Source organism: Mitsuaria chitosanitabida ATCC BAA-476 = NBRC 102408 (assembly GCF_001598255.1).
GTDB classification, from domain to species: Bacteria; Pseudomonadota; Gammaproteobacteria; order Burkholderiales; family Burkholderiaceae_C; genus Roseateles; species Roseateles chitosanitabidus.
Genome location: NZ_BCYP01000001.1, coordinates 223911 through 280476, shown reverse-complemented (window position 1 = coordinate 280476; position 56566 = coordinate 223911). Strand labels below are relative to the sequence as shown.

Sequence of the window (56566 nt, the reverse complement as noted above, 5' to 3'; positions counted from 1 at the left end):
TGCCCGTGATGTCAATGCCGCCGCGCTGAAGGCCGTCGGCGACAGCGTCATTCCGGCGATGTTCCATCCGGACTACAGCCACGGCGAGTTCGTGGCGCGCCTGCTGCCGATGAGCGAGGCCGGCGTCATCCACTACGACGTGCATGCGGGGCCGTTCATCCAGGCGCTCGCCCGCGCCTACGCGGCCCTGTCCAGCGCCGAAGCGCGCGGCAACGTCCCGCCGCCGGGGAACGTCGTGCTGCTGATCGACGAGATCAACCGGGGCAACTGCGCGGAGGTCTTCGGCGAGGTCTTCCAGCTGCTGGACCGCGATGACAGCGGCTGGTCGAGCTACGAGGTCAGCGTGTCGCCGGTCGTCCTGAAGGCCCTGGACAACGAGCTGACGAGGGCACTCGACGAGCAGGAGAGCAACGGGCAGGAGAGCGACGAGGTGCCGCCACCCCTCACTGCCGAGATCAAGCGGTTGATTGATCGACGTCGTCTCAAACTTCCGCCGAACCTGTACCTCATCGGCACGATGAACACGAGCGACGAATCCGTGTACTTCATGGACTCGGCCTTCAAACGGCGCTGGCACTTCGAGTTCCGATCGGTGGGGTTCGAGGAAGTGGACGCCTGCCAGCGCGATGCACGCATTGCCGGCACCGAGCACCGGTGGTCCGATTTCCTCGACGCGCTGAACGCCTTCATCCTCGACAAGTGCAGCTCGCCCAAGATGGACGACAAGCTCGTGGGGCCGTGGTTCATCAAGGCGCGTCGACATCTCGCCCGGTCGGTCGGCGAGTTGTGCGCCGCGCAGGTCCTCACGATCGCCAACCACGCCGCAGGCGTCCATCTCCAAGGGCGCGGGGCGGACTTCAGCAGCAAGTTCGAACAGGGCGTTCTTGCCCTTGCCCGCGGTCTGCCGGCATCGGCAGCCCAAGCCGTCCATGCGCTGGCGCAGTACGACCCGAAGCACCAGCCGCGAACCTTTGTGGCGATCGATACCGACGCGCAGATCGAGAGCTTCCGCTATTACCTCAAGGAACCGCGTAACGCCGGAAAACTGGGCACCAACAGCTTCATCGCACAGTTGAAGCTGATTCCCGCGGAGGCCGAGCGCTGGGAGATCGACCGCACCGCCGTTGCAGGCAAGCTGATGCTCTACCTCTGGGACAACGTCTTCGACCGCGACAAGACGCCGCTGGCAGGCCTGCTCGGCGTCGATCGCGCAGACCTGCGGACCTTCGGCCAGTTCACCGATCGCGTGAAAGACTTCATTGAGGCCATCGGCCAGCGAGGCCAAGCCGCGGCGGCTCGCCTCGCCGCGACCGCGGCGGCTGCGGCCGCATCGGCGGCCAGCGACGCCGAACCGGCCACCGCGCCGATCGCGCCCTCGGGATCGACCGCGGCCAACGACCTCGCCGCTCCGCAGAATGCGGGTCGCTGACCTTCCGGTCGTCCACGGCGGCTCGGGTGTCGGCCTCTTCCTCCGGGACGGCCGCTACGAGCTGCGCGTCCCGCACGGCATGACGGCCCTATCGTCGCGCGAGGCGATAGCGCTGCTCTTCAAGACCTTCGTCGTATTCCGTCGCACCCGGCGCGACGTCCGGCGCCTGCGACCGCGCGACGGTGTGGAACAGCGTCCGACCGGACAGGACGCCGGCGAGGACGGCGTCTCCTTCTGCGACGCGCTGGCCTTCGACGAGCTTTTCGACCGCGTCGACCCGCGCAGCTTGCTCTCGCTGTGCGAGCGCGCCGCCCGGCTGGACCACGGTCTGCCCGCGCGCTTCGAGCGGCACCTGCATCTGGCGCTTTTCGACGAGCGGGGGACCGCGCACTTCGAGCGCGTCCCCGGCACGCGACGCGCCGCTCGCCATGGGCAGGCGGACATCGTCGGCCTGTACTGCGTGCTCGCCCAGGACTTCTATCGGAACCTGCTAGGCGTCGATCCGGTCTGCGGCTGGGGGGCGTTCGCCAGCGAGGGAGAGGCGCTGGCCGACGACTTCCGGCATCGCCACCTCACGCCGGAAGACTCGCTCTTCCAGGACGACGCGTCGGCGAGCGATCGCTCGCGGGAACAGTTCCGGCATCTGCTCGCCGTCATCGACCGTGCCTCACCGGTGCGCGACGCGGTGTACCGCGATCTGCATGACGCGCTCGATCGCTACCTCCACGCCGGCCCGGTGCCGGACGAGCGGCACCGGACGCCAGACGGTCAGGTCTGGGGCGTGGGCGATTTCTGGGCCGTGTGGGAATCGATCTGCCTGGTCCACGCCCTCGACCAGGACATCGACGCGGAGCGTCTGCCAAGCCTGTGGACATGCGACCACGAGCACCTGCCGCGGGGCCTCGCCGACGATGCGCTGAAGCGCGACTGGGAGCACCGCCGCGATCAGGTCTTCGCGCGCAACGAGATCCGGCGCCGTCCCGATCTCGTTCGGACGACAGGCGAGGGGTGGCTCATCGCCGACTTCAAGTACCAGGCGCGGCCGCAGACGCAGCGGCCGAAGTTCGCCGACGAGGGTGAGCTCACGAAGGCCGAACGGGACTTCCTCAACCTGGAGGCCTATGGGCTGCTGCTGCGCGTGCATCTGTTGACGCCGCCGGTGCAGGTCGATCACCGCGTGCGGCTTGAGATGTGGCTGCCCGGCGAGTCCTCCGAGCTCCGGCACATGCCGGGAACGCCACGCTGGGATCCGCCGCTGTCCATCCGTCATCTCGCGACGCGGCCCGCCTTGGAGCGCTACGGCCGCTTGTACGGCCGCTGAGACGCATCGCCGGCGCGACAGGAATTGACATAGCTTTACCGCCGGGACCGCACGGTTCACGGGGTCGGGTGCGAAGCTGCGGGCTCCAACTCTCCGGGAGCCCCAGATGTCGCAGACGAAAGCAGTCCTGACCGCCATGGCCGCCGCCGTGATCGCGGCCCTCGCGCTCACGGCGATGCCGGTGCAAGCCCAGGCGCAAGGCGGCAAGGCCGCGCAGAAGCTCGAGGAACGCTTCGCCGCCGCCGACAAGGATCACGACGGCAAGCTCACCAAGGCCGAAGCCGAGGCCGGCATGCCCCGCCTGGCCAAGCACTTCGACGAGATCGACACGCAGAAGACCGGCTCGGTCACGCTGGATCAGGTCAAGCAGTACATGGCCGCGCACATGAAGGACCGGAAGAAGTAGGCCGATCACCCCGGTTGTGGCGCGGCCGCCATGATGGCCGGCGCATTTCCGGCTCGCCCCCGGCCAATTTCCAACCAAGCCCATTCACGGCGCTCGGATATCGATGGAGACTCCATCGATCCGGGCGCCGTTTTCATGGCCGATATTCGCCGATATATTGATTCAGCGAGTTTCCGACTGACATATTCGAGTGGGCACACCCACTTGAATTGACTGGTATTTCTGCCACCAGCCATCAGATCGATCGAGCAACCATGTCGCCGCAGGCTCGGCAAGCCCTCCTCATAGGGAAACGCCGAGCGATTGCCATCGCGAAAACCCCGTCGACATACTGCCTGCCATCCCAACGAAGGCACGGCCATGTTTCGATCGGAAGTTCTTGAATCCCGACAGGCGCAATGGATGGGCACCATCCGGATCGCCCGGCGACCGGGTTATCGGGTGGTATCCACCGCTGCCGCGATATTGGCGATCTCACTCGTGGTTTTCGCCCTGTTCGGCGAAATGGCGCGCAAGACGCGCGCACCGGGCCTGCTGGTGCCGGTGGGCGGTTTGGTGCAGTTGGCGGCGCCACAGGCCGGGCGGGTCGCGGAGCTCCTGGTCGGCGAAGGCGATCGGGTCCAGGCGGGGCAGCCGCTGCTTCGGCTCCAGACCGATCGCACGCTCGCCGACGGCGACTTCGCCGACCTGAACCGTCGGGCGCTCGAGGCTCGCCGGACCAGCCTCAACGAGGAACGCCGCCTGCAGCTGCAACAGGCGGATGAACGTCGGCAGACGCTGAAGGAGCGCCTCGCGAGCCTGGTCGCGGAGACGGCCCAGGCGCGGGAGGAGCTGGAAACGATCCGGCAGCGGGTGGTGCTCGGGCGCCGGAGCCGCGACCGGATGGTCTCCCTGGCCGCGGAGGGCTTCATGTCCACCGCGCAGGTGCAGCAGAAGGACGAGGAGCTGCTCGATCTGCTCGGCCGCGAGCGCGGCGGCCAGCGCTCGCTGGTGACGCTGGAGCGGGAGCAGCAGACGATCCGCGCGGAGCTGCTGTCCATCCGCACGACGCTGGAGACCAGCCTGACGCAGCTGGATCGCGGCGTCGCGCAGCTGGAGCAGGAACGCGCGGAGCTGGAGGCCCGCGCCGGACTGACCGTCACCGCGCCCCGGGAGGGGCGGGTCAGCGCGCAGCCGGTGCACGCCGGACAGGCGGTGCAGGCGGGACAGACGCTCATGACCCTGGCGCCGGATCACGCCGACGGCGAGCACCCCGCGACGCGGTCGCCACTGACGGCCCAGCTGTATGCCTCCAGCCGCGCGGTGGGTTTCATCCAGCCCGGCCAGACGGTCTGGCTGCGCTACGCGGCCTATCCCTTCCAGAAGTTCGGCATGGCCCAGGGACAGGTCCTGCACGTGAGCCCGACGCCGATCGCGCCGCAGGACCTCCCGGCGGGTCAGGAGCAGGCGCTGGTCAGCGCGGCCCAGGCCAACGAGCCGCTGTACCGGATCGATGTGCGGCTGGAGCGGCAGGTCATCGCCGCCTACGGCCAGGACGTGCCACTGCGCGCGGGCATGAGCCTGGAGGCCGACGTCACGCTGGAGCGGCGACGCCTCTGGGAATGGCTGCTGGAACCGCTGCTGGCGACAGCACGACGCGTGTAGCAGGGAACAGGTCTGCCGGCGGCGAGCACTCGGCGCCGGGGAACGGCGGTCGACCGATTCGGCCAATCAACGGAAGGTGAACGACATGACTGAACTGACTCAAGACGAGATCGATCAAGTGCACGGTGGCGGCTTCTTCTCGAAGTTCGGAAGGTTCCTGGGCTTCTGCCTGGTGACCCTCTTCGCCAAGGGCGCTGGCTTCCCCAAGGCCTTCTGAGCTTGGGCTGACGGTTCCCCTTGATCCTTTTGCGGCCGGCTGCTCAGGTTGCCGGTCGCTTTTTGAACCCGCCCATGCCCTACTCCTTCCCTTGTGCCTTCGGGATCCTTCTGGCGATTGGATGGTTCCACGACATCGCCTGGGCCGCGCAGCCAGTCCAGTTGCCTCGAACCGAGATCTCCGGGAAGCTCATCCACGATCCCGCCTGGATGTCCTACCGCGACGCTCGCCGCGTGGTCGAGATGTTCGAGCGATATGCCAAACCCAAGGATCTCGTTCGCCTCCTGTATGCCCTCGAGCCGAAGTGGCCCGAAAGCTTCCGCTACGACGGCCTGACATTCGCCGTCGAGGATGACGAGCACGTGGTGCCGCTGCCGCTCCGGTTCGGATATGCCGACATGCTGCTTCACCCACCGGTCAATGAACGGCAGGCGCGGTTCGTGGTGAATCGGCCCCGGGGCACGCTCACCCTGGACTACAACATCTCCGTCGCGCCCCGTGCGGACCAGCACTACGAGCAGCCGTATCAGCGCAAGGGCTGCGCCCAGGCCTTCGACCTGTATCGAACACAGACCACGCTGACCGAGCTGGCGACCGCGGGCAAGCAATGCGTCGGTCTCCAGTTCTTCCTGCTCAGCGACGATTCGATCGTTGTCCAGCGCGACATCGACGGCGAGGAACGCGAGCTTCCCGCGCAGCGGGGACGCTTCGGCCGGCGCGTCGATGTCCGCTGGTCCGAACAGATGCAGTCCATCGACATACGCCCCCCTGATCGACCGCACGTCATCGGGGTTCTCTTCGAGTAGCACCCCTGCGCTGCTCATCCTCGCCCCCACACCTTCTCTCCCGCCGCGAGGTCGGCACCTATCGGCAATGGCGGCGCCCAGCCACCCATCGAATCTCCCATGCTCAACTTCTTCTTCACTGTCGTCAGGCTCGCGGTGGCCAGTGCGCTGCTGCATGGCACCGCCTGCATCGCGCAAGCGGTCCAGCTCCCGCGCACCGAGGTCTCGGGAAAGCTCGTCCGCGATCCCACCTGGATGCCTTACCGCGATGCCCGTCGTGCGATCGACACCTTCGAGCGATACACGAAACCCAAGGATCTGGTCCGCCTCACCTACCTGCTGTCCCCGAAGTGGCCCCAGAACTTCAGTTTCGAAGGCCTGACCTTCGCCATCGAGGACGACGAGACCCTCGTGCCGCTGCCCCATCAGCTGGGGCTCGCCGACGTGCCGCTTCGTCCACCGGTCAACGAGCGCACGGCGCACTTCGTCGCCAATCGGCCGAAGGGAACGCTCAAGCTGAGCTACCACGTCTCCCTGGCCCTTCGCGCGGATCAGCGTTACGAGCAGCCCTATCTGCGCGAGGGCTGCGCCCAGACCTTGGATGTGTATCGGACGCAGACCGCGCTGACGCAGCTCCAGACGGCAGGCAAGCAATGCGTCGGCGTCGAGATCCATCTGCTCACCGCGGACTCGACCGTGATCCAGCGTGACACGAGCGGCGAGGAGCACGAGCTCCCCTCGGTCAAGGGACACCTCGGCCGCCAGGTCAAGGTCCGATGGACCGACCAGTTGCAGGCCATCGAGGTGCGCCCGCCCGATCGCGCTCATCTGGTGTCGATCCTGCTCGAGTAGCGCGAGCTTGACCGGCTCCGCCGCGCCGCCTGGCCACAAGCTCGACCACCCGGCGGCGCCTCCCGCATCCACCGATGTCGACCGACATCGGGGAACGGCGGCCGACCGATTCGGCCATTCAACCCAAGGTGTTCGACATGACTGAACTGACGCAAGACGAGATCGATCAGGTGCACGGCGGCGGCTTCTTCTCGAAGCTCGGGAAGTTCCTGGGCTTCTGCGTGCTGACCTACCTGGACTACCGCGGCATCGTGAAGCTGACGGTCATCCGCTGACCGATCGACAGCCTCCGACCTCCCCTGCGGCCGGCCGCCTCGGCGGTCGGCCGCGCTCCTGACGCGCCCATGCCCCGCCCCACCCCCATCCTCCAGGCCGAGATGGCCGAATGCGGCCTCGCCTGTCTGGCGATGATCGCGACCGCGCATGGCGCGACGACCACGCTGCCCGAGATGCGGCGGCGCTTCCCCGGCGCGCTCAAGGGCATGCGGCTCAGCGACCTCATCGCCGCGGCCGCGGGCCTGGGCTTCTCCGGGCGGCCGCTCAAGCTGCCACTGGCCATGCTGGGCCAGCTCGCCCTGCCCTGCGTGCTGCACTGGGACATGAACCACTTCGTCGTGCTGACCCGGGTCCGCGGCGACCAGGTGACGCTGCTCGACCCCGCCGTCGGTGAGCGCCGCCTGAGCCTGGAAGAGGTCTCCACGCATTTCACCGGCGTCGCGCTCGAGCTGACGCCGGTCGCGGAGTTCAAGACCGCCGCGCCCGCGCCGCGCATCTCGCTGCGCGCGCTGACCGGGCGGGTGCTCGGGCTGCGGCGCTCGCTGCTGCAGATCCTGCTCGTCGCGATCGTGCTCGAGCTCTTCGCCATCCTCGCGCCGCTGTTCAACCAGATGGTCGTGGACGACGTGCTCACCTCGGGCGACCGCGACCTGCTCACCGTGCTCGCGATCGGCTTCGGCCTGCTGCTGGTGGCGCAGACGGCGCTGGGCTTCGCGCGCTCGTGGATGGTGATCGTGCTGTCGCAGACCTTGTCGCTGCAATGGAAGAGCAACACCTTCTCGCACCTGCTGCGGCTCCCCGTCGCGTTCTTCGAGAAACGCCATCTCGGCGACGTCACCTCGCGCTTCGGCTCGGTGGACGCGATCCAGCGCACCTTGACCACCGCCGCGATCGAGGCGGCGCTGGACGGCCTCATGGGCGTGGCGGCGCTGGCGATGATGCTGATGTACTCGTGGCGCCTCACGCTGGTGGTCGTGGTGGCGGTGGCGCTCTACGCGGGCGTGCGGTGGCTGTCCTACCGGCCGCTGCGCGACGCCTCGGCGGAGCGCCTGATCGTCGCGGCCAAGGAGGACACGCACTTCCTCGAGACACTGCGCGCGATCACGCCGCTCAAGCTCTTCGGCCGCGACGAGGAGCGCCGGGCGCGCTGGCAGAACCTGGTGGTCGAGGTCCAGAACCGCGACTTCCGCACCGCGCGGCTGGGCATGGTCTTCGGGACGGCGAGCACGCTGATCTTCGGCGTCGAGAACCTGGTCGTGCTCGTCCTCGGCGCGCGCCTGGTGCTCGACGGCCAGCAGGCCGGCGCGGTGGCGCTGACGGTGGGGATGCTGTTCGCCTTCACCAGCTACAAGAGCCAGTTCACCAGTCGCGTCTCCGGCCTGATCGACAAGGCCATCGAGTTCCGCATGCTGGGCCTGCATGCCGAGCGGCTCGCCGACATCGCGCTGGAGCCGCCCGAGCCCGATGACCACGCGATCCACGAGCTCGCCCACCTGGCCCCCTCGCTGGAGCTGCGCGACGTGAGCTTCCGCTACGGGCCGCAGGAGCCCTGGGTGCTTCGGCACGCCAACCTGACGGTGCCCGCGGGCGCGAGCATCGCTATCACCGGGCCGAGCGGCTCGGGCAAGACGACGCTGCTGAAGCTGCTGCTGGGTCTGCTGTCGCCCGAGGAAGGCGAGGTGCTCTACGGCGGCGTTCCCATGCGGCAACTGGGCTTGCGCAACGTGCGGCGGCAAGTGGGCACGGTGATGCAGGACGATGTGCTGCTGACCGGCAGCCTGGCCGACAACATCAGCTTCTTCGACGTGCAGCCGGACATGGCGCGCATCGAGTCCTGCGCCGTGCTGGCCCGGATCGACGAGGACATCCGGCGCATGCCGATGGGCTATCAGACGCCGGTGGGGGATCTGGGGAGCGGGCTGTCGGGCGGACAGAAGCAGCGGCTGCTGCTGGCGCGCGCGATGTACGCGAAGCCGCGCGTGCTCGCGCTGGACGAGGCGACCAGCCACCTGGACGTCGAGCGGGAACGGGCGGTGACGGACAACCTGCGGCAGTTGGCCGTCACGCGTCTGGTCATCGCGCACCGGCCGGACACCATCGCGGGGGCGGACCGGGTCGTGGTGCTGGAAGCAGGGAGGCTCGTCGAAGCGCGCTCGGTCAACGACGAGTGGGCTGCCCGCGTCGCGGCGATGGACCTCACCGCCCTGCTGGCGGCGACGAGAAAGGCGACCTGAGTCGAGCGCTCGGACCACGCCCGGCGCTGGTCGCGCTGGGCGTGGCGTCCGATCACTTGTTCTCGATCGGCTTGCTCACGTCGCGCTCGAACCACTTGGTCGAGATCTTGGCGTAGGTGCCGTCGGCCATCAGGTCGGAAAGCGCCTTGTCGATCGCGGCCTTGAACTTCGGGCTGTTCTTGCGGAACGGGATCGCGTTGGTCGCGGCCTGGCCGATCGCGGCGCCGGCCTTCACCGGCAGCTTGGTCTTCTGCTTCAGGTAGGGGATCAGCAGGCTGTCGTTCAGCGCCGCGTCGATGCGGCCGGTGGCCAGGTCCTGCAGGTACTCGGTGGCGCCCGGGTAGGTGCGCACCTCGACGCCCTCGAAGCCCTTGGCCTGTTCGGCGAAGTTGCTGCCCTGGCCGACGCCGATCTTCTTGCCCTTGAGGTCGGCGGGGGTCAGGAGTTGCCGGGTCTCGTTGGCGCGGATGATCAGCTGCGGGTACGACATCACGTAGGCCGTGCTGAAGTCGAAGGTCTTGCGGCGCTCGTCGGTGGCGGCGACCTGGTTGACGATGACGTCGTACTTGCCCGCCTGCAGACCGGCCAGGATGCCGCTCCATTCGGTGGTGGTGAACTCGGGCTTGACGCCGAGCTTGCCGGCGATGGCGGTGGCGATCTCGACGTCGAAGCCGGTCAGCTGACCCTTCTCGTCCTTGTAGTTGAACGGGGGATAGGTGCCCTCGACGGCGATGCGCAGCGTGCCGCGCGCCTTGACGTCGTCGAGCAGGTCGGCGGCCTGGGCCGCGAGCGACGCGCCGGCCAGCAGCGCGGCGGCGATCAGGGAAGTGCGGACGTTCTTCATGGGACCCCTCGTTGTGCGGTGGAACGACGGATGTTGCCACCAGTCGCCCCGCCCTCCCGGCATATGCACATGGCGCGTGGCTATATCGGGTGACGTCGCGAGCGACGTCCGCGCTCCTGCTCCGGGGTCCTCCGCCCGGCGGCGCGTCGGGCTCGGCTCGGCTCGGCTGAGCTCAGCTCGGGGCGGGCGCCATCAGAACGCGTGCCGCATGCCCAGCGCGAAGACGGTGGGCCGCTCGCCGGCGCCGACGCCCAGCGGATTGATCGCCAGGTCATAGGCGGCGCGAGCCTGGTTGTCGATGCGGGTGACGTAGGCGTAGAGGCCGGTCCGCGGGGACAGCGTGTGGTCGTAGCCCAGCGTCCACTGGCGCGCGCCGGTGTCGGCGCCGGCCGAGATGAAGCCCACCTTCGCGCCCGCCGGTCCCTTGCCCTCGCCCGCATGGGTGAAGGACGCCCGCAGGCTGCCGCGGCCGATCTGCCAGGTGGCGGACACATAGGCCGAGTCGCGCCGTAGCGGACCGGTGGGGGTCTCGTAGCGCAGGCGCTCGGCGGCGGTGGCGATGCGCCAGACGCCGAAGCGGTAGGCGGCGCCCAGCTTGGTGGCCGTGTCGGTCAGGTGCGGGCCCTGGTAGTCGTGGTGCTCCTCGTGGGCGAGGGCCAGGTTCCAGGGGCCCTGGTCCCAGGTGACGGACGAGGACCACAGGCTGGGCTTGCCGCCGCCGGGGCCGATGGCGCCCTCGTTGAAGGAATAGGCGAGCTTGCCGGTCAGGCCGTTCCAGGTGGGCGACCAGTACTGGACGACGTTCTGCTGCCGCCGGTCGAAGGAGGCGGTGGTGGTCGTGTTGTCGACGGTCGGCGCGGAGCCGTTGGCCATCAGCGCCATGTAGCCGGCGGTGGTGGGGTACCAGGGATCGAAGCCGCTGGTCGACAGCAGATACGGGGTGCCCCAGTTGCCGGCGAAGATCAGCCCGTAGGGCGTGTTGATCCCGACGCGCGTGTCGCGGTTGGCGAGCGAGGGGCCGACGCCGGTGTCGAGCGCCAGCGAGCCCTCGATCTGGAACACCGCCTGATAGCCGTCGCCCAGGTCTTCCGTCCCGCGGAAGCCGATGACGGAGCGGTTGTTGGACTCGCGGCTGACGGCGCGGTCACGCGGGGACCGGCTGGCGTCGGCGTGCTCCAGGGAGACGTTGAGGCGGCCGTAGAGCGTGACGTTGGATTGCGCGTGAGCGGGGAGAACGGCGGCCACCGCGAGAGTGATCGCGGCGAGCGGCAGGGGGTGTCGGTACTGCATCGGGGGGACCTGGGGCTGGAATCGCGCCGATGTTGGCGCGATGCGCGGCTTTGCGGCTCTCCCCTTCGGGGGATCGCGGGACCTTCACCAAGGTTTCAATCGGGGCGGCTAGCGTGTCGCGATGCTCAACCGCCGCTCGATCCTGCGCGCCTCCCTGCTCTGCTCGCCGCTGGCCGCGCGAGCGGTGACCTCGGTCTATCCCCTCGCTCTCCCCGAGGGCGTGAATCTGGTGCAGGTGCGCCCGGTGCTGGACCTGATCGCCCGTCACGCGCAGATCGTGTGGGACTACCAACCCGTGCCCGTCACGCGGATGCTGGCGATGGTGGAGAACGGCTGGACGCTGGGGCTGGGCCCGGGGCGCTCGTCGATGCGCGCCTCGCGTCTGCTGTTCTCGGAGGAGGTGCTGGTGAGCGGGCTGTGGCCGATCGCGCGCAGCGAGGTCAGGCGCGAGCTGCGCTCCGCCGAGGACCTGAAGGACCTGCGCGTCTGCCTGGTGCGCGGGCTGGACTACGGCGACACGCTCGGGGACGCGCGGCTTTCGGGCTTCTCGGCCGAATACATCTCCGGCGACTTCCGCACCCGCGTGCGCCAGCTGATGGCGGGCCGCTGCGACGTGCTGCTCGCCAGCGACTTCAACACCGATGCCGTCGAGCTCCAGCGGCGCGTGGTCGAGTCCGGTGGCAGCCTGGACAAGCTGCGCGTGGGCGGCGGCTCGCTCGGCCACCAGGTGGAACGCTTCGCGACCGCGCGGACGGGGCCCTTCGCGGCGCTGATCCCGGTGCTCGATCAGGTGATGAAGGGCAGCCGCAAGGAGATCGCGCGGCTGCTGGGCGAGAAGTCCTAGCGAGAGCGCCGGACGCTCGTCGGCGGGCGGTGCGGCAGCCCGTGATCGGCGACGGCGTCCCGGACGCCCGGCCTCAGCCGACCTGAACGCCGTCCCGTCCCGCCGCCTTGACGCGGTACAGCGCCTCGTCGGCGCGCGCGAGCATCGTCGCCGGGGCCTCGGGGCGATCGGTCTCCGCGACGCCGGCGCTGATCGTCAGCGCCGGCCCCCCTGTCCCGGGATCGTGTCCCTGCGCGCGCAGCCGCTCCAGCACACGCCCGCAGACAGCCGCCGCGGTGCCGCGATCGCCCTGCACCACAAGGACGAACTCGTCGCCGCCCAGCCGCGCGGCGAAATCCGTTGCACGGCATTCCGAGGTCAGCAGCTTGGCGACAAGGCGCAGCGCGTCGTCGCCAGCCGCGTGACCGAATCGGTCATTGACCTGCTTGAAGTGGTCGAGGTCGATCAGCGCCAGCCCCACCCCCGCGTTCAGGCCGGCTCGGCCCAGAACGCGCTCGAACAGCTCGTCGAAGCCGCGCCGGTTGAGCAGGCCGGTGAGCGCGTCGTGGCGCGATTCGCGGTGCGCGCGGTCGAAATCCAGCGTGACGGCAAGCGAGCGGGCCCGTTCCTCCGCCAGCGCCAGCACCTGCGTCTCTCGCCAGCGATAGAAGGCCTGGTGCGCCGCGAGCGCCGCGCGGTAGTCCCCCAACTGCTCGTGCGCGATCGAGGCCTGGAGTTCCAGTTCGTCCAGCAGCACCGTCGCGCCACTGCGCGCGGCCGCCTCCCGACCTCGCGACAGCGCCTGCAGCGCCTTGGCGGGCTCATGGGATTCGAGCCAGGCGCGAGACCGCGTCAGCGAGGTGTAGAGCAGCCCCAGATCGTCGCCGTCCGCATCGAACGTGGCCTGCGCCTCGTCCAGCGCCAGATGCGCTTCGTCCAGGGCTCCCTGCGCGACCAACGCCGTGGCCAGCGTGTCCAGGAAGGCCGCGCGGTCGCCAGGCAGCAGTTCATCGACATGCCGAGACACATGGCGGGCCTCCTCGACCGCCTCGTCGGCGCGCGAGCGCCAATCGCCGTCCTGCCTCTGCTTGGCGCGCTGCGCGCCGCGAGCGAGCGCCAGCGCGAGGTTGCCGTGCAACCTCAGGCTCAAGGAGCGGGAGAGCGTCGGCGCGGGCAGCTCGAGTGCCTCGCGCAGCGTCCGCGCGGCTTCGTCGTGGCGGCCCATGTCGTTGAGCACCACGCCGAGTATGTTGTGGACGCAGGCCTGGACGTCCGGCCAGCCGCTGCCGCGAGCCAGCGGCAAGGCGCGATTCAAGTCCTCCAGCGCCTGCGCCTGCCGCCCGCCCACGAGATGGCGAATCGCCATCGAATGCAGCACCAGGGCCTCGCCACTGGGGGCGCCCTCTTCCTTGAACAGCTGACGAGCCTGCCGCGCCGTCGCGTCCGCGGCCTCGCCGTCGCCCTGGAGCGCGTGCACGCGCGCCAGCAGCGCGAGCGCGTATGCCAGGTGAAGTCGACGGCCGGCGCGGGCGTACTCGGCCACCTCCTCCGTCAGCAGAGCCCGCGCCTGCACATGATCCAGCGACAGCGTGCCCATCAGGCGCGCGATGTCGGGATCGGCGCGGAGGTCGCGTTCGAAGGAGAGGGAAGGATCGGGCATGGGCAGGAGCGGACGTCGGCGGCAAGGCGCCCCGGACCCGGCAACGGGCAGCGCCACCGCCGGAGCTCGGGGACTGTACACCGTCCGATTCCGGCCCCCTCACGCGCCGCGCCGGGCCGCGGGTCTCACTCCACCTTCACCCAGTCGTAGGTCGCCGGACCGCCGCCGCCGTTCCATTGGCCGACGAAGCCGACGGCGTCGGGGCTGTTGTCGCCGCGCCAGTGGTTGAGCATCAGGCGCATCGGGGTGGACACCGACACGATCTGGTGCCGGATCGTGGTCTCGCCGCCTTGCGCGTCGACCTTGAACCAGCGCACGAAGTTCTCGCGCCATTCGAAGCCCAGGGTCTGCCAGCCGGTCCCGATCGGGAACTGCTGATAGTTCTGCACGCCGGCCTTCCACACGTTGGTGTGCAGTACCGTGCCGCCCTTGATCAGCTCGATGTCGATCTCGAAGTGGCTGGGGGTGCCCGCCGTGCCGGTGTAGAGGAAGAACGAGGTGTTGCCCCCGGCGAAGTTGCTCGCCTTCACCCGCGTGGTGAACTTGCCGTAGGTGAAGCTCTGCCAGGTGCGCACTTCGCCGCAGCGGCCTGTGCCGCTGTTGACGTTGAGCACCAGGTTGCCCGAGTCCTTCCACACCTCGCTGTAGGCGAAGCCGCAGCCGAAGGGCGCGCCGTTGTGCCAGGTCGCCGTCTCCCAGGCCGAGCCGGCGCCGCCGGTGCCGTCGAAGCCGTCGAAGAAGCCGGCCGCCCTTGCGCAGCCCCCCGCCCCCAGGCCGATCGTGCCGATCAGCAGCGCCGCGCGCAGCGCGCGCCTGATGTCGTGTCTCATCGCTGTCTCCTTTTCTTTCGGGAATCGCGCGCCAGGCGCGCGGAAACAGGCGCGCCGGGATGGCGCGCCGATCTTCAAGCCGTGGTCAGAAGTTCGCGCGCACGCGCAGTCCATAGCTGCGGGCGTCGTTGAGGAAGCGCACGTTGAGGCTGGAACCCACCAGCGCCTTGGTCGAGGCCTGCTCGTTGGTCACGTTGCTGGCGAAGGCCTCGACGCGGTAGCGGTTCAGCGTGTAGCCCAGGCCCAGATTCAGCGTCGCGTAGCCCTTCTGGCGATCCGGGAAACCGGCCGCCAGGGCGCTCGTGGCGGCGCCGCTCAGCGTCACCACGTCCAGCTCGTTGTACTGGGTCAGGTAGTAGGACGAGCGGTAGCTCAGCAGCGCCTGCCAGTCCAGCTTGCCCGGCCCGAAGGCGAAGGCCTGCTGCAGCCGCGCCGACACGTTGACCTTGGAAGCCAGCGGCAGCTCGTTGCCCGCCAGGTTGATCTGCGGCGCCTTGCCGCCCTGTCCGTAATCGATGGCGCGCGCGTCGGCCACGACCGCGCTGCGGACCTTGGTCTGCAGCAGCACCGCGTTCAGATCCAGCGCGAAGCCGGCCGGCAGCGGCATGCGCAGCTCGCCCTCCAGGCCGTACAGCCGCGACGCGCCGATGTTGCGGTTCACCAGCGAGTAGCCGTTGCAGGTGTTGGGCGTGACCTGCGTGTTGACCTTGATGCAGCTCAGGTCCTGGAAGACCTGGTTCTTGTAGTCGTAGTAGAAGGCCGACACATTGACCACCGAGCGACGCCCCATCAGCTCGAGCACGTTGCGCGAGCCCACTTCCAGCACGCTGAGCTTCTCCGGCCCGTAGACCTCGGGGATGGGCGAGGTGGCGAAGGTGTCGTTGAAGCCGCCGGCCTTGTGTCCGGTCGAGAACTTGGCGTAGACCATCGCGTCCCGGCCCAGGTCATGCTCGACGCCGACCCGGAAGTCGTTGTACTTGGCGGTGCTGGCGCCGTACTGCTGCGTCGGCAGGTCCCAGGAGTTCACGTACGAGAAGCCGCCGTTGGTGCCCGAGGGATTGGTCAGCGGGCAGGACAGCCGGCCGTTGTCGTTGACGTCGGGGCGATCGACGCAAGCGCCGTTGGGATTGGCGCCGCTGGCGATGGGTCCCAGCTGCTGCGCGACCAGATCGCGGCGGCCGGGCGTGAGGAAGGTCTGGAGGATGAACTGCGCCCGCTGGGCGTCGGTCGTGACCTTGCTCATGTCGAAGTTGGGGCGCGACAGCAGCGCCGGCTGGAAGCCCTCGGTGCCCCAACGCGTGGCGTAGCAGCAGTCGTAGTTCTCGCCGCCCAGGACCACGCCCAGGTTGCCGCCGATGCCGTAGCGGGACTTGCTCTCCTGCGTCCGGCGGAAGCCCACGATGGCGCGCCAGTCGGGCGTGACCTTGTAGGTCGCGTCGACATAGCCGGCGGTGGACTTGCCACGCACGTCGGGCATGGTGAACTCGCTGCCCCAGTAGCAGCAGCCGCCGTCGGACAGCGACGCGTAGCCCACCGCCTGCTTCTCCTTGAAGTGGAAGACGCCGGCGGTCCATTGCAGCGGCTGCTGCGAGTCGTTGGAGCGCAGCACCAGCTCGTAGACGTTGCTCTTGGACAGCGTCTGCCAGTACTGCGTCGAGTAGTTGTCGTAGTTGACCTTCGTGAGGTCGCGACCCGGCCAGTCGATGCCGTCGGACTGTCCGTTGCGCTGCCAGAAGTCCACCGAACGGCGGCTGGCGTTGAACTCCGCGCTGACCGGGCCGAGGTCGGCCTCGACCTTGCCCAGCACCCCCCACAGGTCGTTGCGCATGTCGCCCTGCGTGCCGCGATAGACGACGCGGCGCAGGTCCAGGTCCTCGGCGCGCAGACCGCTGGCGCTGACCGCGCTGAAGATGTTGGCGCCGGGATAGCCCGTGCCGCGCTCGCGGCCCGTGTCGGCGACCACGCTGAAGCGCAGCGCCTCGGTCGGCTCCCAGCGCGCGGACAGGCGCAGCGCGCGGTTGTTCTCCAGGCCCGCCGGCTTGAGCTGGCTGGCGTTGGGGTCCGTCGAGACGTTGGTGAAGCCGTAGTCCTTGGTGCTCTGGTAGCCGGCGATGCGGATCGCGGCATCCGAGCCGACGGGCACGTTCACCGCCGCCTCGGCGCCGTGGCCGCTGCGGTTGGAGACCTCGCCCTGCGCGTAGCCCGAGAACTCGTTCAGGCGCGGCTGAGCGCTGATGATGTTGAGCGTGCCGGCCAGCGCGTTGCGGCCGTACAGCGTGCCTTGCGGACCCTTGTTCACCTCGACCCGCTCCAGGTCGTAGAACATCAGCCCCAGGCCGCGCGGGCGCGGGATGTAGACGCCGTTCAGGTGTGGCGCCGCGCCGGGGTCGCCCAGCTCGGTGTTGTTGGCCGAGCCGACGCCGCGGATGAAGATCTCGACGTTGCCCTCCTGGTTGGCGATGCTCAGCCCGGGCACGGCGCTCTGGAGCTGGCGCACGTCGGCGATGCCGTCCTTGCGCAGTTGATCGGCGCTGAGCGATTGCACGACACCGGACACCTTCTGAGCGGTCTCGAGGCGGCGGTTGGAGGTGACGGTGACGGTCTCCAGGCGGCCGTCGGTGCCGGCCGGCTCGGCGGCGGGCTTGGCGTCGGCGCGCGGGGCGGAGGCCGGCGCGGCGGGCGAGGCGGGCGGGGTTTCCGCCTGAGCCTGGGCCTGGCCGTGGCACACGGCCAGCACGGCGGCCATCACGAGCGTGAGGCCGGCGTGGTGGGCGCGAGGGGCTTGCGGCGCGAGCCGCGTCTGCAGTGGGGTCGCTTGTCTCGTTGTCATTGTTGTCCTCTGGCGGGAAGTCACTGGGTGGGATTGGCGAGGGGCACGAGGCCGGTGGAGGTACTGCGTCGGGAAACGGGGGGACTGCTGGAACTGCTGGAGCCGGCCCGACCGCTCATGCCGGTCGAGCCGGTCGAACGAACGGGGCGGGACGGGGCGAAACGAGGCACCGGCCGGGGGTCACGCGGCGAGCGCGCGGCCCTCGGCGTCGAAGAGGTGGATGCGGTCGGACTGGATGCGCAGGCCGACCGCGTCGCCGGGCCGGGGCGGTCGCGCGTCGACCGGCAACCGGATCGCCAGCAGCGGCTGATCGGCGGCCAGGCGCGCATGCGCGATCACCATGTCGCCCAGGTGCTCGATGAGCTCGACGCGCGCCGGCAGGCCGTCGGCGGGCGCGACCAGCGACAGGTGGCTGGCGCGCACGCCCAGGGTCAGCGGCCCGCTCGACGGCATCGCCGCGGGGATCGCGACGCCGGCCTGGGCCAGGCGTGGACCGTCGCCACCAGCGGCCGGGACGGGCAGGAAGTTCATCGTCGGCGTGCCGAGGAAGCCGGCGACGAAGCGGCTCGCGGGCCGCTCGAAGAGGTCCAGCGGCGAGCCCACCTGCTCCACGCGACCGGCGTTGAACACGGCGATGCGATCGCCCAGGGTCATGGCCTCGACCTGGTCGTGGGTGACGTAGATCATGGTGGTGCCGAGCTCGCGATGCAGCCGCGCCAGCTCCAGTCGCATCTGCACGCGCAGCGCGGAGTCCAGGTTGGACAGCGGCTCGTCGAACAGGAACACCGCCGGCCGGCGCACGATCGCGCGGCCGATGGCCACGCGCTGGCGCTGGCCGCCGGAGAGCTCGCGCGGCCGACGCTGCAGCAGGTGACCGATGCGCAGGATCTCGGCGACCTGGCCGACGCGCTCGCGCACGGCGGCCTTGGACTGGCCGGCCATCTTCAGCGCGAAGCCCATGTTCTGCTCGACCGTCATGTGCGGATAGAGCGCATAACTCTGGAACACCATCGCGACGCCGCGCTGCGACGCATCGACCGCGCCCACGCTTCGGCCCCCGATGTGGACCTCGCCCGCGTCGATGTCCTCCAGCCCGGCGATCATCCGCAGCAGCGTGGACTTGCCGCAGCCGGACGGGCCGACGAACACGGTGAACTCACCGTCCGCGATGTCCAGGTCGATGCCCTTGAGCACCTCGACACCGCCGTAGCGCTTGCGCAAGCCGCGCAGTCGGACTTCAGCCATGGTGGGCCTCCGCGGGCGTCATGCCGCCGGTGGCGGCCGCCGGGGCCGCCGTCGCGGCGGACGCCCCGCCGACGCGGTCGCCCGGCACGGCCTGATCGGACGCGTCCGCCTGATCGGCCCGGGCGCCTTCGTGCCGCACGGCCGCGATGGTGTCGCGGTACCAGTGCGCGCTGTCCTTGAGCGTGCGTTGCTGAGTGGCGTAGTCCACATGCACCAGGCCGAAGCGCTTGGCGTAGCCCGAGTCCCACTCGTAGTTGTCCATCAGGCTCCAGTAGAAGTAGCCGCGGACGTCCACCCCGGCGGCCTTGGCCTGGGCCAGCGCCTCCAGATGGCGGCGCACGTAGTCGATGCGGGCCTGGTCGGCGACGCGGCCGTCGGCCAGCGTGTCGGCGTTGGCCATGCCGTTCTCGGTGATGAAGATCGGCGGCAGGTCGCGGTACTGGTCCTTCAGACCCACGAGCAGCTCGCGCAGTCCGTCGGGGTAGACCTCCCAGCCCATGTCGGTCTGGCCCAGCGCCATCGGCGCGGGACGCTCGGGCCGGTCGCGGCTGACCCAGATGCGGGTGTAGAAGTTGACGCCCAGGAAATCGAGCGGCGCCTGGATCAGCGCCATGTCGCCGTCGCGCACCTCGGGGTAATGCGCGATGCCGGCGTCCACCGGATAGCGGCCCAGGAACAGCGGGTCCATGTACCAGCGCACGAAGCGGGCGTACTCGGTGGCCGCGGCGGCGCGATCGGCGGCGCTGTCGGTGGCGGGGGTGGTGCCGGACTGGTTCAGCACGATGCCCAGCGGGCAGGCCGCGCCGCTGGCACGCATGGCGCTCATCGCCAGGCCGTGCGACAGCAGCAGGTGGTGCGACACCTGCGCCGCCAGCTGCGGCTCGCGATCGCCCGGCGCGAACTTGCCGATCTCATGGCCGAGCACGGCGGTGCACCAGGGCTCGTTGTGCGTGGCCAGCGACGCCAGGCGATCGCCGAGTCGGCGCGCGATGGCGTCGGCGTAGGTGGCGAAGTGGAAGGCCGTGTCGCGGTTCCCCCAGCCGCCCAGGTCCTGCAAGGCCTGCGGCAGGTCCCAGTGATAGAGCGTGGCGTGCGGCGCGATGCCCCGCTCCAGCAGTCCGTCGACCAGGCGGTCGTAGAAGTCCAGGCCCTTGACGTTGAAGGCGCCCCGGCCCTGCGGCTGCACGCGCGGCCAGGCGATGGAGAAGCGGTACGCGTCCAGCCCCAGGCCCGCGATCATCGCCACGTCGTCGGCCCAGCGGCGGTAGTGGTCGCAGGCGACCGCGCCGCTCTCGCCGTTGACGGTGCGGCCGGGCTGGCGGGCGAAGGTGTCCCAGATCGACGGGCCGCGGCCGTCGACGTCGACGGCGCCTTCGATCTGATAGGCGCTGGTGGCCACGCCCCAGGCGAAGTCGCGGCCCAGCAGGCGCATCGCGTCGGCGGACAGCGGCGAGGAGGTGGCGAAGCGGTCGGTCATGTCAGGCTTGGAGGTCATGGGGAACGGGGATGAATGCGCAAGAAATGCGGGGGGATGCGGGAGGCTCACTTCACGGCGCCGGCCGTGAGGCCGTCGATGAGGCGGCGCGAGGCCACCACGAACAGGATCAGCAGGGGCAGCACCGCGATGGCGGCGCCGGCGCTCAGCGCGCCCCAGGGCGTCTGCCCGCTGCCCTGCAGCGCGCGCAGGGCCAGCGGCACGGTGTAGAGGTCCATGTCGCGGATGACGACCAGCGGCCCCATGAAGTTGTTCCACGAGCCGATGAAGGTGATCAGCCCGAGCGTGCCCAGCGCGGGCAGCGTCAGCGGCAGCACGATGCGCCAGAAGATCGCGAACTCCCCGCAGCCGTCCAGGCGCGCGGCCTCGACCAGCTCGCGCGGCACGCTGGCGCCGATGTACTGGCGCATCATGAAGATGCCCAGCGCGCCACAGGCGCCCGGCACGATCAGGGCCTTGTGCTCATTGAGCCAGCCCAGCCAGGCCATGGTCAGCACGGTGGGCACCATGCCGAGGAAGCCGGGCAGCAGCAGCGTCGCCACGACCAGCCCGAAGAGCCGGTCGCGCCCCGCGAAGTCCAGCAGCGCGAAGGCGTAGCCGGCCAGCGAGCACAGCAGCAGGTTCAGCGCCGTCACCGCGAAGGCGATGTAGAAGCTCCAGCCCAGGTTGCGCCAGAAGAAGGGCAGCCGATCCAGCAGCAGCGCGAGGTTGTCGGGCAGCGCGTCGCCGAACCACAGCGGCGGCGGCACCGAGAGGATGTCCGCGTTGCTGTGGGTCGCGAAGACCATCATCAGGTAGAAGGGCGCGAACATCAGCAGCGCGCCGGCCAGCACGATGGCGTGGCCGACGAGGCGGCCGGCCGGCCATCGGCGGCGACGGATCGGCGCGTCGTCGCGGTCGAGCGCGTCGGCGGGGGAAGTGAGCATGGTGGACATGGGGTCTCTGGCGCTTGGGCGTGGACGTCGGCGCGGGCTTCAGCGCTGCCGGCCCAGCAGGCGGTTGTTGAGCCAGGTGGCGCCGGCGATCAGCAGGAACAGCAGCCAGGCGATGGCCGAGGCGGTGCCGAAGTCGCCGTCGGTGAAGGCCACCGAGTACAGGTGCATCGCGACGGTCTTGCCGGCCTGGCCGGAGCCGCCGGTTCCGCCGGTGAGGATGAAGGGCTCCTCGAAGAGCTGCAGGCTGCCGATGATGGCCAGCGTCACCGCGAAGAACACCATGGGGCGCAGCTGCGGCAGGACGATGTGCAGGAAGGTCTGGCGTTCGCTGACGCCGTCGACGCGGGCGGCCTCGAACAGGTCGCGCGGGATGGTCTGGATGGCCGACAGGTAGAGCACCGTGTTCCAGCCCACGTAGCGCCAGAACACCACGATGGCGATCATCCAGCGCGTGTTCTCGGCCTGGTCCCAGTCGACGGGGCCCGCGGGGAACAGTGACCCCAGCAGCGGCAGGTCGCGCAGCGCGCCCAGGGCCGCGTTGATGGCGCCGAAGTCCTTGGAGAACAAGGCCGAGAACACCAGCGAGACGGCCACCGTCGAGGTGATGAAGGGCAGGAAGTACAGCCCCACCACGCCATTGCGCCAGCGGCGGAAGGCGGTGTGCAGGTAGTAGGCCAGCGGCAGCGCGACCAGGTGCTGCGGCACGCCGCCGACCACGGCCAGCCACAGCGTGTTGTAGAGCGTGGCGCGCAGACCGTCGTCGCGCGTCAGCGCGTAGAGGTAGTTGTCCAGCCCCACCCACTGCATCGCGCCCAGGCCGGCGGCCGCATCCCAGCTGTGCAGCGACAGCACGATGGAGAACAGCAGCGGGAACAGACCGAAGGCCGCGAAGAGCAGGAAGAAGGGGCTGATGAAGAGATACGGCATCCAGCGGCGCGGGATGCGCAGTGACTGCGGCAGTCGCGGTCGGGTGGACAGGAGGGCGCGGAGGGTCATGGGGGGATCCGGTGGGCGGGCGGCGTGTCTGCGGACATCGTGTCGGCGGGGCGCTCAGCCGCGCGGGTCGGGGCGGCGGCGCACGCGGCGCTCGATCGCGGCGCGGGCATCGGCCAGGGCGGGCCCGATGTCCTTGCGGCGCTGCAGCACCAGGTCGAGCTCGTTGCGGACGACCTCGTCGGCGACCGCGTCGTAGCGATCGAGCGCGAGCGCGGGCACCCGCCGCGCCATGTCACGCCATTGCAGGCGCGCCGGCTCGCCACCGAGGAAGGCGATGGGCTCGGCGAGGAAGTCGTCGTCCTGCGCGCTCAGCAGCACCGGGAAGGCGTCGAGCGAGCGGAAGGCGGCCAGTTGCTGGTCGCGGTCCAGCGACAGCAGTCGCAGCAGGTCCCAGGCCAGCGCCTTCTGGCGCGAGTGCACCGGGATGGCATAGAACGAGCCGCCCCAGGCCGCGGCCACGCCCTCCGGGAGCGGCGCGGAGCGCCACTTCCCGGCGGTCGCCGGCGCGATCCAGTGCTTCAGATGACCGCCCAGCCAGGAGCCCATCATCTGGGCCGCGATGGCGTCGCGGCGGAAGCCCTCGGCCCATTCGTTGGTCCAGGCGCGCACGCGGGCGTCGATGCCGGCGTCGCGCGCCTGGAGCGCCAACTCGAAGGCGCGCTGGAAGCGCTCGGTCCGGACCAGGCTGCGCCCCTGGGCGTCGAAGAACACGCCCTCCCCGTCCGACAGCCCGGCGCGGATGCGGATGTCCTTGAGGTCCTGGGCATGCGCGACCAGGTAGGCGCCGGTGGCGGCGCGCAGCTTCCGGCCCGCGGCGATGAAGCCCGTCCACGACGCCGTGAGATCGTTTTCCTGAAGTCCGGCCCGCTCCAGCAGGTCCCGGCGGTAGAACAGCGCCCCCGGGCCGACGTCGACCGGCAGGGCCTTGATCTCGCCGTGTCGGTTGACGCCGGCACGCCAGGCGAAGCGCGCGATGCGGGACTCGTCCACGGCGGCGCTGAAGGGCGGCCGGCTCAGGTCCTCGAGCCCGGCGGAATCCAGGAACTTGCCCATGAAATCCATATCAAGCGCGATCAGGTCCGGCAGCGCGGCGCCGGCCGCGAGCGCGGTGGTCATGGCGGTGTGGTGATCCTTGTGGGCGAGCGACACGATGTTGACCACCACCCCCGGATGCAGGCGGGCGAAGGCCGGCAAGGCCAGCTTCAACGCGCGGTCCAGGTCGGGGTAGGTCGCGACGGTGAGCCGGATCGGCGCGGCCTGGGCCACACCGGCGACCGCCGCGCAGGACAGCAGCGTCAGGGCGTCTCGGCGCCTCAGCGATCTCATGTTCATTCCTGTTGTCGACGCTCCGGAGCCCCGGAACGCAGCCTTGTCTCAGCGGCTTTGAAATCGAATTCATGCAGTCTGCCTGTGCGGGAATCGGCTTGTCAACGTTGTCAAACCGGGAATCGCGTCACTTCAGGGAAGTCCCTAGGCCGGGAGACGGGGCGGTGTCTCGTGGATGACGCGAAATCGTTATCATCCGGCGGATCGGTTCACCGGCGTCACGAGCGCCCGTCATTCATGGCATCGAGTCCATCGAGTCTTTCCTCGCCCCGGGCCAAGCCCGAGGCCGCCACGGTGCAGGACGTCGCGCGTCTAGCGGGGGTGTCGCCGGCGACGGTGTCGCGGATCCTGACCGGGGCGGCTCGCGTCGCGGAGGACAAGCGCCGCGCGGTCGAGGCGGCGATCCAGAAGCTGAAGTTCCGGCCCAACCTGTCGGCGCGGGGGCTGCGCAGCGGCTCGACGCACACGATCGGCGTGCTGACGCAGGAGCTGGAGAGCCCCTACTTCGCCAACGCGGCCAAGGGCGTGGACCAGGCGCTGACGGGGAGCGGGTATGCGCCCATCGTCGTGCCGGGGCACTGGAATCCGGAGGAGGAGATCGAGCGCGTGGCGCTGCTGACCGCGCGCAAGGTCGACGGCCTGATCGTGCTGGGCGGCCGCATGAGCGACGCGCAGATCGCGGAGCTGGCGCAGCAGCAGCCGGTGGCGGTGATCGGTCGGCGGATGAGCGCGCCGGGGGTGATCTCCTTCTATCAGGACCAGGTGGAGGGCGGCCGCTTGGCCACCGAGCACCTGATCCAGCTGGGCCACCGCCGCATCGCCCACATCGCCGGGCCGGCGAACCAGGTCGATGCGCAGGAGCGCAAGGAAGGCTTCATGCTGGCGCACCGCCAGGCGGGCCTGAGCGTGGATCCGGCGCTGATCGTGGAAGGCGACTTCATGGAGGGCGGCGGCATCACGGCGATGGAGACGCTGCTGGCCTCGGGGCATGACTTCACGGCGGTGTTCTGCGCCAACGACCAATCGCTGTGGGGCGCGAAGCTGGTGCTGCACCGCCGCGGCGTGCAGGTGCCGGAGGCGCTGTCGCTGGTGGGCTTCGACGACCTGTCGCAGTCCAAGTACATGACGCCGCCGGTGACGACGGTCAGGCAGCACACCTTCGCGATGGGCCAGGCGGCGGCCTGGGCGCTGCTGGCCGAGCTGGGCGCCGCTCCGGAAGAGCCGGCGCCCGTGGTGCCGGCGATCCGGCTGGAAGTGCGTGAAACCACCACCTCGCCGCCGGCCGCCTCCAAGGCGCGATCGGCGCGCGCGCGCTGAGTCGCGGCGGCATGCGACGCGGCTTCGCTGGCCCTTGCGCGCATCGCTTCGCGGGTCGCCTGGGACTGGCGTTCGCTCTGCCCTTGGTCCTCGCCGCGCTGCCGGGCAGCGCGATGGCGGCCATCGTGCAGACCGAGCCGGCGCCAGGCGCCGATGCGCCAGCGCCTGTCGCCGCGAGCGCGGCCGCCGCATCGAGCGCCCCCGCCATCGCGCTGAATCAGATCGGTTTCCTGCCGTCGGCGTCCAAGCGGGCGACGGTGCCGGCGGGCACGGCGATCCGCTTCGCCGTGGTCGAGCTCGGCACCGGGCGCGTCGCGCTGACCGGGCCGCTCGGGCCCGCGGCGATGTGGCCGCCCGCGGGGCTGGCCGTGCGGATCGCCGACTTCAGCGCGATCACCACGCCTGGGCGCTACGTCCTGCGGGTGGCGGGACTGGCGGACTCGGCGCCGTTCCGCATCGGGGACGGCGCATACGACGCCCTGACCGCGGCGGCGATCCGGGCCTTCTACTTCAACCGCTCGGGCATCGCGCTGACACCGGCCCTGGCGGACGTGCACGCGCGGGCCGCGGGGCATCCGGACACGAGGGTGCTGATCCACGCCTCGGCGGCCGGGCCGAAGCGCCGCGCCGGCGATGTGATCGCCAGTCCCAAGGGCTGGTACGACGCGGGCGACTACAACAAGTACATCGTCAACTCCGGCATCTCGGTCTACACCCTGCTGGCCGCCTACGAGCAGGCGCCGGCGCGCTGGCGCGCGCTGCGCGTCGGCCTGCCGGAGAGCGGCAACGGCCTGCCAGACCTGCTCAACGAGGCGCTGTGGAACCTCGACTGGATGCTGACGATGCAGGATCCGGACGATGGCGGCGTCTATCACAAGCTGACCAGCCCGCGGTTCGACGGCACCGTGATGCCGGACGTGGCGAGCGCCGCCGGCACGCGTGTGGTCGTTCAGAAGAGCACGGCGGCCGCGCTGGACTTCGCCGCGGTGATGGCGGTCGGGAGCCGCGTGTTTCGAGACTTCGAGGCGCAGCGGCCGGGGCTGTCGGCGCGGATGCTGAAGGCCGCGCGTTCGGCCTGGGACTGGGCGCGCGCGCATCCGGACGCGATCTACCGCCAGCCGCCGGACATCCACACCGGCGAGTACGGCGATGACACGCTGGACGACGAGTTCGCCTGGGCCGCGGCGGAGCTCTACATCACCACGCGCGAGGACGCCTTCCTCACGGCCCTGCGGCCGGCGCGCACGGCGATGACGGTGCCCTCATGGAACGACGTGCGCGGCCTGGCATGGATGTCGCTGGCGACGCATCGTCACGACCTGACCCCGGCGGCGGATCCGGCATTGATCGAGCGACGCGTCCTCGCGCTGGCCGATCAGCTGTTGGCGAAATCCGCGAGGTCCAGCTGGGGCGTCGCGCTCGCAGTGCCGGACTTCGGCTGGGGCAGCAACGGGACGGTGCTCAACGAGGCGATGGTGCTGCTGCAGGCAGACCGGCTGGCCCCGGGCGCCGACCGCCCCTACCGGCGCGCGGCGCAGGACCTGCTCGACTACGTGCTCGGGCGCAACCCGCTGGGCATGTCGATGGTGACGGGCTTCGGCGCGCACTCTCCCCGGCATCCGCATCACCGGCCGTCGGAGGCGGGACGCGCGGGCGCACCGGTCCCGGGCTTCGTCGTCGGCGGCCCGAACGCGGGCCGCCAGGACGTGGCGGGCTGCCCGGTCCCCTACCCGTCGACATTGCCGGCGCTGTCCTACCTGGATCACTTCTGCAGCTACGCGAGCAACGAGGTGGCCATCAACTGGAATGCCCCGCTGGTCTACGTGGCCTGGGCCCTGGGCGAGGAGTGACGGCAGGCGGCGGTCTAGACCGCCGCGAGCGCCTGTTCGAGATCCGCGATGAGGTCATCGATGTGCTCGATGCCGACGGAGAGGCGGACGGTGTCCTCGGAGACGCCGGCCTTGTCGAGCTCGGCGGGCGAGAGCTGGCGGTGGGTGGTGGACGCGGGATGCGTCGCCAGGGAGCGCACGTCGCCGATGTTGACCAGGCGGGTGAAGAGCTGGAGCGCGTCGAGGAAGCGCGCCCCGCGTTCGCGGCCCTGCCCGCCCGGGCCCTTCAGCCCGAAGGTGACGATGCCCGAGGCCTTGCCCGACAGGTACTTGCGCACGAGCGCGTGATCGGGGTGGTCCTCCAGTCCGGCGTAGTTGACCCAGCTCACCTTGTCGTGGCGCTTCAGGTGCTGCGCGAGCGCGAGCGCGTTGTCGCTGATGCGGTCCACCCGAAGGGCGAGGGTCTCGATCCCCTGGAGGATGAGGAAGGCGTTGAAGGGGGACAGCGCGGCGCCGGTGTTGCGCAGCGGGACGACGCGGGCGCGGCCTATGTAGGCGGCGGGGCCGAGGGCCTCGGTGTAGACGACGCCGTGGTAGCTGGGGTCGGGCTCGTTCAGGCGCTTGAAGCGCTCCTTGTGCAGGGCCCAGGGGAACTTGCCGGAGTCGACGATGGCGCCGCCGATGGAGGTGCCGTGGCCGCCGAGGTACTTGGTCAGCGAGTGCACGACGATGTCGGCGCCGTGCTCGATGGGGCGGCTGAGATAGGGGGACGGGACGGTGTTGTCGACGATCAGCGGAATGCCGTGGTCGTGGGCGATCCTGGCGATCGCCGCGATGTCGGTGACGTTGCCCTGCGGGTTGCCGAGGGACTCGACAAAGATGGCCTTGGTGCGGGCGTCGATGAGTCCGGCGAAGGACTCGGGTTGCCGGTAGTCGGCGAAGCGGGCCTGGAGGCCGTACTGCGGGAGCGTGTGGGCCAGCAGGTTGTAGGTCCCGCCGTAGAGCGCGCTGGAGGCGACGATGTTGTCGCCCGCCTCGGCGAGCGTGAGGATGGCGTAGGTGACGGCGGCCTGGCCGGAGGCGACGGCGAGCGCGCCGATCCCCCCTTCGAGGGCGGCGAGTCGCTGCTCGAGCACGTCGTTGGTGGGATTCATGATCCGGCTGTAGATGTTGCCGGGGACCTTGAGGTCGAAGAGATCGGCGCCGTGCTGGGCGGAGTCGAAGGCGTAGGCGACGGTCTGGTAGATGGGGACCGCGACCGACTTGGTGGTGGGGTCGGGGGAGTAGTCGGCGTGGATGGACCGGGTTTCGAAACGCCAGCTGGCGGGCGTCGTCGGGGATTGGGACATGGGGCTCTCCGCGTGGATGACGGGGAGAGGCTAGGGGCTGGGCGGCGGGAGGGCGAAGTGAGGTTTGCGCATGAGCTCATGCGCCGCGCGGGCGATCACGTCCCCGCGTCGGGCTTGTCGAGCTCCTCCAGCGCGCGCTGGATCAGGTCGTTCGGCGCGGTGAGGAGGGGGTCCAGGTCCGCGATGGCCTGGGCCTGGGCGTTCATGCGGCCGGAGAGGACGCGGTACCGCGCGAGCACGGCGTCGTCGCGGAACTCGAGCCGAGGGGGCGTGTCGGCGCTGAGCTGGAAGCTGTCCGGGTGGTCGTCCAGCAGTTGCACGATGGCGAGGGCCGTCGACTGCCGCAGTTTCTCCAGCGGGAAGAAGTTCAGGAAGTGGAGACGCGTCCGGCCGGGCGAGGTTGTGATGACCTCGCGAGGCACGCCGAACTCGGCGGGCGTCGCCGCGTAGGCGGCGTCGAGCGAGGCCTTCGAGCGCTTCAAGGCGGGGACCATCTCGCCGATGTATCCATCGAGTGCTTGCTCGGCCTGAGCGATCTGGGCTCGGGCTGAGTCGCGATCGGCGCGGGTGGCGAGCTGGCTGGCGCTCATGAGCCTGGCGAGGCTGAGCGCCTGACGGCGCGCGAGATAGCGGGTGGTGATGTCGCGGAGTTCGCGGTGGGAGGCCACGAAGGCGATCGCGAGCGACTCGAGGCCGCCGAGCGGACGCGCCCTCACCTGCGCGTCGGTGATCGTCTCGCCGCGATTCAGGTCGGCGATCAGTTCGCCGAATGCCGTGATGGCGGCGATGACCTGCTCGGGAGACACGGTGGCCGCCTTGGAGGACGATGCGGCGGGGGATCCCGTCGGCGGAGCGTCGGCGCGCGCGATGGGCGAGAAGGCCAGCGCCGCGGCTACGGCGATGAGGGCGGTTCTCATGGCTTGGCGCCCTCGGTGGCGCGGATCCTCTCGTCGAGCTGGCGCTCGGCCTGCTCGTTCTGCGCGATGGGTCCGGCGAACAGCGCCTGGATGCGTTCGCCGAGCGCGTCGATGCGTTGACCGCGGGCGCGGAAGTCCTCCAGCAGAGCGTCGTCCAGGATCTCCAGACGCGGCTGGGTGCCCTGGCTCCAGCGGACGCCGTCCGCGTGGTCATCGAGCATCTGCACGACGCCGAGGGTCTCGGCCTGGCGTTGCTGCTCCAGGTCGACGTAGCGCCGCAGGAGCTGGCGCATGCGGGTCACGGGCAAGGTGCCGAGGGGATCCGAGAACGCGGCGCGATCGGAAGCCGGGATCTTCAGGTAGGCCTTGGCCATGACCCCTTCGGAGCGCTGCAGGAAGGCCTGGGCATCGGCGTCGTATTGCGTGACCAGTTTCGCGGCGGCGGCGAGCTTGCCGCGAAGGGCCTTGCGAGCAGGCGCGTCCACGACGTTCTGGGCGGTGAGGAGGCGGTTCGGCACGAACTCCGCCATCTGCGTCTGATAGCCGTTGCCGAGCTCGTTCATGCCGCGGTGGAAGCCGAGCATGGCGAGAACCCAGGGTTCCATGTCGCCGATGCGGAGGACCTTGACCTGCTCGTCGCTGGGGATGATGCCCTGGCCGATGCCACGCATGAGCTTGGCGAATTGGGCGGCTGCGTAGGTGTTGGGCTGGAGCGCGCTGCTGTTCTCGTTGGCAGGGCTGCTGGCGCTGCTCGCGGGCGGGGCGGATTGGATGGCGGGGACGAACTTGGGGCGGCTCAGTTCGAGTTGAACCTCGGGGAGAAAGTTCATGGCGACGAGGCGCTGGGTGAGCGCCTCCACGCGAGCCACTTGTGCGCGGAACTTCTTCTCCACCGCACGGTTCGAGATCGCCAGATGCGGGCTGGGATCGGTGCGCAGGCTGACCTGGTCGTGGTGGCGGTCCAGATGCGCCAGGAGGTCGAGGACCTCGGTCAGGCGGGACTTCTCGATGAGCATGTATTCGCGCAAGGTCTTGCGCGTCTTGGCGAGAAGGCCGGGAACGAAGTCCTTGGGCAAGTCGCGGCGGACCGACTCCGGCGTCTGCGCATAGGCCTCGGTCATGGCGGCTTCGCCGCGCTTCAGGGCATCGCGGGTGTCGAGTTCGAACTGGTCGATCAGCTCGCCGAAGCTGTCCATGCGGGCGCGGACGCTGCGGCGATCGTCGTCGGTCGCGAGCCAGGATTCGGCGGAGAGCAGCGCGGAGGGCTCGAAGGCGCGCCGGCGGTGGCCATAGCCAAGCGCGAGCTGGTTGAGCTCGCGGTTGAGGGCTGCGATGGAGAGGGCGAGCGGCTCGGCGCCGGCAAGGTGGCGGGACTCGATGTCGGCCACGGTGGGGGTGAGACCGGAGCGCAGGCCGTCGATGAGCTGGAGCAGCTGGGCGGAGACCGACTGGTCGGCGGTGACGGCGCTCGGGGTACTGGCGACGGGCTCGGCGGCTTGAGCCAGACCGGTGAAGAACACGGCCGCGGCGATGCCCGCGAGGCGCGTCTTCCAAGTGACGGGGTGAAGCACTCTGCCCTCCCTGGGCAATGTCGGTTTTGTTGAGGGAGGGAGTTTGGCGGGGGCGAGGGCGGAAAGCCGCTGCGTAGGGGATTGGAGGTGTGAAAGGGGTCACGCAAGCGCCCGAAGCGCCCGATGAACCCCGACTAGCGCGCCAGCCCTCGATGGTGATACTGGCCCGACAAGGGAGAAAACCAAATGGGCCGTAGAAGGAATGGCAAGGGCGGCGAGCAGTTGATCAAACTCCTCGCAAGGCTGCCGTGGTGGCTGTGCTTCGTTTTGGCAGTGGTCAGCTATCTCGCGCTGCATGCGTGGGCATCCATGCCACCGCCAAAGCCGGAGCTCGGTCCGCAGGGCATCGTGAAAGGAACCTCCATGGTGGCGACCATGGTGTTCGCGGCGGTCCAGATGGTGGGCCAGTACGCCGTGCCGCTGATGTTTGTCGCGGCCGGAGCCCTGTCGGCAGTCGGGCGAATGCAGCGCCGGAAGTTGGTCGAGGATTCAAAGCAGGCGCAAGACGCCGCGGCCATCGACGGGATGTCTTGGCAGCGGTTCGAGATGCTCGTCGGCGAAGGATTTCGTCAGCGCGGATTCACGGTGGAGGAAACCGGTGGCGGAGGCGCGGATGGAGGCGTCGACGTGGTGCTCAGGAAGCCTGGGACCAATGGGGCTGAGACGTTCTTCGTGCAGTGCAAACAGTGGCGTGCATACAAGGTCAGCGTCAACGTAGTGCGGGAGCTCTACGGGGTCATGGCGGCTAAAGGCGCAGCTGGCGGGTTCGTGGTGACGTCGGGGCGATTCACCCGCGAGGCTCACGCATTCGCAGACGGACGAAACATCACGCTGATTGACGGTGAGAAGTTGCAGGACTTGCTCGCGCTTGGGTCCCGATCTACGAGCGGCCCCGTTCCGCAAAGGCAGGAGCCAGCGTTCGAGGACGTCACGATGGTCGTGTGCCCGTTGTGCTCGCATCCCATGATCAAGCGCGTCGCCAAGCGCGGTCCGAACGTGGGAGAGGCGTTCTATGGGTGTGTGAACTATCCAGGGTGCAAAGGGACGCGGCCAATCTGAGCCTCCGCTCCACGGAAGCATTGATTCGGGCGATTGATGTGCACAACCTGTGCAATGGCCTAGCTTGAAGACAGCAACCCGCCGCTACATTTGGTGCGGTAGGGAGCAAAAACATGTCAAGCAACACGCCAAGATGCTGGTGGGTGAACCACAAGCAGACGTTCCGCCAAGAGTTCGAAGGCGGATATCTCTGGAGTCCGAAGACGAATGCCAAAGGCGCGGTCAACCAGTTCTACAACAACATGCGCCGTGCACACGTTGGCGACTCCGTCGTTTCGTATGCAGATGGGCGAATTCGAGCGATTGGGGTAGTCACCGAGCCGGCGATCACTGCGCCGAAGCCAGAGACATTCAAGACCACCGGCTCATACTGGTCGGACACGGGCTGGCTGCTGCCCGTTGAATGGACTCCCGTCGCAGTCGAGGCGAAGCCGAAGAATTATCTTGATCAGCTGAGGCAAGCGCTTCCATCGAAGTATTCGCCGCTCAGTGATAAGACCGGAGACGGTAATCAGGGCGCCTATCTTTCCGAGATTAGCGTACAGCTCTTCAATCTCGTCTTGCAATGGACCAGCGGGACTGTCGGAAAGGTAGTCAGCGCGTGCGATACGGCTTCGCTGATTCAGGAACTAGAAGATAAAGAGAGCGAGAACATTCAAAAGGATGTTTCGCTCTCAGAGACACAGCGCTCTGCCTTGATCTTGGCTAGGCGTGGTCAAGGCCAATTTCGTGAGAGCTTGATTGCTCAGCAATCAGAGTGCATCGTCACGGGGGTTCGGAATCCATTGCTGCTGCGGGCGAGTCACATCATGCCGTGGCGAGCTTGCACTACTGGCTTTGAGCGCTTGGATCCGCTTAATGGGCTTCTGCTGACTCCAAGCATCGATCACCTGTTCGACAAGGGTCTCATCTCATTCGCGGATGAAGGCGAAATCATTTACTCGTCAACGCTCACAGACCACGACATAGCCGCATTCGGATTATCGAAGAACACAAGATCGCGCATTTCCCTCGACTCTCGAAAGACTTATCTCGATTTTCACCGTCGCGTAATTTTGGTCCCGTAAGAACCCGAGAAACCAGCCGAGCCAGTTCACCTGAAATCAATAATGCTGGTAGGCCGTATTGGACTTGAACCAATGACCAAAGGATTATGAGTCCTCTGCTCTAACCAACTGAGCTAACGGCCCCCGGGGGTAATACGAGTATGCGGATCCTGGCGGATCCGCGGCTCCGGCCTTGCACCGGAGCGGCGGATTCTACTTCTGCGACAACGCGCTCGAGACCATCCGCGACGTGATGTCCACGATCTCGATCATCCGGTCATAGGCCATCCGCGTCGGGCCGATCACGCCCAGCGTTCCCACCACCTCGCCATCGACCTCGTACGGCGCCGAGACCACCGACAGCTCCTCCACCGGAACCACCTGGCTCTCCCCGCCTATGTAGATTCGCACGCCTTCCGCGCGCGACGACACATCCAGCAGCCGCATCAACTGCGTCTTCTGCTCGAAGAGATCGAACATCCGCCGCAGGCTCCCCATGTCGTGGCTGAAGTCCTGCACCGTCAGCAGGTTGCGCTCCCCGGAAATGATCACCGGCTCGTGCTCCTGGATGCCCTGCTGGCCGACGTCCACCGCCGCGCTCATCAGCTTGGCGATCTCCCCGCGCAGCTGATCCACCTCGCTCCTCAGCCGGTCCCGCACCACGTCCAGCGACAGCCCCGTGTAGTGCGCGTTCAGCCGGTTGCTGGCCTCCGTCAGGTCGGACTGCGTCAGGTCCTGCGCCGTGAACACCAGCCGGTTCTGCACGTCCCCGTCCGGCGACACCATGATCACCAGCACCCGCCGGTCACCCAGCCGCAGGAACTCGATGTGGTGGAACACCGCCGTCTTGCGCGGCGACGTCACCACCCCCACGAAGTTCGACAGGCTGGACAGCATCTGCGCCGCGCTGGTGATCACCCGTTGCGGCTGGTCCGGCAGCAGTTGGCTCTCGAACGCCGCTTCCCGCGGCAGCCCCGGCTTGGCCGTCAGCAAGGTGTCCACGAACAGGCGGTAGCCCAAGGGGGTCGGGATGCGGCCCGCGCTCGTGTGCGGGCTCGCGATCAGACCCAGCTCCTCCAGGTCCGCCATCACGTTGCGGATCGTCGCCGGGCTCAGCTCCAGACCCGACGCCCGCGACAGCGTGCGCGACCCCACCGGCTGGCCATCCGCGATGTACCTCTCCACCAGAGCCTTCAGCAGTAATTTCGCGCGGTCGTCGAGCATGCTTTTCATTCTAGTGAACCCGCCGGTTTCCTCTCCCGGCACACCCTCCCGACGACCCCGTCCAGTCACATCGCTGTGGTGTAATTCCGCGCTATGTCCAAGCGCTTCCAACACGTGGCGATCGTCGGAAAACCCCAGGCCCGGGGCATCCGCCCCATCCTGGAGGAGATTGCCGAATTCGTCGCCTCCCAGGGATTGGATGTTTCCCTGGAACAGGAAACCGCCGACAGCACCGGCATCACCTCCCTCCCCGCCCTGACCCACGCCGAGCTCGGCACCCAGTGCGACCTCGCCATCGTCGTCGGCGGCGACGGCACCATGCTGGGCTTCGGCCGCCAGGTCGCCCGCTACGGCCTCCCGCTCGTGGGCATCAACCAGGGCCGCCTGGGCTTCATCACCGACATCTCCACCGACGAGTACAAGGAAGCCCTCGCCTCCATCCTCGCCGGCGACTACGAGATCGAACACCGCTCCCTGCTCGAGGGCTCCGTCATCCGTGACGGCGAACAGATCTTCGCCGGCGTCGCCCTCAACGACGTCGTCGTCTCCCGCGGCGCCACCGCCGCCATGGTCGAGCTGCGCGTCGACGTCGGCGACGAGTTCGTCGCCAACATGCGCGCCGACGGCGTCATCGTCGGCACCCCGACCGGCTCCACCGCCTACGCGCTCTCCGCCGGCGGCCCCATCCTCCACCCCGGCATCGCCGGCTGGGTGCTGCTCCCGATCGCGTCCCACGCGCTGTCCAACCGCCCCATCGTCCTGCCCGACAACGGCGAGGTCCGCCTCACCATCGTCGCCGGCCGCGACGCCAGCGTGAACTTCGACATGCAGGCCCTGGCCTCGCTGCTGCACGGCGACTGCATCACCGTGCGCCGCTCCCAGCACCGCGCCCCCTTCCTCCACCCCCGCGGCTGGAGCTACTACGCGACCCTGCGCCGCAAGCTGCGCTGGAACGAAGGAAACAGCTGATGCTGCGCCGCCTCGCGCTCAAGGACTTCGTCATCGTCCCGGCCCTGGAGCTCGACTTCGCCGCCGGCTTCTCCGCCCTCACCGGTGAAACCGGCGCCGGCAAGTCCATCCTGATCGACGCCCTGCAGCTCGCCCTCGGCTCCCGCGGCGACGCCGCCGTCGTCCGCGAAGGCGCGCCCCGCGCCGAGATCGCCGCCGAGTTCGACCGCCCCGCCGCCCTCGCCCCCTGGCTGGAGGAAGCGGGCTTCGAAGCCTCCAGCGACGGCGCCGCCGACACGTTGCTGCTGCGCCGCGTCATCGACGCCCAGGGGAAGAGCCGCGCCTGGATCAACGGCGGCACCGCCACCGTCGCCCAGCTGCGCGAGCTCGCCGAACACCTGCTCGACATCCACGGCCAGCACGCCTGGCAAGGCCTGACCCGCCCCGCCAGCGTGCGCGAGCTGCTCGACGGCTTCGCGCTGATCGACACCAAACCCCTGGCCGCCGCCTTCTCCGATTGGCGACAAGCCACCGAGACGCTCAGCGCCGCCCGCGCCAAGCAGTCCGACCTCGCCCGCGAGCACGAACGCCTGAGCTGGCAGATCGGCGAGGTCGACCGCCTCGCCCCCGGCGCCGACGAGTGGGACGAGCTCAACGCCGAGCACCAGCGCCTGTCGCATGCGCAATCGCTGATGGACGCCGCCCGCGGCGCCCTCGAACGCGTCGCCGAGGCCGAGATCAACGCGGAATCGCTCACCGACGAGGCGCTGTCCGCGCTCCAGGACGTGCTGGGCTACGACGCCGGCCTGCAGGACACCGTCAACGCGCTGCTCGGCGCGCAGGCCCAGCTGCAGGACGCCGCCCACAGCCTGAGCTCCTACCTGAACGCCGCCGATCTGGATCCCGATCGGCTGCAGCAGCTCGACGACCGGCTGTCCGCCTGGGTCACGCTGTCGCGCCGCTACCGTCGCCAGCCGGCCGAGCTGCCCGCGCTGCTCGCCGAATGGAAGGCGGAGCTCGCGCAGCTCGACGCCGCCGCCGACCTCGAGGGCCTGCAAGCGAAGCAGGCCACCGCGCTCAAGGCCTTCCAGAAGGAAGCCAGGACCGTCAGCACGGCTCGCGCGAAGGCCGCGCCGGCCCTGTCGAACGCGGTCTCGCAGGCCATGCAGCAGCTGGGCATGTCCGGCGGCCGCTTCGAGGTCGCGCTGCTCCCGCAGGACGAGCCCCAGAGCTTCGGTCTGGAATCGGCGGAGTTCCTGGTTGCCGGCCACGCCGGCAGCACGCCGCGTCCGCTGGGCAAGGTCGCCTCCGGCGGCGAACTCTCGCGCATCGCGCTGGCCATCGCGGTCACGACCAGCCAGAAGAACGCCGGAGCCGGCACGCTGATCTTCGACGAGATCGACGCGGGCGTCGGTGGCGCCGTCGCCGAGACCGTCGGCCGCCTGATGAAGCAGCTGGGCCGGCGCGCCCAGGTGCTCGCCGTCACCCACCTGCCGCAGGTCGCCGCCTGCGCGGATCACCACTTCCTCGTCGCCAAGGCGCTCAAGGACGGCAAGACCAATTCCGACGTGCGCCCGATTTCCGGCGAGGCCCGCACCGCCGAGATCGCCCGCATGCTCGGCGGCGAACGCCTGTCCTCCACCTCCCTCGCCCATGCGCAGGAGATGCTGGAGCTGTCCGCCAAGGCCGCGTCCGGTGACGCGCCCTCGACCCTCGCCCCGCCCTCCTCCTCGAAGAAAGTGAAGCCGTGAACGCGCCCGATCCGACCCTGTCCTCCGGCGCCGATCAGCCCCCTTCGTCCCCCTCGTCCGAGGCCGACGCCCAGGCCCGACTCGGCGCCCAGCTCGCGCCCGGTGCCCAGCCCGCCGGCTCGCTGCGCAACGGGGATGTCGTCCTGGTCACCGGCATGTCCGGCGGCGGCAAGTCCATCGCGATGCACGCGCTCGAGGACGCCGGCTTCTACTGCGTCGACAACCTGCCGCCCGAGCTGCTCCCGCAGTTCCTCGAGCTCGAGCGTCAGCGCGGCTGGCGCCGCGTCGCCATCGCGGTCGACGTGCGCAGCGCGGGCTCGCTGCCTCAGCTGCTGCTGCACATCAAGGAGATGCGCCACAGCGGCATCTCGATCCGGGCGATCTTCCTGGACGCCGACAACGACACCCTGCTGCGCCGCTTCTCCGAGACGCGTCGCCCGCACCCGCTGCGCGTTGGCAACGACGACGGCGACACCCATCGCGCGCTGCAGGAAGCCATCGCGCTGGAGCGCGAGCTGCTCACGCCACTGCGCATGGAGTCCACCGTCATCGACAGCAGCCAGCTGCGCCCGGCCCAGCTGCGCGCCTGGGTGCGCGACCTGGTGCGCGCGAGCGGCTCCTCGCTGACGCTGGTGTTCGAGTCCTTCGCCTTCAAGCACGGCGTGCCCAGCGATGCGGACTTCGTCTTCGACGTCCGCGTGCTGCCCAATCCGTACTACGACCGCGAGCTGCGTCCGCTGACCGGCCGCGACGAACCCGTGGCGGCCTATCTCGAGGTCCAGCCCGAGGTGCGCTTGATGCTCAGCCAGATCGGCGCCTTCATCGCGCAGTGGCTGCCGAACTTCGCGCAGGACCAGCGCAGCTACCTCACGGTGGCGATCGGCTGCACCGGGGGCCAGCACCGCTCGGTCTATCTGGTGGAGACCCTGGCCAAGCAATTCGCCTTCCACGGTCAGGTGCTCAAGCGGCACCGGGAACTGGACGCGCGCTGAACGGCGCGGCCGGGTCGCGTCCCGCGCCCGGTCGGTGCCTCATGCCGGCCCGCGCTCGGGCCCGGCGGGCGTGAAGGTGGCGTTCAGAGCTGCGTCTGCGCCGCGGCCTGGTTGTCCATGTCCTGCGCCTGGTTGAACAGCAGGATGCCCAGCACCACCGACGCGAACGGCAGCAGGACCACCACGCCCACCATCCACGCCATCCACGGGGCGCCTCCGCGGCCCGCGCGCTTGAGCGCCAGCCCCATGTAGACCCAGTGCGCGCACAGGGCGGCGAACAGGCCCAGTCCGAACATGGTCGCCCGCGCCGCATCCACCTCGCCGGCCTGCGAATCGCTGATCAGGAACCAGAGACAGACCCCGCTGGCGAGCAGCGCGATGAAGGCGGATTCCAGAGCGCTCTTCAGAGGGGCGGCGGCCCCCGGCGTGACGGCGTTCGACATGATGTCCCTGATGGTCGTGGCGGGCCGCTGTGCGGCGATCGCGCGAGCATAGCGCGCCCCGCGAACGGCCATAACGAATTCGATGGCCTCGGCCCTCAAATGGACTAGCCATTTCCCCCAGGCCCACCCGCACATGGGACTCCGCCGAGGCCCTCATCCTGGCGTCGAGGTGACTGAGCGAGGGCGGGGATGCCGACGACAGGTCGTGGCGACCCGCTTTCCCGCCACCATCCGAAGTCCCGCCATGTCTGTTCCCCGCAAGGCCGAGCCCCTGACCCACGCGTCGCAGGACGCCACCGCCCCGGCCCTGCCGGCCTCTCACCCCCAGGGAGCGTTCGCGCCGGACCCGGCCCGGCTTCGAGCCTTCAAGACCCTGGTCCGCGAGCGGGCCGGCCTGCTCCACGCCACCGCCGCGCGTTGGCGCGGCGCCGACGAAGCGCTGCGGCGGCGCGTCCGGCTGCTGTTGTCCGAGGCCTGCCGATTGGACGACTCTCCATTGGCGACCTGCGCGAATCTCACGGAGCTGGCCCGGCGCTTGGACGCCCTGCCGCCGGCGCTGCATCACGTCGCCGGCCATTTCGAGGCGCTGCACGTCCTGCAGCTGGAACTGGACCGGCTTCATGCGGCGCTCCGGGAGACCTCGCCCCGGCGGCACCTGGCCGATTGGGAGATCGGCTACGCGCGCATGAACGCCGATGGCGCGCAGAACTGGCTGTCCAAGGTCCGGCGCGCCATCGAGGCGGGCCGGCTCGACGTGGTCCCGACGCAGCTCGAGCTCGCCAAGGGCCACCTGGACCAGGCGAGCGAGCTGCTCGTCCGCGCCGTCCTGCCGGAGTGTGGCAACGTGAACGATCCCGACCCGCCGCGCATGGGCGAGCGTTAGTCCAACAGCTTGCGCAGTGGCGCCGGCAGCGCGTAGTCGCCGAGCCGCTCCCGCGCCACCCACACGCCCTCGCCCGCCGGCCGGGCCTCGCGCGGCAGCAGCGCGCGGCGCGGATGCAGCAGCCAGTCGAAATGCGTGAGTACGTGCTTGACGCGTGGCAGCGTCTCCGGGGCCGCGACGCCCAGCGCCGCGCTTTGCGCCGTCAAGGCCGATTCGTCGTCGAACAAGGGCAGCGTCCACAGCCCGCCCCAGACGCCCTCGGCGGGCCGCTGCTGCAGCCACACGCGGCCCTCATGCTCGATCCACAGCCACCAGTTCTCCCGGCTGCCGCGCTTGAGCTTCTTCGTCTTGATCGGATAGCGCGCGGGCTCGCCCTCGGCCAGACCCGCGCACAACTCGGACACCGGACACAGCAGGCATTGCGGCGAGCGCGTCGCGCAGTGGCTCGCGCCCAGATCCATCATCCCCTGCGTGTAGGCGGGCATGTCGTCGGCGGACACGGGCAGCAGCGCCTCGGCCAGTCGCCACAAGCGCTTCTCCTGCGCCGCCGAGGCGAGGTCGCCGTCGAACGCCAGCAACCGCCCCAGCACGCGCTTGACGTTGCCATCCAGGATCGCGACCCGCTCGCCGAAGCAGAAGGACGCGATCGCCGCCGCGGTCGAGCGGCCGATGCCGGGCAGCTCGGCCAGCGCCGCGGCGCTCGGCGGGAAGGCGCCGCCGTGGCGCTCGACCACGGCCTGCGCGCATTTGTGCAGGTTGCGCGCCCGGCTGTAGTAACCCAGCCCCGCCCACGCGGCCATCACCTCGTCGTTGGGCGCGGCCGCCAGCGCGGCCACGTCGGGGAAGCGTTCCAGGAAGCGGCGGTAGTAGCCCAGCACCGTCGTCACCTGCGTCTGCTGCAGCATGATTTCCGACAGCCAGACCCGGTACGGATCGCGCGTGTTCTGCCACGGCAGGTCGTGACGGCCCTCGCGACGCTGCCAGGCGAGCAGCCGTGGCGCGAAGTCGTCGCGCAGGTCGTTCACGCGGGTGTCGAGGTCGTGGTCGGTCAGCGGCGTCGTGGGCATGGAAGCGGGGCTCGCGGCGGGGGCCGCTGGCGCGGATCGAGGCATGGGATCGGGACTGTGGAAGGCGGGATCAGCGTGTGGCGGCGGGTGCTCGACGGGCGGCGCGATCAGCGCTTCTGGCAGCTCGGGCAGAAGAAGGTGGAGCGCTGGCCCTGGACGATGCGCCGGATCGGCGTGCCGCAGTGGCGGCACGCCTCGCCCTCGCGGCCGTAGACCCGGGCCTGCATCTGGAAGCTCCCCGCGACCCCGTGCGCGTCCTTGAAGTCGCGCAGCGTGGTGCCGCCCGCCTCCAGGGCCTCGCCCAGCACCTGGCGCAGCGCGCCGGCGAGCCTGGCCGCGCGCGGCCGGCTGATCTTGCCCGCCGCCAGCCGCGGGTCGATGCCCGACATGAACAGCGCCTCGCAGGCGTAGATGTTGCCGGCACCGACCACCACGTCGCCCGCCAGGATCGCCTGCTTGACCGGCACGCGCCGGCCGCGGAAGCGCTCATGCAGATGGTCGCCGTGGAATTCGATGTCGAAGGGCTCCAGCCCGATGCGGGACAGCAGCTTGGCGGCCGGGTCGGCCTCCAGGCCGGGCGACCACAGCACCGCGCCGAAGCGCCGCGGATCGGTCAGCCGCAGGACGCCGCGGTCCGTGACCAGGTCGAAATGATCGTGCGGGCCGGCCACGGGCGGCAGCTCGCGAAAGGCCAGCGAGCCCGACATGCCCAGGTGCAGCAGCAGCCCGCCGGCGTCGTCGGCGAGCGCCGCGACGTCCGCATCCGCGGCAGGGGTCGCCTGCGCCGACACCACGGCGGGGCGGGCCTCCAGCGGCAGCCACAGGTACTTGCCCCGCCGCTGCGCCGCGCCGACGCGCCGGCCGACCAGCGATTCCGGACTCACGCCCAGCGGCCATCGCAGCGGCTTGCCCAGCCGCACGGCCAGCACGCGCGCCCCTTCGATGGCGAGGGCAAAACTCCGTCGTGTAACTTCAACTTCCGGCAACTCGGGCATCCCAAGATCATAGAGGTCACCCACTTCCCGGGGGGCCGAGGGGCCTCCGCCGCGCCCGTGGGCACCCTCCTCGAGGGGGGTGCCGCCGGGCTCCCGGCGAGGCGCCGATTGCTTCCCTAGAATGGTCCGCGGCTTGCCCTGGTTCCGACCGGGCCCGCCCTCACGCCCAGTTCAGGAGTCACGTCATGTCCGCCCTCGCGCGCCACCGCTGGTGGCTCTCCGTCGCCCTCGCCCTGAGCTGCGCCGCCCATGCCCAATCCGCGCCCGAGCCGGCCGCGCCCGCCGCCTCGGCCACGCCCGCAGACCCGGCGGCACCGGCCAGCGACGCCGCTTCGGCGCCCGAGGCCGCGGCCTCCGCGCCCATCGTCAATTCCGACATCGACGCGCCGCTGTTCTATCAACTGCTGGTGGGCGAGCTCGAACTCCAGGGCGGCCAGCCCGGCGTCGCCTACCAGGTGATGCTGGACGCCGCGCGCCGCACCGGCGACGAGGAGCTCTTCCGCCGCGTCGTGCAGATCGCGCTGCAGGCGCGCGCCGGTGACCAGGCCGTCATCGCCGCCCGCGCCTGGCGCGACGCGGTGCCCGAATCGCTCGAGGCCCATCGCACGCTGATCCAGCTGCTGGCCCTGCTGAACCGCCCCGCCGAGGTGCCGCCGGCGCTGCGCTCGCTGATGGCGATCACGCCGGCCGCCGACCGCGCGGGCCTGCTGGCCGGACTGCCCGGCCTGTTCCAGCGCAATCCCGAGCCCGCCCGCGTGCAGGAGGCCTTCGAGCCCCTGCTGCGCGAGGCCGCCGCCAAGCCCGAGACCCGCTTCGCCGCGCTGATGGTGGCGGCGCGCTTCGCGCAGCTGGCCGGCAACTACGAGACCGCGCTGGTCCACACCCGCGCGGCCGCCAAGGATTTCCCGGACCGTGACGAGCCCCTGGGCATGGCGCTGGAGTTGCTGCCCCACCGCCCCGAGGCCGAAGCCCTGATCACCGCCGAGCTGCAGGCCCATCCCGACAAGCAGTCGCTGCGCATCGGCTACGGCCGCGCGCTGGCCCGGGCACAACGCCCCGCCGACGCCGCACGGGAGTTCCGCATCCTGACCCAGGAAGCGCCCGACGTCGCCGGCCATTGGCTGGCGCTGGGCTCGCTGGAACTGGACCTGCAACACCCCGAGGCCGCCGAGCAGGCGCTGCAGCGCTACATGACGCTGGTGGGCAAGCCCCCCGGTCCGCCCACCACGCTGGCCGAGCGCGCCTCCGACGCCATCGGCGGCCTGATCCAGGAGCGCGAGCTGCGCCAGCAAGGCCAGCTGCTGCTGGCGCAGGCGGCCGAGATGCGCGGCGACCTCAAGACCGCGGAGGCACGCCTGAGCAAGATCGACGCGGCGCCCGGCAACCTCGACATCACCTATCGCCGCGCCTCGCTGCTGGCGCGCCAGGGCAAGCTCGACCAGGGTCTGAAGCTGCTGCGCGAGATGCCCGCCGAACGCGACCAGGATCGCCGCGCCCAGGTGCTGGCCGAGTCCCAGCTGCTGCGCGACAACCGCCAGTGGCAGGCCGCCTACGACGTGCTGGCGCAGGCGAGCGCCAAGAGCCCCGAGGACGCCGACCTGATCTACGAGCAGTCGATGATGGCCGAGAAGCTCGGCCGCGCCGACGAGATGGAGACGCTGCTGCAGAAGGTCATCCAGCTCAAGCCCCAGCATTACCACGCGTACAACGCACTGGGCTACTCGCTGGCGGATCGCAACCAGCGCCTGGACGAGGCGCGCGACCTGATCTCCAAGGCGCTGAGCTTCGCCCCGGGCGAGCCCTTCATCGTCGACAGCATGGGCTGGGTGGAGTTCCGCCTGGGCCGACTGGGCGAGGCCGAACGTCTGCTGCGCCAGGCCTACGGCTCCCGCCCCGACGCGGAGATCGCCGCCCACCTGGGCGAGGTGCTGTGGGCCGCGGGCCAGAAGGACGAAGCGCGCCGCGTCTTCGCCGACGCCGCCAAGCGCGACCCGCGCAACGAGGCGCTGGCCGCCACGATGCAGCGCCTGCAGGTCCGCCCCTGATGCGGCGCCGCGGATTCAACGGCGCGCTCGCGCTGGTGGCGGGCGCGTCGCTGTTCGCGCTGGCGGGCTGCAGCTCGGTCCCCAAGGTCAGCGCCGACGAGGCCGCCGCGCTCGCGGACGCGCCGCGCCTGACCGGCAAGTTCGGGCTGATCGTCCCAGCCGGCCCCGGCGGCCAGCCGCGCGCCCAGAACGTCACCGCCAACTTCGAGCTGCTGGGCGACCCCAGGCGCGGTCAGCTCGAGATGAGCACCCCGATGGGCAGCCTGGTCGCGCGCGTCTCGTGGAAGCCGGGCGGCGCCTCGGTCCGCACGCCCGACGGCGAGCGCGAGTACGACGACATCGACGCGCTGACGCAGGACCTGCTCGGCGAGGCCCTGCCGGTACGGGCGCTGTTCGACTGGCTGCGCGGCCGCCCCTGGCCGCAGGCGCCCCATCGGGCCTCGAGCGACAAGGGCTTCGAGCAACTCGGCTGGCAGGTCGACCTGCAGCGCTTCGACGATCAGCTGATTTCGGCCCAGCGCCTCAATCCGAATGGCGCGCAACCGCTGGCCACGCTGCGGTTGAAACTCGACGCGCCCGCCGCCGCCCAGTAATTCCCTTGCGTCGCGCTGGGGTATTGCGAAGAAAATCCGGGCAGTTTTCACCAGGTATTCGCGACTGGCCCGTTAATCGCACAATCGGCGCCGGAATATCACTCGCCCATCGGGCCGCATACTGCGCGCCATGTCGACGTCCATGACCTCCTCTTCCAATCCCGGGCCGCTCAAGGCGCTGTACGACGTGCCCGCGCCGGCCAAGCTCAACCTGTTCCTGCACGTGGTGGGCAAGCGTCCGGATGGCTATCACCTGCTGCAGTCGCTGTTCATCCTCATCGACTGGGCGGACACGCTGCACTTCGAGCGCCGCGAGGACGGCGCCCTGCACCGCCACGACCGTGGCGACGCACTGCCTCCGGACGACCTGTGCCTGCGCGCCGCACGCGCGCTGCAGCAGGCCAGCGGCACCGCCTTCGGCGTGGACCTGCACATCGAGAAGCGCCTGCCCAGCGGGGCGGGCATGGGGGGCGGCTCGTCGGACGCGGCCAGCACGCTGCTGGCGCTGAACCGGCTGTGGGGGCTGAACTGGTCTCGCGAGCGGCTGCTGCCGATCGCGCTGAAGCTGGGCGCGGACGTGCCCTTCTTCGTGGGCGGACGCAACGCCTTCGTCGAAGGCATCGGGGAGATCCTGACCCCGATCGAGGTGCCCGAGCTGCGCCTGGCGGTGGTCAAACCGGCCGTCAGCATCGGCACCAAGGAAATTTTTTCGAGCCCCCTCTTGCAGAGGTCAGAAAGCGTGGCTATAGTAGCGGGCTTTCCTGCAGCGAACGGCAGACGCAGCGAAGACAGTCTGGAAACAGATTCTCCGAGCAACGAAACCGGAAGCTTGGGCGAACGCAAGGGCAGTATGTCCAGCGACCGCCAAACGCAAGAAATACTCGTGCAGCAGCTGTACGACGGGTGGGGCAGAAATGATCTGCAAGCACCTGCGGAAGCCGCGAGTCGCGAAGTATCGACAGCGCTTGAATGGTTGCAAACCCGCTACGAAAATTCTCGAATGACGGGTTCAGGCAGTGCGGTTTTTGGTATAGTTCGGCCCTCGCTAAACGCAGCGCAGAAAACAGACACGGTCACCGGCCCTGAGAGCAATCTCAAGGCGACACCGGAAGGTGAGTTCCAAGAACTCCCGGATGGTTGGGTCGGAAGGATGTGTCGCAGTCTGACGGTTCACCCGCTTCGCGGTTGGGCAGAAGACTGAAGGTTGTAGGGTGTCGTGCTTCGCACGGTGTCCTGTGTAGGGGAGTCGCCAAGTTGGTTAAGGCATCGGATTTTGATTCCGACATGCGAGGGTTCGAGTCCTTCCTCCCCTGCCAAATTCTCAGTTCTCAATCCGGGACCCGCTGGGTTGGCCACCGGGCCAGAAATCTAAGGATGGCCCGCTGTGCTGCTCAATACCGTGCTCTTCACGGGTAACGCTAACCCGTCCCTCTCCAAAGAAATCGCCACGCACCTGGGCCTCGAGCTCGGCAAGGCCGTGGTCGGTCGCTTTTCCGATGGCGAAGTCGCCGTCGAGATCCAGCAGAACGTCCGCGCCCGCGATGTCTTCATCGTCCAGCCCACCTGCGCGCCGACGAACGAGAACCTGATGGAACTGCTGATCATGGTCGATGCGATGAAGCGCGCCAGCGCGCGCCGCATCACCGCCGTGATCCCCTACTTCGGTTATGCCCGCCAGGATCGCCGCCCGCGCTCGACGCGCGTCCCGATCTCGGCCAAGGTCGTCGCCAACCTGCTGGAAACCGTCGGCGTCGAGCGCGTCCTGACGATGGACCTGCACGCCGACCAGATCCAGGGCTTCTTCGACATCCCGGTCGACAACATCTACGCCTCGCCGGTGCTGCTGTCGGACCTGAAGGCCCGCAACTACAGCGACCTGGTGGTGGTCAGCCCCGACGTCGGCGGCGTGGTCCGCGCCCGCGCGCTGGCCAAGCAGCTGGGTTGCGACCTGGCGATCATCGACAAGCGCCGCCCCGCCGCCAACGTCTCCGAAGTGATGCACGTGATCGGCGAGATCGACGGCCGCAACTGCGTGATCATGGACGACATGATCGACACCGCCGGCACGCTGGTGAAGGCGGCCGAGGTCCTGAAGGACCGCGGCGCCAAGAGCGTCTTCGCGTACTGCACGCACCCGATCCTGTCCGGCCCGGCCATCGAGCGCATCTCGAGCTCGCAGCTGGACGAGGTGGTCATCAGCAACACGATCCCGCTTTCCGAGGCCGCCAAGGCCTGCGGCAAGATCCGTCAGCTGTCGGTCGCGTTCCTGTTCGCCGAGACCATCCGCCGCATTTCGGATGGCGAGTCGGTGACGTCGCTGTTCAGCGAGCAGAACAACAACTTCTGATCGCGCAATGAGTTCAGGCCGTTGTCCGCGAGGACAGCGGCTTTTTCGCGAAGGTGCCTGGTCGCGGGGCCTTCATCCGGTGCGTCACGGTGGCGTACCGGCAACTTTGGAGTCTGATATGAAATTCGTCGCTTTTGAGCGCAAGCTGCAGGGGACCGGAGCGAGCCGCCGCCTGCGTTTCGCCGGCAAGGTTCCTGGCATCGTTTACGGCGCTGGTGAGCCGGCCGTCATCGAGCTGGACCACAACGCCCTGTACCACGCCATGAAGAAGGAAGCTTTCCACAGCTCCATCCTCGACATGGAAGTGGACGGCAAGGTCACGCAGGTCCTGCTGCGCGACTTCCAGATGCACCCCTACAAGCAGCAAGTGCTGCACGTGGACTTCCAGCGCGTCGACGCGACGACGAAGATCACGAAGAAGGTCCCCCTGCACTTCGTGGGCGAAGCCGAATCGCCGGCCGTCAAGACCGACAAGGGCACGATCAACCACGTGCTGACCCAGCTGGAAATCACCTGCCTGGCCCAGCAGCTGCCCGAGTTCATCGAAGTCGACCTGAGCGGCGTCACCCTGGGTCACTCGGTCCACGTGAACGACCTCAAGCTGGCTGACCACATCAAGGTCGTCACGCACGGCAAGCCGAACCCGGTCATCGCGACCCCGGTCGCCGCGGTCGTGGAAGAGATCATCGTGGCAGCCGCTCCGGCCGCCGACGACAAGAAGAAGAAGAAGAAGTAATTTCTTCTTTCGCGAGACGGGCGCGGACCTGACGAGGCCCGTGTCCATCGCCCCGACGAAGGCCCCGCTTGCGGGGCCTTCTGCTTTTCGGGGCTGCACAGATAATCCCGCCCCATGATTCGTCTCTTTGTCGGCCTGGGCAATCCCGGCCCTGAATACGAGGACACCCGCCACAATGCCGGGTTCTGGTGGATCGACGCGCTGGCGCGCGGCCTCAAGGTCACCCCTCAGCTGGACGTGAAGTACCACGGCCTCGTGGCCCGCGTGAACGACGCGCCCGGCACCTCGGGTCCCATCTGGCTGCTGCAGCCGATGACCTACATGAATCTCTCCGGCAAGTCGGTGGCGGCGCTGGCGCGCTTCTTCAAGATCGCGCCCGAGGAGATCCTCGCCATCCACGACGAGCTGGAGATTGCCCCGGGCGAGCTCAAGCTCAAGCAGGGTGGCGGCAATGCCGGCCACAACGGGCTCAAGGACATGCAGGCCCAACTGGGCAGCGGCGACTTCTGGCGGCTGCGGCTGGGCATCGGCCATCCGGGCCACAAGGGCGAGGTCGCCGGGTACGTGCTGCGCAAGCCGCCGCTGGCCGAGCGCCAGGCGGTCGAGGACAGCATCGGCAAGTCGCTCGAGGCCTTCAAGTTCTTCGCCTCGGGCGACATGGCCAAGGCCGTGGCGCTGGTGCATGCGAAGCCACCGCGCCCCAAGCCGCCCCGTCCGGCGAACCTGCCGCCCGCCGGCGAACGCCCGCCGCGCGACAAGGCACCCAAGCCCGCCACGGTCGACAGCAAGGCCGCGAACGCGCCCGCGGACGATGCGGTCGCCGCGCCCTCGCCGACACCCCCTTCTCCCCCTTCCGCCTCCTCCGGAGACTGACATGCCCCTGCGCCCCGCCCCGATCCTGACGACAGCTGTTCTGGTCCTCATGCTCGGCGCGGCAAGCGCGCAAGGGCGGTCTCAGGCGGGGCAATCGCCGGCGCCGATCCCGGCGGGCGCCCCGTCGGCCGCGGCGCCGACAAGTGCCGGATCGCCCACGACGCCGACGCGCGTCAGGGCCGAGCCCCCGCCGCCGCAGGTCTATCACCGCTGCGGCCCCAACGGCGCGGATCTGCGAGCCACGCCCTGCCCCGAGGGCGAGAAGAGCCAACCCACCGAACTCAGGCGCGACAGCGTCAGCCCGGCCGAGGCCGCGGCGGCCCGCCAGCGGGTGGCGGACGAATCGCGCGCCACCGACGCGCTGCGCAAGGAGCGCGAACGCCAGGAAGCCGCCCGGCCCCGGTCCGGCGCCGCCGGCATCGATGGCCGGATCGGCAAGGCGCAGGACGCGCAACCCGCCCGGCCCGCCGATCCGAAGAAGCGCAAGCCCAAGGATCCCAAGCCGTCCAAGCCCAAGCCCGCCAAACCGCCGAAGCCCCCCAAGGCCCCGAAGGTGCCCAAGCCCCGGCCGCCGGTGCCCAGCACCGAGGCCGTCGGCACCGGCGGGGCGAACGTCACGATGGGCCCGCGCCGCTAGAATGCGCGCCGTTGGTGCTCGCGCAGGCATTGCGTCCTGCGCAGTTAAACGGGAATCAGGGAGTCGCCGCATCGACGATGCGCAGCCAACCTGAGCTGTCCCCGCAACGGTAAGTGGCCGCCGGCCGCGCGCTCCCGATCCTTTGACGACTTCGCCCGCCTCGCGGTGGCGTCGGCGTTGCCGGATCCGCGCCGACCGGCACTGTCTGTCCCCATGTCCACTGGCGCTCCGCGCTGGGAAGGACGCAGACGGCGCGCCATCAGCCCGGAGACCGGCCAACAGGTGGCGCCCATGGCGCGATCCAGGACCTCCCCCGCGACCTCGCCTCACCGGCGGGCGCGGACGCCACTGGACGCACGCCCGGGCGCCGTGTCACGGACGGCCCGCGGGAAACAGGCCATCCGGATCGTCGTTGGCTCTCTTCTCATGACTCCGTCCGCCTCGCGCGCCGGCCTTCGCGCCCGCACGCTGCTCGCCCTCACCCCGATGGCGCTGGCCTCGCTCGCCTGCACCTCGGCCCTGGCCCAGTCCGCCAGTTCCTCCGCCACCAACCACCGCCTGGACGACGTCACCGTCACCGCGACACGCAGCCCGATGCGGCTCGCCGACGCGATCGGCGACCTGACCGTCATCAACCGCGAGGCCATCGAGCGCCAGGGCTTCGGCTCCATCGCCGACCTGCTCCGCAACGTCGCCGGCCTGCAGATGACCCGCAACGGCGGCCCCGGTGCCAGCACCTCCGTCTACATCCGCGGCGCCGAGACCCGCCACACCGTCGTGCTGATCGACGGTGTGCGCATCGACGGCCAGTCCAGCGGCGGCGCCAGCTGGCAGAACCTGCCGGTCTCGCAGATCGAGCGCATCGAAGTGCTCAAGGGCCCGGCCAGCGCGCTGTACGGCTCCGACGCCATCGGCGGCGTGGTGCAGATCTTCACCCGCAAGGGCGCCGGCCGTCCGCAGCTGGACCTGGGCCTGGGCGCCGGCAGCTACGGCCAGGTCAAGGCCGACGCCGCCATCAGCGGCGGCACGGCCGTCTTCGACTACGCCGCCTCGCTGGCGATGGACCGCGGCACCGGCTTCAACGCCTTCACCAACACCAAGAGCAGCTCCTACAACGACGACAAGGACGGCTGGCGCAACTACGCCGGCAGCCTGCGTCTGGGCGGCCAGCTGGCCGAGGGTCAGCGCCTGGAGTTCCTGGGCCTGAAGAGCCGCGGCGACAGCGGCTACGACGCCGGCAAGAACGCCGACGATCGCGCCATCACCGACACCCTGGCCGCGCGCCTGGGCTTGAACTCCACCTGGAACGCGGCGCTGTCGACGCAGCTGTCGCTGAGCCAGTCGGAAGAGAACTACGAGACCAAGCCGAGCTCGCCCTACCTGACCAAGACCCGCATCCGCGCGGCCTCGGCGCAGGCCTTCTACAAGATCGACGCCCACCAGCAGGTCAACGCCGTGCTGGAGCGCCGCGAGGATCGGCTGGAAAACACCAGCCTGGTGAGCGGTGGCGCGGCCAAGCGCAGCGAGAACGCGCTGGGCCTGAGCTACCTCGCGACCCTGGGCGCCTTCAGCCTGCAGGCGCACGGCCGCCACGACAAGGACAGCGAGTTCGGCGGCATCGACACGGGCAGCCTCTCGGCCGGCTACAAGCTGGGTGGCGGCTGGCGGGTGACGGCCTCGGCCGGCAACGCCTTCCGCGCGCCGACGCTGTACCAGCGCGGCAGCGTCTACGGTCCCGACCTGAGCAAGCCTGGCGTCGCGCCGCTGCGTCCCGAGCGCGCGCACAACCAGGAAGCCGGCCTGGGCTGGGCGGACGGCGGCTACGACCTCGAGGTCACCACCTTCCACAACCGCGTCACCGACCTGATCGTCTTCGGCGCGGCGGGGACCTGCAACTCGACCTTCGGCTGCTACGGCAACGTGTCCCGCGCGCTGCTCAAGGGCACCAGCCTGAAGGGCGGCGCCCAGTGGGGCCCGGTGCGCCTGAGCGGCACGGCCGAGTTCATCGACCCGACCGACAGCACCACCGGCAAGCTGCTGCCGCGCCGCGCCAAGCGCTTCGGCACGCTGCGCGCCGAGACGGTGGTGAAGGACTGGACGCTGGGCGCGAACGTCGTGGGCTCCAGCGCACGCTGGGACAACGCCGCCAACACCACGCGCCTGACCGGCTACGGCCTGCTGAACCTGGACGCGCAAGTGGCCGTGGCCAAGGATTGGCGTGTGCAGCTGAACCTGGACAACGCGTTCGACCGCAAGATCCAGACGGCCAACTTCTACCAGCAGGCGGGCCGCACCGTGTTCGTCACGCTGCGTTACTCGCCGACGCTGTAAGGTCGCGGCTTTCGTCCCCCGCCCGCCCCCTGCTCCCCTGGAGATCCCATGCCCGCCCACCAGCTCATCGTCGGAGGCCAGCGCAGCGGCAAGTCCCGCCACGCGGAACGCCTGGCGCTGCGCTGGGCGGCGCGGCCGGGACAGCGGGTGGCGGTGATCGCCACGGCCGAGGCGCATGACGACGAGATGCGCGCCCGCATCGCGCGTCATCGCGCCGAGCGCCCGGCGGGCTTCGACACCGTCGAGGCGCCGCTGGCGCTGTGCGACGCCCTGCGCGCGCACGCGGCGCCGGAGCGCCTGCTGGTGGTGGACTGCCTGACCCTGTGGCTGACCAACTGGCTGATGCCCATGCACGGCGCGCCGCGGCTGGACGACTGGCGCGCCGAGTGCGCGAGCCTGCAACGCCTGCTTCCCCAGCTGAGCTCGCCCGTCGTCTTCGTGTCCAACGAGGTCGGCTGGGGCGTGATGCCGATGGGCCGCGAGGTGCGGGCCTATGTGGACGAGCTGGGCCGGCTCAACCAGCTGGTCGCGCGGCAATGCGCCGAGCTCACCCTGATGGTGGCGGGCCAGCCCTGGACGCGACCGGTGGACCCGATGGACACGAGCGACGCGCCCGCTCGCGACAAGCGATTCCTGCCCGACGATCCGGCCACGGAATCCGAGGAGAACGACGAATGACTTCGACCGCCACCCACCCGGTGCCCACGCCCGCCTCGGCGTCGACGCGCGCCCGCAGGACCTCGACGACCGCGCGCCGCGCGATGCGGATCCTGGCGGTGTCGGCGCTGCTGGCCGGTGCGGCCTCGGTCGCCACGGCCGCGCCGATCGCGATCAAGGACGACCGCGGCCACACGGTCACCCTGCCCGACACGCCCAGGCGCATCGTGAGCCTGCTGCCCTCGCTGACGGAGACCGTCTGCGAGCTGGGCGACTGCGCCAAGGTCGTGGGCGTGGACCGCTTCTCCAACTTCCCCGCCCGCGTGCAGGCCCTGCCCAAGCTGGGCGGTCTGGACGACACCAGCATCGAGACCCTGGTCGCGCTCAAGCCGGACGTGGTGCTGCTGGGCGTGTCCGCGCGCGTGATCGACCGGCTCGAGGGCCTGGGCCTGAAGGTCGTCGCGCTGGAACCCAAGAGCATGACCGACGTGCAGCGGGTGCTGGGCAAGGTCGGCCAGGTGCTGGGCCGCGAGGACGACGCGCGCCGCCTGTGGAACCGCATCGACGGTCACATCGCCCAGAGCGCCGCGACCCTGCCGCCGGCCGCGCGCGGCCTGAGCGTCTATTACGAGGTCGACGCCGGCCCCTATGGCGCGGGCACCGTGTCCTTCATGGGCGAGATCCTCACGCGCCTGGGCGCGAGGAACATCATCCCCGCCGAGCTGGGCCCCTTCCCCAAGCTCAACCCCGAATTCATCGTCCGCGCCGACCCGCAGGTGATCATGGTCGGGCAGCGCAACGCGCCGGGCCTGACGCAGCGCCCCGGCTGGCAAGGTATCCGCGCGGTCAGGAACCAGCGCATCTGCGTCTGGATCCCCGCCGAATCCGACGTGCTCGTGCGTCCCGGACCGCGCATGTCCGAAGCCGCCGCGCTGATGGCGCGCTGCCTGCGCGAGGCCGCGGCCGGTCCGGTCGCGCCGCCGACCGTCCCCTTCACCGCGCCGCCCGGCGGCATGCGCTGATGAGCGCCTCGATGGAATCGCCGCTGCGCGGCGACGCGATCCCCCCGCGCGCGATGCGTCCCCGCACCGCGGCGCAGCTCGTCGCGCTGCTGGTGCTGGGCGTGGCGCTGGTCGGGCTGGGCCTGGCCATCGGCAGCATGGGCTGGAGCCCCTGGACCCATGCGGACGACACGATGCGCATGATCCTGTGGGACATCCGCGCGCCGCGTTCCGTCGGCGCCTGGCTGGCCGGCGCGCTGCTCGCGCTCGCGGGCGCGATCGCGCAGGGCCTGTTCCGCAACCCGCTGGCCGACCCCTATCTGCTGGGCTGCTCGGCCGGCGCCTCGCTGGGCGTGGCCGCCTTGCTGTTCGTGATCGGCGTGTCGCCCGCGGCGGCGGCGCTGGCCTTGCGCATCGGCATGACCGGCGCGGCCTTCGCCGGCGCCGTCGGTGCCGTGCTGCTCACCCTGCTGCTGGCGCGCGGCGTCGCGCAGAGCCTGCGCCTGCTGCTGGCCGGCGTGGTCGTCGGCGTGGTGCTGGGCTCGGGCTCGGCCCTGCTGACGCTGATGAACCCCGACATCCTGCGCGCGATGCAGGCCTTCATGCTCGGCAGCACCGGCTTCATCGGCTGGAGCGCCGTGCAGGTCATGGTGGGCGCGCTGGCCCTCTGCCTGCTGGTCGCGCTGGCCTGCAGCCGCGCGCTGGACGCGCTCACCCTGGGCGAGGACACCGCGCGGTCGCTGGGTCAGCGCCTGGTGCTGATCCGCCTGCTGCTGATCGCCGCGCTGTCGCTGGCCACGGGCGCCGCGGTCGCGCAATGCGGGCTGATCGCCTTCGTCGGCCTGGTCGCGCCGCATCTGGTGCGCAGCTGGGGACCGACGACGCATGGCGCCCTGCTGCTGCTGTCGGCCCTGACCGGCGGCGCGCTGCTGCTCGCCGCCGACATCGTCGCGCGCTGGGTCATCGCGCCGCAGGAGCTGCCGGTGGGCATCATCACCGCGCTGCTCGGCGGCAGCTACCTGCTGTGGTTGATGCATCGGCGCAAGTCGCCGCTGGGAGGCGCGCGATGAGCCTGTCCTTCGACGCCTCCCGCGCCCCGCTCGACGACCACGCGCAGCGCGGTCTCATCCCCGGTGCCGGTGCTGGCCACGCCGCCGGCGCCTGCGACATGGCCGACGCCGCCACGCGGCTCCCGATCGCGCCCGCGCTGCGGATCGATCTGCGCGCCCTGTCGCTCGGTGGCCGTCCCGTGCTGCATCCGTTGACGCTGGCGCCCGCGCCGGCCGCCTGGACCGCGATCGTCGGCCCGAACGGCGCCGGCAAGTCCACGCTGCTGCGCGCGATGACGGGCCTGCTGCCCTTCGACGGCACGCTCACCCTGGACGGTCGGTCCTGGACCGCATGGCCAGCGAAGGAGCGCGCCCGGCGCGTCGCCTGGCTGGGCCAGAACGAGAGCGCCGCCGAGGACCTCACCGCCTTCGACGTCGTGATGCTGGGCCGGCTGCCGCATCAGGCCTGGCTCGCACCGGCCAGCCAGGCCGATCACGCCGCGGTCGCCGACGCCATGCGGCAGACGCAGAGCTGGGACTGGCGCGAGCGGTCGCTGGGCAGCCTGTCGGGCGGCGAGCGGCAGCGGGTGCTGCTGGCCCGCGCGCTCGCGGTTCAATCCGGCGCCTTGCTGATGGATGAGCCGCTGGCTCACCTCGACCCGCCGCACCAGAGCGACTGGGCACGCCTCGTCCGCGAGCGCGTCGCGCGAGGCGCCGCCGTCGTGAGCGTGCTGCATGAACTCAACGTCGCGATGCAGGCCGATGTCCTTGTCGTGATGGATGCGGGCCGCATCGTCCACGAAGGCGCCCCGCACGACCCCGCCACCCACGACGCGCTGCAGCGCGTCTTCGGCCACCGCCTGCTGATCCTGCACGTGCAGGGCCGGTGGGTGGCCTTGAACGCATGAGCTCGACCTGCCCTGCCTTCCTGATCAGCGCACCGGCCTCGGGCCAGGGCAAGACCAGCGTCACCGCGGCGATGGCGCGCTCCGCGCGCCGGCGCGGCCTGAAAGTCCGCGTGTTCAAGACGGGGCCGGACTATCTGGATCCGATGGTGCTGGAGCGCGCGAGCGGCCACACCGTCTATCAGCTCGACCTGTTCATGGGCGGTCTCGCGCACTGCCGGGCCTTGCTCGCCGAGGCCGCGCGGGACGCCGACCTGATCCTCGTCGAGGGCGTGATGGGCCTCTTCGACGGCAAGCCCAGCAGTGCCGACCTGGCGGCGGCGTTCGGCTTGCCGGTGATCGTGGTGCTGGACGCGTCCGCGATGGCGCAGACCTTCGCGGCGCTGGCGACGGGCATGGCCCGATACCGCGAGGACATCGAGGTCGTGGGCGTCGTCGCCAATCGCATCGGCAGCGACGTCCACGCCCGCATGGTGGCCGAAGGACTGCCCGACGATCTCCCGTTGATCGCGGCGCTCAAGCGTGATCCTGAGCTTTCACTTCCGGAACGGCACCTGGGCCTGGTGCAAGCACTCGAGCTCCCGCACCTGGACGCGCAGCTCGATGCCTGGGCGGACGCTTGGGAGGCCGGCGAAGTGCGCGGTGACAGGCACAGCGAAGTGCGCGATGAAGGATCCGGAGATGGGCGCGGTGATGGGCAGACGGGCGTCCGGTGCCCCCTTTTCGGAAGTCAAGGAAGGAATTGGATTGCCGGACGGCAATCCAAGGGGGGACATGGAGAAAAGGGGGCACCGGACGGCCGGCTGGTGCTCGGTGGAGGCCGGGACGCGGCGGAGGCCACGGCAACGGCACCAGGAACGTCCACGGAGGCAACCCGTGCCCCCACGCTGAAGCAGAGGCGGATCGCGGTGGCGAGGGATGCGTGTTTCTCCTTCATCTATCCGGCCAACCTCGACCTGCTGAGCAGCCTGGGCGCCGAGGTGACGACCTTCAGCCCGATCGCCGGCGACCCGCTGCCTGCCTGCGATGCGCTGTGGCTGCCCGGCGGTTATCCCGAGCTGCATGCCGAGGCGCTCGCCGCCCACCCGAGCTTCTTCGCCTCGTTGCGTGCGCACCTTGAAGCCGGCAAGCCCTTGCTCGCCGAATGCGGTGGCATGCTCGCGCTGCTGGAGAGCCTCTCCGACGCCGACGGCCGCAGCTACCCGATGGGCGCGCTGATCTCCGGCCGATCGACGATGCAGAAGCGTCTGGCCGCGCTCGGCCTGCAGTGCATCGTCTGGCCCGAAGGCGAGCTCCGCGGCCACACCTTCCACTACTCGACGATGTCGACCCCGCTGGTCGCCATCGCGACCGCCACCAATCCCAATGCGGGACGCGCGGCCGAGGCCCTCTACGCCGAGGGCTCGCTCCGCGCCTCCTACATCCACCATTACTTCCCGTCGAACCCGTCCGCCATTGCGGCCTTCTTCGGCGGCACGTCCCCACTGCCTCCCCTGCCCTGATCCGGAGTCCCCATGGAAATCGAGAAGCCTCCCGTCGACCGCGAGCGTGTCATCCCCACCGCCGAGCGCCGCGGCCTGATCCTCATCAACACCGGCGACGGCAAGGGCAAGAGTACCGCCGCCTTCGGCCTGGCGCTGCGCGCCCATGGTCGCGGCAAGAAGGTCCACATCTACCAGTTCATGAAGGTGCCCAGCGCCCGCTTCGGCGAGCACCGCCTGTTCGAGCAGATCGGCCTGCCCATCGAGGGATTGGGCGACGGCTTCTCGTGGAAGAGCAAGGATCTGGAGCATTCCGCGCAGCTGGCGCGCGACGGCTGGGAGCGGGCGAAGGCGACCATCCTGGGCGGCGAGCACTTCCTCGTCGTGCTGGATGAGATCACCTATCCGATCCGCTACGGCTGGTTGCCGCTGGAACCGGTGCTGGAGACCCTGAAGCAGCGGCCCGAGCACGTGCACGTCGTCCTGACGGGTCGCGGCGCGCCGCAGGAGCTCGTCGACATCGCCGACACGGTGACCGAGATGACGCTGGTCAAGCACCACTACAACGCCGGTGTTCCCGCCCAACGCGGCATCGAGGATTGATCGCCTCCCGGCGGTGATCCACGCCTGATCGGAACCGATGACGCCGATGTCCTGGCTCCTCGCCGCGGCGATCCCCGTCGCGCTGGTCGTCGACCGCGCGTTCGGCGAGCCGCCCGCGCGCGCGCATCCGGTCGTCGGCATGGGGCGATGGCTCGGCCTCTTCGGAGATCGGATCTGCGCGATGCGGCCCGCGGCCGCGTTCATCGGCGGCGCGATGGCGTGGAGCGTCGGCGCGCTGCTCGTCGTCGCGATCGCGGTCGGCGTCGAGCAGCTCGTGATCCTCGGGCTGGCGCCGTGGCTCGGCGGCTGGCGCTTCGCCCTGGCGGCCCTGCTGCTGGGCCTGGCGCTCAAGCCGCTGCTCGCGTGGCGCATGCTGCGCGACGAAGTGGCGGCGGTCGAGGCCGCGCTCGAGCGATCCCTCGACGAGGGCCGCGAGCAGCTGTCCCGCCTCGTGAGCCGCGACACCCGCCAGCTCTCCC

At 69.9% G+C, this 56566-nt stretch carries 49 protein-coding genes, 2 tRNA genes, 1 pseudogene and 1 riboswitch (2 of these 53 only partly in view); of the genes and pseudogenes, 34 read left to right on the top strand and 18 right to left on the bottom strand.

Annotated elements, in window-relative coordinates:
* The 9 genes from MCHT01_RS01260 to MCHT01_RS01225 form a co-directional block, all read left to right on the top strand.
* Window positions 1–1429, top strand: partial view of an McrB family protein gene (locus MCHT01_RS01260; protein ID WP_067061189.1) — the 3' portion only. 71 nt of this gene lie to the left of the window's left edge; 1429 of the gene's 1500 nt are visible here — the last part of the coding sequence; the start codon falls outside the window, past its left edge; the stop codon is at window positions 1427–1429.
* Complete coding sequence (locus MCHT01_RS01255) at window positions 1416–2750, top strand: hypothetical protein (RefSeq protein WP_067061186.1); 1335 nt, start codon at window positions 1416–1418, stop codon at window positions 2748–2750. Before MCHT01_RS01260 ends, MCHT01_RS01255 begins: the two co-directional genes overlap by 14 nt.
* A 106-nt stretch (window positions 2751–2856) precedes the next feature.
* A complete protein-coding gene (locus MCHT01_RS01250; RefSeq protein WP_067061183.1) occupies window positions 2857–3156 on the top strand; it encodes an EF-hand domain-containing protein in 300 nt (99 codons plus the stop codon).
* 480 nt (window positions 3157–3636) lie between these two features.
* Window positions 3637–4800 (top strand): HlyD family secretion protein, encoded by a 1164-nt coding sequence (locus tag MCHT01_RS01245; RefSeq protein ID WP_067061180.1) that lies wholly within the window; start codon window positions 3637–3639, stop codon window positions 4798–4800.
* An 85-nt stretch (window positions 4801–4885) separates the two neighbouring features.
* On the top strand, window positions 4886–5017 hold the full coding sequence (locus tag MCHT01_RS27695; protein ID WP_259375129.1) for a hypothetical protein: 132 nt from the start codon (window positions 4886–4888) through the stop codon (window positions 5015–5017).
* A gap of 74 nt (window positions 5018–5091) precedes the next feature.
* Window positions 5092–5823, top strand: a complete 732-nt coding sequence (locus tag MCHT01_RS01240; RefSeq protein WP_067061178.1) for a hypothetical protein — start codon at window positions 5092–5094, stop codon at window positions 5821–5823.
* A 99-nt stretch (window positions 5824–5922) separates the two neighbouring features.
* On the top strand, window positions 5923–6654 hold the full coding sequence (locus MCHT01_RS01235) for a hypothetical protein (protein WP_067061175.1): 732 nt from the start codon (window positions 5923–5925) through the stop codon (window positions 6652–6654).
* Window positions 6655–6791: 137 nt separating this feature from the next.
* On the top strand, window positions 6792–6929 hold the full coding sequence (locus MCHT01_RS26610; RefSeq protein WP_169806075.1) for a hypothetical protein: 138 nt from the start codon (window positions 6792–6794) through the stop codon (window positions 6927–6929).
* Between the two features lie 69 nt (window positions 6930–6998).
* Window positions 6999–9164, top strand: a complete 2166-nt coding sequence (locus MCHT01_RS01225) for a peptidase domain-containing ABC transporter (RefSeq protein ID WP_084451521.1) — start codon at window positions 6999–7001, stop codon at window positions 9162–9164.
* A 52-nt stretch (window positions 9165–9216) separates the two neighbouring features.
* On the opposite strand, the gene MCHT01_RS01220 is transcribed toward MCHT01_RS01225, so the two are convergent.
* Both MCHT01_RS01220 and MCHT01_RS01215 read right to left on the bottom strand, forming a co-directional pair.
* Entirely contained in the window at window positions 9217–10008 is a 792-nt protein-coding gene (locus tag MCHT01_RS01220; RefSeq protein WP_067061170.1) for a transporter substrate-binding domain-containing protein, read from the bottom strand.
* A 192-nt stretch (window positions 10009–10200) separates the two neighbouring features.
* A complete protein-coding gene (locus tag MCHT01_RS01215) occupies window positions 10201–11298 on the bottom strand; it encodes a porin (RefSeq protein WP_084451519.1) in 1098 nt (365 codons plus the stop codon).
* A gap of 121 nt (window positions 11299–11419) precedes the next feature.
* Here MCHT01_RS01215 and MCHT01_RS01210 point away from each other — a divergent pair, with 121 nt between their 5' ends.
* A complete protein-coding gene (locus MCHT01_RS01210; RefSeq protein WP_067061167.1) occupies window positions 11420–12142 on the top strand; it encodes a substrate-binding periplasmic protein in 723 nt (240 codons plus the stop codon).
* A gap of 73 nt (window positions 12143–12215) precedes the next feature.
* Here the strand turns inward: MCHT01_RS01210 and MCHT01_RS01205 are convergent, their stop codons facing one another.
* The 8 genes from MCHT01_RS01205 to MCHT01_RS01170 all read right to left on the bottom strand — a co-directional run bounded on the left by MCHT01_RS01205 (window position 12216) and on the right by MCHT01_RS01170 (window position 23438).
* Window positions 12216–13781, bottom strand: a complete 1566-nt coding sequence (locus MCHT01_RS01205) for a GGDEF domain-containing protein (RefSeq protein WP_067061164.1) — start codon at window positions 13779–13781, stop codon at window positions 12216–12218.
* Window positions 13782–13906: 125 nt separating this feature from the next.
* Window positions 13907–14611, bottom strand: coding sequence for a family 16 glycosylhydrolase (locus MCHT01_RS01200; RefSeq protein WP_067061160.1), 705 nt, complete (start codon window positions 14609–14611; stop codon window positions 13907–13909).
* 85 nt (window positions 14612–14696) lie between these two features.
* Window positions 14697–17441: a TonB-dependent receptor gene (locus tag MCHT01_RS01195; protein WP_218017845.1), complete on the bottom strand. Its 2745-nt coding sequence runs from the start codon at window positions 17439–17441 to the stop codon at window positions 14697–14699.
* 180 nt (window positions 17442–17621) lie between these two features.
* Window positions 17622–18686: an ABC transporter ATP-binding protein gene (locus MCHT01_RS01190; RefSeq protein WP_067061158.1), complete on the bottom strand. Its 1065-nt coding sequence runs from the start codon at window positions 18684–18686 to the stop codon at window positions 17622–17624.
* The gene (locus MCHT01_RS01185) at window positions 18679–20118 is read right to left on the bottom strand and encodes a GH1 family beta-glucosidase (protein ID WP_148661334.1); all 1440 of its coding nucleotides are present in this window, start codon (window positions 20116–20118) and stop codon (window positions 18679–18681) included. The genes MCHT01_RS01190 and MCHT01_RS01185 overlap by 8 nt, the downstream gene beginning before the upstream one ends.
* Window positions 20119–20228: 110 nt before the next feature.
* Window positions 20229–21116, bottom strand: a complete 888-nt coding sequence (locus MCHT01_RS01180; RefSeq protein WP_245643117.1) for a carbohydrate ABC transporter permease — start codon at window positions 21114–21116, stop codon at window positions 20229–20231.
* 39 nt (window positions 21117–21155) lie between these two features.
* The gene (locus tag MCHT01_RS01175; RefSeq protein WP_067061157.1) at window positions 21156–22112 is read right to left on the bottom strand and encodes a carbohydrate ABC transporter permease; all 957 of its coding nucleotides are present in this window, start codon (window positions 22110–22112) and stop codon (window positions 21156–21158) included.
* Window positions 22113–22166: 54 nt separating this feature from the next.
* Window positions 22167–23438: an ABC transporter substrate-binding protein gene (locus MCHT01_RS01170; RefSeq protein ID WP_067061337.1), complete on the bottom strand. Its 1272-nt coding sequence runs from the start codon at window positions 23436–23438 to the stop codon at window positions 22167–22169.
* Window positions 23439–23675: 237 nt separating this feature from the next.
* Between MCHT01_RS01170 and MCHT01_RS01165 the strand changes: the two genes are divergently transcribed.
* Together MCHT01_RS01165 and MCHT01_RS01160 are read left to right on the top strand one after the other, a co-directional pair.
* Window positions 23676–24755 (top strand): LacI family DNA-binding transcriptional regulator, encoded by a 1080-nt coding sequence (locus tag MCHT01_RS01165; RefSeq protein WP_067061154.1) that lies wholly within the window; start codon window positions 23676–23678, stop codon window positions 24753–24755.
* An 83-nt stretch (window positions 24756–24838) separates the two neighbouring features.
* Entirely contained in the window at window positions 24839–26605 is a 1767-nt protein-coding gene (locus MCHT01_RS01160) for a glycoside hydrolase family 9 protein (protein ID WP_245643116.1), read from the top strand.
* Window positions 26606–26619: 14 nt separating this feature from the next.
* On the opposite strand, the gene MCHT01_RS01155 is transcribed toward MCHT01_RS01160, so the two are convergent.
* The 3 genes from MCHT01_RS01155 to MCHT01_RS01145 all read right to left on the bottom strand — a co-directional run bounded on the left by MCHT01_RS01155 (window position 26620) and on the right by MCHT01_RS01145 (window position 30421).
* The gene (locus MCHT01_RS01155) at window positions 26620–27933 is read right to left on the bottom strand and encodes an O-acetylhomoserine aminocarboxypropyltransferase/cysteine synthase family protein (RefSeq protein ID WP_067061153.1); all 1314 of its coding nucleotides are present in this window, start codon (window positions 27931–27933) and stop codon (window positions 26620–26622) included.
* Window positions 27934–28028: 95 nt separating this feature from the next.
* Window positions 28029–28850 (bottom strand): hypothetical protein, encoded by an 822-nt coding sequence (locus MCHT01_RS01150; protein WP_067061151.1) that lies wholly within the window; start codon window positions 28848–28850, stop codon window positions 28029–28031.
* The gene (locus MCHT01_RS01145) at window positions 28847–30421 is read right to left on the bottom strand and encodes a hypothetical protein (protein ID WP_067061150.1); all 1575 of its coding nucleotides are present in this window, start codon (window positions 30419–30421) and stop codon (window positions 28847–28849) included. The genes MCHT01_RS01150 and MCHT01_RS01145 overlap by 4 nt, the downstream gene beginning before the upstream one ends.
* Before the next feature lie 186 nt (window positions 30422–30607).
* Between MCHT01_RS01145 and MCHT01_RS01140 the strand changes: the two genes are divergently transcribed.
* Window positions 30608–31480 carry a restriction endonuclease gene (locus MCHT01_RS01140; RefSeq protein ID WP_067061147.1) on the top strand — a complete coding sequence of 291 codons (873 nt, stop codon included), beginning with the start codon at window positions 30608–30610 and terminating at the stop codon, window positions 31478–31480.
* A 143-nt stretch (window positions 31481–31623) separates the two neighbouring features.
* Window positions 31624–32547 (top strand): HNH endonuclease, encoded by a 924-nt coding sequence (locus MCHT01_RS25350; RefSeq protein ID WP_169806074.1) that lies wholly within the window; start codon window positions 31624–31626, stop codon window positions 32545–32547.
* 46 nt (window positions 32548–32593) lie between these two features.
* Here the strand turns inward: MCHT01_RS25350 and MCHT01_RS01135 are convergent.
* A tRNA-Ile gene (locus MCHT01_RS01135) sits at window positions 32594–32670 on the bottom strand.
* A gap of 69 nt (window positions 32671–32739) precedes the next feature.
* Window positions 32740–33750, bottom strand: coding sequence for a heat-inducible transcriptional repressor HrcA (hrcA, locus tag MCHT01_RS01130; RefSeq protein WP_067061144.1), 1011 nt, complete (start codon window positions 33748–33750; stop codon window positions 32740–32742).
* A 93-nt stretch (window positions 33751–33843) separates the two neighbouring features.
* On the opposite strand from hrcA, the gene MCHT01_RS01125 reads away from it, so the two are divergent.
* The 3 genes from MCHT01_RS01125 (at window position 33844) to rapZ (ending at window position 37441) form a co-directional block, all read left to right on the top strand.
* Window positions 33844–34719: an NAD kinase gene (locus tag MCHT01_RS01125; RefSeq protein WP_067061142.1), complete on the top strand. Its 876-nt coding sequence runs from the start codon at window positions 33844–33846 to the stop codon at window positions 34717–34719.
* Entirely contained in the window at window positions 34719–36449 is a 1731-nt protein-coding gene (gene recN / locus MCHT01_RS01120; RefSeq protein ID WP_174549024.1) for a DNA repair protein RecN, read from the top strand. Before MCHT01_RS01125 ends, recN begins: the two co-directional genes overlap by 1 nt.
* A gap of 122 nt (window positions 36450–36571) precedes the next feature.
* Window positions 36572–37441 carry an RNase adapter RapZ gene (gene rapZ, locus MCHT01_RS01115; protein WP_148661333.1) on the top strand — a complete coding sequence of 290 codons (870 nt, stop codon included), beginning with the start codon at window positions 36572–36574 and terminating at the stop codon, window positions 37439–37441.
* An 83-nt stretch (window positions 37442–37524) separates the two neighbouring features.
* Here the strand turns inward: rapZ and MCHT01_RS01110 are convergent, their stop codons facing one another.
* The gene (locus MCHT01_RS01110; RefSeq protein ID WP_148661328.1) at window positions 37525–37884 is read right to left on the bottom strand and encodes a hypothetical protein; all 360 of its coding nucleotides are present in this window, start codon (window positions 37882–37884) and stop codon (window positions 37525–37527) included.
* 244 nt (window positions 37885–38128) lie between these two features.
* Here MCHT01_RS01110 and MCHT01_RS01105 point away from each other — a divergent pair, with 244 nt between their 5' ends.
* Complete coding sequence (locus tag MCHT01_RS01105) at window positions 38129–38767, top strand: hypothetical protein (RefSeq protein ID WP_067061133.1); 639 nt, start codon at window positions 38129–38131, stop codon at window positions 38765–38767.
* Here the strand turns inward: MCHT01_RS01105 and mutY are convergent.
* Window positions 38764–39834: an A/G-specific adenine glycosylase gene (gene mutY / locus MCHT01_RS01100; RefSeq protein ID WP_084451502.1), complete on the bottom strand. Its 1071-nt coding sequence runs from the start codon at window positions 39832–39834 to the stop codon at window positions 38764–38766. The two genes, MCHT01_RS01105 and mutY, sit on opposite strands and share 4 nt — an antisense overlap.
* Window positions 39835–39941: 107 nt before the next feature.
* Window positions 39942–40829, bottom strand: a complete 888-nt coding sequence (gene mutM, locus MCHT01_RS01095) for a bifunctional DNA-formamidopyrimidine glycosylase/DNA-(apurinic or apyrimidinic site) lyase (protein ID WP_067061131.1) — start codon at window positions 40827–40829, stop codon at window positions 39942–39944.
* A gap of 185 nt (window positions 40830–41014) precedes the next feature.
* Between mutM and MCHT01_RS01090 the strand changes: the two genes are divergently transcribed.
* From MCHT01_RS01090 to cbiB, 16 genes and pseudogenes are all read left to right on the top strand, one after another.
* Window positions 41015–42874, top strand: coding sequence for a tetratricopeptide repeat protein (locus MCHT01_RS01090; protein WP_067061128.1), 1860 nt, complete (start codon window positions 41015–41017; stop codon window positions 42872–42874).
* Window positions 42874–43467 (top strand): outer membrane lipoprotein LolB, encoded by a 594-nt coding sequence (locus tag MCHT01_RS01085; protein WP_067061125.1) that lies wholly within the window; start codon window positions 42874–42876, stop codon window positions 43465–43467. Before MCHT01_RS01090 ends, MCHT01_RS01085 begins: the two co-directional genes overlap by 1 nt.
* 130 nt (window positions 43468–43597) lie before the next feature.
* Window positions 43598–44668, top strand: coding sequence for a 4-(cytidine 5'-diphospho)-2-C-methyl-D-erythritol kinase (gene ispE / locus MCHT01_RS01080; RefSeq protein WP_084451500.1), 1071 nt, complete (start codon window positions 43598–43600; stop codon window positions 44666–44668).
* A gap of 38 nt (window positions 44669–44706) precedes the next feature.
* Window positions 44707–44783, top strand: a tRNA-Gln gene (locus tag MCHT01_RS01075).
* Between the two features lie 68 nt (window positions 44784–44851).
* Window positions 44852–45814, top strand: coding sequence for a ribose-phosphate pyrophosphokinase (locus MCHT01_RS01070; protein WP_067061122.1), 963 nt, complete (start codon window positions 44852–44854; stop codon window positions 45812–45814).
* 118 nt (window positions 45815–45932) lie between these two features.
* Window positions 45933–46550, top strand: a complete 618-nt coding sequence (locus tag MCHT01_RS01065) for a 50S ribosomal protein L25/general stress protein Ctc (protein ID WP_067061120.1) — start codon at window positions 45933–45935, stop codon at window positions 46548–46550.
* Window positions 46551–46664: 114 nt separating this feature from the next.
* Window positions 46665–47270: pseudogene (pth, locus tag MCHT01_RS01060) on the top strand (aminoacyl-tRNA hydrolase); the annotation flags it as partial.
* 154 nt (window positions 47271–47424) lie between these two features.
* Window positions 47425–48060: a hypothetical protein gene (locus tag MCHT01_RS01055; protein WP_067061115.1), complete on the top strand. Its 636-nt coding sequence runs from the start codon at window positions 47425–47427 to the stop codon at window positions 48058–48060.
* Window positions 48056–48354: riboswitch (cobalamin riboswitch) on the top strand. (Overlaps the previous gene by 5 nt.)
* 132 nt (window positions 48355–48486) lie before the next feature.
* Window positions 48487–50391 carry a TonB-dependent receptor domain-containing protein gene (locus MCHT01_RS01050; RefSeq protein WP_067061112.1) on the top strand — a complete coding sequence of 635 codons (1905 nt, stop codon included), beginning with the start codon at window positions 48487–48489 and terminating at the stop codon, window positions 50389–50391.
* A gap of 48 nt (window positions 50392–50439) precedes the next feature.
* The gene (gene cobU / locus MCHT01_RS01045) at window positions 50440–51069 is read left to right on the top strand and encodes a bifunctional adenosylcobinamide kinase/adenosylcobinamide-phosphate guanylyltransferase (protein ID WP_084451498.1); all 630 of its coding nucleotides are present in this window, start codon (window positions 50440–50442) and stop codon (window positions 51067–51069) included.
* An 83-nt stretch (window positions 51070–51152) separates the two neighbouring features.
* The gene (locus MCHT01_RS01040; RefSeq protein WP_067061323.1) at window positions 51153–52070 is read left to right on the top strand and encodes an ABC transporter substrate-binding protein; all 918 of its coding nucleotides are present in this window, start codon (window positions 51153–51155) and stop codon (window positions 52068–52070) included.
* A 53-nt stretch (window positions 52071–52123) separates the two neighbouring features.
* A complete protein-coding gene (locus tag MCHT01_RS01035) occupies window positions 52124–53119 on the top strand; it encodes a FecCD family ABC transporter permease (protein ID WP_067061320.1) in 996 nt (331 codons plus the stop codon).
* A gap of 98 nt (window positions 53120–53217) precedes the next feature.
* Window positions 53218–54006: an ABC transporter ATP-binding protein gene (locus MCHT01_RS01030; protein ID WP_084451543.1), complete on the top strand. Its 789-nt coding sequence runs from the start codon at window positions 53218–53220 to the stop codon at window positions 54004–54006.
* Window positions 54003–55505 carry a cobyrinic acid a,c-diamide synthase CobB gene (locus MCHT01_RS01025; protein ID WP_067061109.1) on the top strand — a complete coding sequence of 501 codons (1503 nt, stop codon included), beginning with the start codon at window positions 54003–54005 and terminating at the stop codon, window positions 55503–55505. The genes MCHT01_RS01030 and MCHT01_RS01025 overlap by 4 nt, the downstream gene beginning before the upstream one ends.
* 12 nt (window positions 55506–55517) lie before the next feature.
* The gene (cobO, locus tag MCHT01_RS01020) at window positions 55518–56087 is read left to right on the top strand and encodes a cob(I)yrinic acid a,c-diamide adenosyltransferase (protein WP_067061106.1); all 570 of its coding nucleotides are present in this window, start codon (window positions 55518–55520) and stop codon (window positions 56085–56087) included.
* Window positions 56088–56124: 37 nt separating this feature from the next.
* Window positions 56125–56566 carry the beginning of an adenosylcobinamide-phosphate synthase CbiB gene (gene cbiB / locus MCHT01_RS01015; RefSeq protein WP_067061103.1) on the top strand. The gene runs 518 nt beyond the window's last position, so 442 of the gene's 960 nt are visible here — the first part of the coding sequence; its start codon is at window positions 56125–56127; its stop codon lies beyond the right edge, outside the window.

Coding starts and splice junctions, on each gene's coding strand:
- MCHT01_RS01180 (WP_245643117.1), bottom strand. CDS start 21,116: ATGTCCACCATGCTCACTTCCCCCGCCGACGCGCTCGACCGCGACGAC.
- MCHT01_RS01025 (WP_067061109.1), top strand. CDS start 54,003: ATGAGCTCGACCTGCCCTGCCTTCCTGATCAGCGCACCGGCCTCGGGC.
- MCHT01_RS01040 (WP_067061323.1), top strand. CDS start 51,153: ATGCGGATCCTGGCGGTGTCGGCGCTGCTGGCCGGTGCGGCCTCGGTC.
- ispE (WP_084451500.1), top strand. CDS start 43,598: ATGTCGACGTCCATGACCTCCTCTTCCAATCCCGGGCCGCTCAAGGCG.
- MCHT01_RS01140 (WP_067061147.1), top strand. CDS start 30,608: ATGGGCCGTAGAAGGAATGGCAAGGGCGGCGAGCAGTTGATCAAACTC.
- MCHT01_RS01035 (WP_067061320.1), top strand. CDS start 52,124: ATGCGTCCCCGCACCGCGGCGCAGCTCGTCGCGCTGCTGGTGCTGGGC.
- MCHT01_RS01085 (WP_067061125.1), top strand. CDS start 42,874: ATGCGGCGCCGCGGATTCAACGGCGCGCTCGCGCTGGTGGCGGGCGCG.
- MCHT01_RS01195 (WP_218017845.1), bottom strand. CDS start 17,441: ATGACAACGAGACAAGCGACCCCACTGCAGACGCGGCTCGCGCCGCAA.
- MCHT01_RS01065 (WP_067061120.1), top strand. CDS start 45,933: ATGAAATTCGTCGCTTTTGAGCGCAAGCTGCAGGGGACCGGAGCGAGC.
- MCHT01_RS01240 (WP_067061178.1), top strand. CDS start 5,092: ATGCCCTACTCCTTCCCTTGTGCCTTCGGGATCCTTCTGGCGATTGGA.
- MCHT01_RS01210 (WP_067061167.1), top strand. CDS start 11,420: ATGCTCAACCGCCGCTCGATCCTGCGCGCCTCCCTGCTCTGCTCGCCG.
- MCHT01_RS01105 (WP_067061133.1), top strand. CDS start 38,129: ATGTCTGTTCCCCGCAAGGCCGAGCCCCTGACCCACGCGTCGCAGGAC.
- cobU (WP_084451498.1), top strand. CDS start 50,440: ATGCCCGCCCACCAGCTCATCGTCGGAGGCCAGCGCAGCGGCAAGTCC.
- MCHT01_RS01155 (WP_067061153.1), bottom strand. CDS start 27,933: ATGTCCCAATCCCCGACGACGCCCGCCAGCTGGCGTTTCGAAACCCGG.
- cobO (WP_067061106.1), top strand. CDS start 55,518: ATGGAAATCGAGAAGCCTCCCGTCGACCGCGAGCGTGTCATCCCCACC.
- MCHT01_RS01150 (WP_067061151.1), bottom strand. CDS start 28,850: ATGAGAACCGCCCTCATCGCCGTAGCCGCGGCGCTGGCCTTCTCGCCC.
- MCHT01_RS01235 (WP_067061175.1), top strand. CDS start 5,923: ATGCTCAACTTCTTCTTCACTGTCGTCAGGCTCGCGGTGGCCAGTGCG.
- MCHT01_RS01250 (WP_067061183.1), top strand. CDS start 2,857: ATGTCGCAGACGAAAGCAGTCCTGACCGCCATGGCCGCCGCCGTGATC.
- MCHT01_RS27695 (WP_259375129.1), top strand. CDS start 4,886: ATGACTGAACTGACTCAAGACGAGATCGATCAAGTGCACGGTGGCGGC.
- MCHT01_RS01215 (WP_084451519.1), bottom strand. CDS start 11,298: ATGCAGTACCGACACCCCCTGCCGCTCGCCGCGATCACTCTCGCGGTG.
- MCHT01_RS01220 (WP_067061170.1), bottom strand. CDS start 10,008: ATGAAGAACGTCCGCACTTCCCTGATCGCCGCCGCGCTGCTGGCCGGC.
- MCHT01_RS01030 (WP_084451543.1), top strand. CDS start 53,218: ATGGCCGACGCCGCCACGCGGCTCCCGATCGCGCCCGCGCTGCGGATC.
- MCHT01_RS01165 (WP_067061154.1), top strand. CDS start 23,676: ATGGCATCGAGTCCATCGAGTCTTTCCTCGCCCCGGGCCAAGCCCGAG.
- hrcA (WP_067061144.1), bottom strand. CDS start 33,750: ATGCTCGACGACCGCGCGAAATTACTGCTGAAGGCTCTGGTGGAGAGG.
- MCHT01_RS01050 (WP_067061112.1), top strand. CDS start 48,487: ATGACTCCGTCCGCCTCGCGCGCCGGCCTTCGCGCCCGCACGCTGCTC.
- MCHT01_RS01110 (WP_148661328.1), bottom strand. CDS start 37,884: ATGTCGAACGCCGTCACGCCGGGGGCCGCCGCCCCTCTGAAGAGCGCT.
- mutM (WP_067061131.1), bottom strand. CDS start 40,829: ATGCCCGAGTTGCCGGAAGTTGAAGTTACACGACGGAGTTTTGCCCTC.
- MCHT01_RS01255 (WP_067061186.1), top strand. CDS start 1,416: ATGCGGGTCGCTGACCTTCCGGTCGTCCACGGCGGCTCGGGTGTCGGC.
- MCHT01_RS01185 (WP_148661334.1), bottom strand. CDS start 20,118: ATGCGCCTGCTGGGCCGCGACTTCGCCTGGGGCGTGGCCACCAGCGCC.
- MCHT01_RS01190 (WP_067061158.1), bottom strand. CDS start 18,686: ATGGCTGAAGTCCGACTGCGCGGCTTGCGCAAGCGCTACGGCGGTGTC.
- mutY (WP_084451502.1), bottom strand. CDS start 39,834: ATGCCCACGACGCCGCTGACCGACCACGACCTCGACACCCGCGTGAAC.
- MCHT01_RS01205 (WP_067061164.1), bottom strand. CDS start 13,781: ATGCCCGATCCTTCCCTCTCCTTCGAACGCGACCTCCGCGCCGATCCC.
- MCHT01_RS01225 (WP_084451521.1), top strand. CDS start 6,999: ATGCCCCGCCCCACCCCCATCCTCCAGGCCGAGATGGCCGAATGCGGC.
- MCHT01_RS26610 (WP_169806075.1), top strand. CDS start 6,792: ATGACTGAACTGACGCAAGACGAGATCGATCAGGTGCACGGCGGCGGC.
- MCHT01_RS01200 (WP_067061160.1), bottom strand. CDS start 14,611: ATGAGACACGACATCAGGCGCGCGCTGCGCGCGGCGCTGCTGATCGGC.
- MCHT01_RS01125 (WP_067061142.1), top strand. CDS start 33,844: ATGTCCAAGCGCTTCCAACACGTGGCGATCGTCGGAAAACCCCAGGCC.
- MCHT01_RS01170 (WP_067061337.1), bottom strand. CDS start 23,438: ATGAGATCGCTGAGGCGCCGAGACGCCCTGACGCTGCTGTCCTGCGCG.
- MCHT01_RS01055 (WP_067061115.1), top strand. CDS start 47,425: ATGCCCCTGCGCCCCGCCCCGATCCTGACGACAGCTGTTCTGGTCCTC.
- MCHT01_RS01090 (WP_067061128.1), top strand. CDS start 41,015: ATGTCCGCCCTCGCGCGCCACCGCTGGTGGCTCTCCGTCGCCCTCGCC.
- recN (WP_174549024.1), top strand. CDS start 34,719: ATGCTGCGCCGCCTCGCGCTCAAGGACTTCGTCATCGTCCCGGCCCTG.
- MCHT01_RS01175 (WP_067061157.1), bottom strand. CDS start 22,112: ATGACCCTCCGCGCCCTCCTGTCCACCCGACCGCGACTGCCGCAGTCA.